Below are 56,516 nucleotides of genomic sequence, written 5' to 3' on the forward strand. Positions count from 1 at the left end.
CTGTTCTAAAATTCTGCAAGTCTGCCCTTTTCTTCATCCATATAATACCATTTTCGAAAATTACCCCTTAACGACAGTGAATATGCTATCGCTTCTTCTCTGAAACGGAATTATGCAAAACACTCATCTTTTAATTCAACGATGAAAGTATAGGGCATCATATCTTTCTTTTTTGTACTGATCGTTAACCAATCTTCATTTTTATAGTTCTTTCCGCCATAAACAACAATGCTGTCTCCGATAGCATCTAAGTCTGCAATTGTACCAGACCAAGTAACGATCTTTTTCGCCATGAAGCTATCCCATGTGGCTGTTTTTTGATCTTTCGGCAAAGCAAAATAAGCTTCAACTACCGGCAGGAAATCAGAATCCTTTTCCATCAATTCGGCAACTTTTTTTTGCTCATTCGAAGCGTATGACGTTTGTAAATTTGTTATGGGTTTACCTGATTCTAAGACCTTTACGAAGTTTTTGGCATTGTCTTGGCCCTTTTTAATCAAAATATAGATGTTCTTAACTGCATAAGAATCCATTTCTGGTTTATGATATTTAGCAGCATATTCATCTTTTTCGAATTCAAAGATATCAGCTTCAGCTGTTCTCACAGCCTTCACTAAACCTTCGGAACCTGCAAATTTTTCTGTTACATTTTTTGCTTCTCCAGAAACCAATCCTGATTCTTTTAGCCAAGTATAAGCACCATCGGCTGTATATCCATAGGCTTTTTTTGTCCCTTCTTTCTTTGTTTCTTCCTTCTTTACCTCTTTTTTCTCAACTATTTCTTTTTTTGCTTCGGCAGGCTTTTCAGTTTCATTACTACAAGCAGAGCCAGCCATTAGCATGGTTACTGAAAGAATTAAAAGCGACCATTTTCTCATTCTAATCCTCCTATACAAAATACTAGATTTATTTTACCATTTATATCAAATATTTAAGAGTTTTTTCAAACACTGTAGTATACATTTTGAGGACAAGGTAAAAAGGCACGGATAAACCGTTCTTTATGGAGGAGTTAAGATGAAAAGCACGGGTATCACTCGCCAGCTAGATCAACTTGGCCGGATTGTATTCCCTATTGAATTACGGCGCACGCTTCACGTGGATATAGGGGATCCCCTTGAAATTTTTATTGATGAAGAGTCCAAGCAGATCATGCTCCGTAAATACCGGTCGCAAGAGTGCTTGTTCTGCGGCTCGATCGAGAGGCTTATTTACTTACGTGAGAAGTTTATATGTGCTTCTTGTTTAGCTGAATTTAAAGCATTTTATGGATTTGAAGTGAGTGAGCCCGAGGTGGCGGTAACTATAGAAGTTGTAGACGAAGGATCTGATTTCGTTTTACATGAAACAACACGTAAAAGAGGAAGAAAAGAAAAGGTTTCGTGGGAAGACTTGGTGAAAGTAATGGAAGCCAATCCGGATGCATCGCAAAGGGAATGGGCACAGCAATTTGGCATTACCCAAGGTCGAGTCAGCCAAATGATTCGCAAGCACAGATATTCGAATATGGATGTTTAGTGAGGTTGGATTGAAGAAAAGAAGCCAAGGGCGAAGTTCGCTCTTGGCTGTTTTTGGGCAGTTGTCTAATACTATCAGTGTATCCATATCACCTCGGAATTGTGCACGGGAATGATGTTCGAAAATTGGAGCCGAATACAGCAATTCGGTCGATAGAAATTACTTAGCACATTTTCCCTTTTGGTGGTTATTGTGTTGATTTTAATGATATAATAATGTCAGAATAATGTCATTTGGAGAAGGGAAGTGCAAAATGAACATTAAGCCCTCAACCACAATCCGGCAGGATTATAATGGTTTCTCAAAATATTGTCATGAACTCGACGAACCGGTTATTTTAACACGAAATGGCGAAGCTGATCTTGTTGTTATGAGCCATGAGGCTTATCGCCGGATGGAAGCTCGGATTAAATTACAGTCAAAGCTTTTGATTGCTGAGAAACAGGTAACCGAAGGGGAAGCATTACTCGATCACGACCAGGTTATTTCAAGAATCCGGAGGAAGATCGATGCAGCCAAGGAATAGGGTCCAATATGCTCCGGCTGCGGTTGATGATATGGATGAAATTTTTTCATTCATATCTCAGGACAATGTTTCAGCTGCAGAAAATTTGTTGCAAAAACTAGACGATCAAATTTCAAATCTTGCGGAGTTCCCTTATATGGGGTCCGTTTTGTCGGAAGATGATTTTCCCTTACTGCAACGAGGTTACCGATTCATTGTCGTGCACCCTTATTTAGTGTTTTATCGGGTAATTGAAGATACGGTGATTATTCATCGGATTTTACATGGGCGACGGGATTATCTTCGTGAGTTATTTGGTCCTTCATTAAAATAAAGCAACCCAAAGAAGCCATGGGCAGGATATGCGCCCATTTGGCTTCTTTTTATGTATGGTAAAAAAGGCGGAGGTAAATATGGCGGGAGAACAGAGAAAGGAACGAAGTGATAAGAAAAAAGCGATTGCTCCATTACATAAGTGTAGCTGCTTATGAGCAAATAGCTCGGATCGGTTATGTTTGTGATCTGCCGTTAAAAACGATCGGTGAGATGTTGGCCAAAGAAAGTCCCTTGTTCGATAGTCGGAAGTTGAAAATAATGGGCGACTTCGGAAAGGTGATGGGGGATCAGTTTTTAGCTTCCTAGCATATTAACAGTTGAAGGCAAGGCATTAAAAATATTCGGTGGGTCGCCTTTTAAGCTAACGGGCAGGATAATTCAAAAGTTTTAGCGAACACCCTAAATATGGAACTATTTACGAAGTTCGTGAATAAGACGTTATGTGAAAAGCATGCAACGGTTATAAAATCTAATTATGAGGAAGATAACTCAATGAAGGCTAATAAACCCCTAAAGAGAAAATCCTTCGGTTTTATCGTACAAACTGATCCGGTGGGAAGAAAAAAATTATTAGTTTACTCAAATGTGCCCGGTGTACAGTTTAGGTTACCTGGTGGAAATATTGATCCTGGAGATACGGCTGAAGTGGCTTTATTTAGAGAGGTCCTGGAAGAGTCTGGGTTGACTAATTTACTGATGACAAAGAAACTCGGAGTTCAATATTATTACAAGGCATTTATAGATTCAAATGTGGAACGACATGATTTTCTTATTGTACCAGATAGAAAACTACCAGAAGAGTGGGAATATATTGGGACAGGTGATGGAGGGGATCGAGGGAGCAAATTTAAGTACCAGTGGATTACTAAAGATGAAATTCATTTAGTAGATGAAGAATTTAGAAGAGATATTATAAAGAGCTACCTAGAAGAGCTATTCAGCTAACTCGAAGAAGGCATGCCCATCATATAACAACATATCTACGCTGCGTGGCTACACTCCTTTGTCTGCCGAAAGGATTCAGAGAAGCGTATTCAGCAGACAACTTCTGCGAGGCTAACTGCGCAAACGTAGTCGGTCACTTTGTGCCCTTAAGCCTTTCGAGTTTGTAGATACAGGAACGTTATCCGAAAAGTAAGTACATAGAAACTTTCACTAGGAGGACAATCTGTGACCGCTGCAAAACTGATTTTATTCGAGGGGATTCCCGGATCGGGGAAAACCACCACTTCACAGCTGCTGCACACCTATTTTGAAGAAAAGGGGACGGAATCGGTCGTTTTTGTGGAAGGCAGCGAGCATCCGATTGATCTTCCATTTTACGCTTATCTGACTACGAACGAGTTAGAGCATCATTCCGTTATAGAAGATGAATATGTGCTCACGCCATACCAATCGCCTGAACCGGATCCCCGGGATGATACGCTTCTGAAGGATTTGCGCGCCAAAGAATTTTGTTATTCTGACCGTCCCGTTGTTCCGTTTGATACCTTTAAGCAGGTATTTTGCAGACGATTTGAAAAATTTGCAGCGGCAGCGATGAAACAAGAGCGCGTCACGATTTTCGAGAGCGTCTTATTTCAGCACCAAATTCATGACATCCACAGGTTGTATCCCGAAGCCGGCGGACGTGAAATCATTGATTACCTGGCCATATTAGCCGAGATCCTCAGACCGTTAAACCCGGTGTTATTTTATATGTCTCAACGCAGCGTGCGAGAGTCTCTGGAACATACGGCCCGTATTCGATCCAAACCGAAGTGGGCGAGCGAAGAAACCATTGCCTATTATATTCGCCGAAAAACGTTGGAACTGGACGCCCTCAAGGTGCTCCCGATTGGTTCGTTGGTGATTGACAACACGGATCGGGACTGGGACAAGATGATGGCAACGATTTTACATAGGCTTTCTTGAAAAATAAGACCCGAATCCGCAAACCGTCGGGAGAAACAACCATTCACCATTAGAGAGGGGCCATCCACTTGAACGGACAAAGTGAGCAAAACAAAAAAGCGTGGGAATATCGAGCCTATGAGTTTTGGCATAAAAAAGACGGTTCGCCAACGGAGAAAGCCATTCAAATCTTAGAAAATCCTCTGGCCAGATTGAAAAAGCACAAACATCACTTCGAAAACATTGCAGGCAACAAGATCGCCAATCTCTGCGGTTCGAATGGGAGGAAGGCGGTGCCGTTGGCCTTATTGGGAGCAGAGGTTACCGTCTTCGATATTTCCGAGGAAAACCAAAAATATGCCTTGGAATTGGCCGAAGCTGCAAATACATCCATTGATTATATCGTTACGGATGTCTACGACATCGATTTGGACAAGTACAGGGGATATTTTGACCTTCTCTATTTGGAGGGAGGGATTCTGCATTACTTTGGCGATCTCGGCAAGTTCATGTCCATCCTATATGAGTTGTTAAAAGACGGGGGAAAAATGATTCTTAGCGATTTCCATCCGTTAAGAAGATGTTTGTTGAGCCAAGGAGAGGTTGAATATTTTGATACGGAATTAAAAAGCGGTGACGTAGCGTACAAGGGATTTTTTGATGAGCAAGAGCAGCCGGGATTTCCCGATGTATCCGTCCGGTTATATACGTTAAGTGATATTATCAATGCCGTTCTTGAAGCAGGTTTTACCTTGAAGAGGTTTGATGAACATCGCGGATGGAACAATGAAAATATCCCTTGGGAGTTTACGGTTCTGGCAGATAAATAAGGTCATGGATAAGGTCATGGGGCACCATAGATGTATCCTAAAAAAGGAGGTCATACCTTGGATTTTACCCAATTTATTTTGCTGCTGGTTTTGTCTTTGTTCTTCGGCGTATTCGTCGTGAAGCTGGGGATCGACAACTCTCAAACCCATAAGCTTACGAAGGAAATGTTGGAGGAATTGAGGGAAATTAAGGAGCTTTTACGCGAACATCCTCCACATCCTCCGCATCACTAAGCCGGCGAATCACTAAAATAGAAATTAAGGAGATGAATTAATGGGCTGGGGTGAAGTAAGAGAATTTGATATGAATATAATGAAGAGGTCAAAGCAATCGATGAGCAGATTATTAAATTGATTTCGACTCGCCGGTCGATGACGACAGGCAAAAGATTTTCTCCGCCAAACGAGCAACTAACGGAATGGGCAAAAGCGTTCGAAATGGATGAATTAGAAATCCGGTTAATTCTCCATCATTTGCAGCCGAAGATGGCTCCTCATTTTCCGAATGAGTTCGGCCCCCTGTTGAATGTGGTATCAATCATGAAGAAAACCGTCGTCGATTCATGCGAGTACATCCTTACCCATGCCATGCAGCATGAACAAGTAAGCATTGTGCATGTGGAAATCAATCTTTTGGATGAGGAAAAAAGCGGCGGGGTTCATTTAAAGCCAAATCTCATGCTCGAAGTTTTCAGCGATCGGCCGTTTGCTGTAGGAAGACACGGAAGCTATGGAGGAGGATCACATTCGAAACTGCAATTCGTTGTTTCTCCGCCGCTCCCTGAAACCCTTGAACAGATTGAATTTTCTTTGGTCCCAAGCGCCGTGTTTATGGATCATCCAATCGAAGAACTGATTTTGGATAAACAGGTCGATTTTGAATAAAACCGTTAGACAGTGGAAGCCGGCAGCCGCCGGCTTTTATGTTTTACACGGATATCACCGCATCAATACACCTTATACATATCATTGTTTTCTTTGAAATAGGAAATGATAAAATCCCGGAACTCTGTCACGGCCGGAGACAACAAACGATCTTTGACCCACGACAACCTGACGGTATAGGCAGGGTCGATGTCCGTGATTTTGACGTAATGCAAGCCGAGTGTTCTGCATGCCGAAATGGGGAGCAGCGCCACGCCTTGGTCCAGTTTTATGATTTCCGCCAATAGATGAGAATCCACTTCGAAATTGTTGCTGGGCGCGAAACCGGCTCTTTCGCAAAGGCTTGTCGTAAAACCGCGATATTCTTCGTTGTTGGCCAAGGATATAAACGGTTCGGCGGCAACTTCGCTTAATGAAATTTCGGATTTGCCCGCCAGCTTGTGGCTTGAAGGCAAGACCAACACGATGTCCTCATCCACCAGCACGCAGCTTTCGATTTCTTCATCCGCGGTCGGCGGACCGCCTGCGATGCCTAAATCGATCTCCCTCTTTTTTAAGCGGGTCATGATTTCGGTTCTTTCCCCGACTTCCTGGTGTATTTTCGTATCCGGATGCCGGGTAATGTATTCGCTGATCAATCCCGAGAGAAATCTCGGATTGGAGATCGATATCCTGATGGTCCGGTCATGTTCATACCCCTGCGCCAGTATTTCCGTTTTTGCATTTTCAAGCTCGGTAAAAATTTTGTTCACATGTTTTAAAAGGATTTTTCCGGAGGGGCTTAACTCGATGTTCCTTCCTTTTCGGAGAAAAAGGCTTGTGCCTAATTCGTCTTCCAGCCGCTTGATGGTCAGGCTTAAAGAAGGCTGGGCAATATTCAGTTGTTCCGCGGCCTTGGAAATATGCTCGGTATAGGCCACCGTCTGAAAATATTTTAATTGGAGCAGCTCCATGGATCTTTTAGCACCTCATTCATTTATTTTGATAAATGCATTTATATTCTATTATGTATTAGATTAAATGTAAAACCGCGATGTAGAATAGGGATAGGGATTGAACAGCAGGACAGCATAAATGCAAAAGGAAGGTGCATTCAGGTGAAAAAGGATGAAGTGGTGAAGCAGTTTACGACTCCGCTTGATGCGGGGGCGTTTCCTTTAGGCCCGTATCGATTTTATCATCGCGAATATTTGAACATTTTATATAAAACGGATCTGGATAGATTGAAAAAAATCGTTCCGGAGCCTTTGGAGGTGACGGAGCCGCTCGTCAAGTTCGAAATCATGAAGATGCCGGACGTAACGGGGCTCGGCTCGTACACGGAGTGCGGACAGGTCATACCGGTAAGCTTTGAAGGGGAGGAAGGCGACTATCTTCATGCCATGTATGTGGACAGCTTTCCGGCCATTGCATCCGGCAGGGAAATCGCGGCCTATCCTAAAAAGCTGGGCAAGCCGAGTCTGTACGTCGATTCCGACACCTTGGTAGGGCTTCTGGATTACGGCACTTTGAGGGTCGCTACGGCTACCATGGGGTATAAGCATTTTCCGCTGGACCATGCGGAGGCGCTTCACGAAATCGTAAAACCGAACTATATGCTGAAAAAAATGCCGGGCTACGACGGTTACCCCAGAATCTGCGAATTGGTCCGGAGCCAAATCACGGATATTCAAATCCTTGGCGCTTGGTCAGGCCCCGCTAGGCTGGAGCTATTCACCCATGCGCTTGCGCCGATGGCCGATTTGCCTGTGCTGGAAGTCGTATCGGCTTCCCATATCGTCACCGAGCTGTCGTTGGCTTCTCCAACGGTTGTGTACGACTATTTGGCCGAAAAGTAAAAAGGGGGATTTTCAAATGCGAATTGCAGTTTTAGGAGCGGGTTCATTGGGAACCATTGCCGGAGCCTACATGGCTGCGGGTGGACAAGACGTGGAGCTGATCGATGTCTACCAAGCCCATGTGGACGCGTTAAACCAATCCGGCGCAAAAATTACCGGCACGACGGATTTTCAAGCCAAGGTGAAAGCCATCACTCCTGATGACATGTCCGGAACTTACGATTTGGTGTTGCTGTTAACCAAGCAGCTTTATAACGATTCCGTTCTGCAGAATTTGCTGCCGTTTTTAGGCGATGATAGCGTCGTGCTTTCCCTGCAAAACGGCATCCCTGAAGAAAAGGTGGCGTCCATTGTGGGCCGGGAACGCGTCATCGCCGGGTCGGTCGAATTTGGCGCAACGTTCATGGAACCGGGAATTTCAAGCCTTACGACAGAGTACAGCCATTTTAAAAGCTATGCTTTTCAAATCGGGGAATTAAACGGCGAACGGACGGAAAGAATCCAGCGGATCAAAACGATTTTGGATCTTGTGGGGGGCACGCACATTTCCGACAACCTGGTGGGGACCAAATGGTCCAAACTGCTGATCAACAATGCGTTTAGCGGGTTATCGGCTGCGCTGAATACGGAGTTCGGCGGGGTGTTGGATCATGAGGTCAGCGTTGTCAGCGCCGCGCATATCGCGGATGAGACGATCAAAGTCGGTCATGCGAACGGCGTAACCTTTGCCCCAATGAACGGATTTGATCTGGCGTCTTTGGAAATCCAAAGCGAAGAGGACCTTCCGGCACGCGTGCAGACGCTTCGGGGGTTCATGAAATCGTCGAGACGGCTCAAAGCAAGCATGCTGCAGGACCTGGAGAAAAAACGCAAGACGGAAATCGATGATATCAATGGGGTCGTACCGCGGCTTGCAAAGGGGAAAGGCATTTTGACGCCTTATAATGATCTGGTCGTTCAACTGGTGAAACAAGCCGAAGCAACCCAAAGCGTACCGGATTTCGACACGAACCTGCGGTTTTTCGAACAACTAAACCATCAAAAATAATGTTGTAGTGCAAGAGGCGCGGCCCACAAGGCTAGCGCCTTTTTTTGTTATATGCGCACAATTTGTGTTGACCATATACTGTTTATATAATATACTGTTTTCAAAAGTTACTGTTTATATCACAAACAATAAGGAGAGGATTTATGATGAGCACTGCAACCCCCGCAACGGCCGGAGCGGCCGGCCGCAAGGAATGGATCGCGCTATGCATCCTGTGTCTCCCGCTGATGGTCGTATCGATGGACGTTTCCATCCTGTTTTTTGCCGCACCCGCCATTGCCGATGATTTACTGCCGACCGCCACCGAGCAATTGTGGATTTTCGACGTTTACGGCTTCATTCTCGCCGGCCTGCTCCTCACGATGGACGCCGGCGGCTGCTGATGATCGGTTCGGTCGGCTTCGCGCTTAGTTCGTTGTTTGCAGCGTATGCCCAGACGGCCGAAACCTTGATTCTCGCCCGGGCCATTCTGGGCATCGCCGGTTCGACCCTCATGCCGTCGACGCTGGCTCTTGTTCGCACGATGTTTCAAGATCCGGCGCAGCGGATGAAGGCGATGGCAATTTGGAGCGCCGTCATGGCCGGCGGCGTCACCATCGGGCCGATTATCGGCGGCCTGCTCCTGGACTCTTTCTCCTGGGGTTCCGTGTTCCTCATCAATATCCCCGCGATGGCGCTGCTGCTCATCATTGCGCCGTTCCTGCTGCCGGAGTCCCGCAGCACGGCACAAAGCCGGGTCGATGTCTTCAGCTCGATTCTCGCTTTGGCGGCGATCCTGCCCGTAACCTACGGCGTGAAGACGCTTGCGGAAGAGGGCTGGGCGATCCTTCCCGCAGCTTTGCTCGCAGCAGGCTTGCTTGTCGGAGTCCTGTTCGTGCGGCGTCAATGGACCATCCCCAACCCGCTGCTGGATATCCGCGCGCTGATGGAGCGGCGGACCGGGGGTTCGATTCTCGTGAACTTTATCGCTGCATTCACCCTTATGGCCAGCTCATTGATCTGTACCCAGTTTCTTCAGTCGGTTCTTGGCTATTCCCCGTTCGTCGCTTCCCTCTGGAGCGTGGCGCCTTCGATCGTGGTCGCCGCGGCGGCGCCGATTGCCGGGAAATTGTCGCAAACCTGCGGGAGACCGCGGGTGATGGCCGGGGGCTTCGTCCTGTCGGCGGTCGGCTTCGGCGTTTTGTCCCAGATCCGCCTGGAGGGCTTCTCGCCGCTGGTCGTTTTGCTCATTGGAGCCGGTTTGGTTGCGGCCGGAATCGTCTCCGTCATGACCCTCGTTACCGATTATGTCGTGGGCGTGGCCCCGGATGATCGCGCCGGAGCCGTCGGCGGACTCATCGAAACGTCCAATGAGCTCGGAGGGGCGTTCGGCATCGCGATTCTCGGCTGCGTCCTCGCCGCTGTCTACCGCCATGCGGTCACTCCGTTCCTGCCCACGGAGCTTGCGCCGGAGGCTGCCCGGGCAGCCGGGCAGACCATCGCCGGAGCATCGGCCGCCGCCCGGCTTTTGCCGACGGAAGCCTTCATCACCGCCATGCATGCGACCTGCATCGTTTCCGCGGTTATCCTGCTGCTCGCCACTGCAGTCACGGTCATCCTGCTCCGTGACAAGAAAAAGGCCGTCAGCACCGCCGCGTAAACTCGGCATTTTAATGAAAAAGGCTGCTTCCAAGGATGGATTCCTGGAAGCAGCCTTTTTAGCTGCAGCTTTATGGGGCTGTGCCGCCGCCCATTTTCCGGTTCAAATACTGTTCGATCCCGTCCAGCATCCGTTCCAGTCCAAATTCCAAATCGTCGCCCACGGTGTTTTCGGCCTCTTTCTCACCCGAATAAACCCCCGACATGACGATCGGATACAGGTTCGGATATTGTTCCCGCTTGACCAGCGTCCGCAGCGCCGCCGAATAATTGATGCCGCTGAACGCTTCCTCGCTCGAACCGGCCTGAACCGCCCGATCGATGTCACGCCGGAGCATCCCGCAATTACGGGCATAGCCGCTCAGCAGAAGAACGATCGACATTTTCTCGAAATCGTCCAGGGGCATATCCCGCAGCGGCCGGAGCGCCCAATCGACGATCCGTAGATTGTTAGGCGTGATCGGAATGCCGAGAATCGGAATATCCCCATACCATGGATGTTTCTGAAAAATAGCGACCGTTCCCAGCACATACTCGCGCATGCTCTCCCGCCATTCATGCGGGGGGCGCTCCGGAGGCAGCGGAATATCGCATGCCGCATCCTGCATGAGGATGAGCAGGTCGTCTTTGCTCGGGATGTAGCGGTAGAGAGACATCGCCGTAAAGCCGAGCGCGGACGCGATCCGGTTCATCGAGACGGCGGCGAGGCCGTCCTGGTCCGCGATCTCTATCGCCTTCGACACGATCAGGTCGATGCTCATTTCCCGCTTGGGCCCCCGCTGCGGCGGCTTGACCAATCCCCAGCCGAGCGCAGCGCCGGCGGGAAGCATCATTGCCGCTGCTTCTTCCGGTGTCATATCGTCATTGCTCATCAGAATGTACCCCCTCATTCGACCGTAGCCGTCTTCCCCTAAAAGTGTTTATAATATAAACAGTATATCACAGTTACACAGCTTTTTTTCGTTTTTCAGGAGGAAATCACGGTGATGAAAGCCAATGGTTATCGTAGCCAGGCTTTGTTTAATAAGAAGCCGCTGATGAAGACGGGATAACGTTTTTAAAAGCAGCGATTACGCTCATGCCCCGGTAAGCTTCTAATACATTCGGCATGCCGGGAATATCATTCAGAGAGTAAGGGAGGGAATCACCCGCAATGGCTTACAAAGGATCGCAATTTTACGACGACGAGCAACTTCTGAACAAATACCTTGAACGCAGGCGATGGAACGAAAACGCAAACGATACGATCGAAAAACCTGTTTTCATGGACTTAATAGGCGATGTCACAGAAAAAAACGTCTTGGATTTGGGGTGCTGTACCGCTGCATTCGGCAAGGAGCTCTTAGGGTTGGGGGCCCGTTCTTATACGGGAATCGAAGGTTCGGAGAAAATGGTCGAGCTCGCGCAGGAGACGCTGCCGAAGGCCAACGGGAAAGTCATTCATACCGCGATTGAGGCATGGGAATTTCCTGCATCTGCTTATGATTTGGTCGTAGGAAAGGTGATCAAATACCACCGCACCATCGAGGATTATTTTGGCGGACTGCAAAAAGCGGGGTTTGTCATCGAAAGTTTGAAGGAATCCAAACCGCGGGAAGAGAACTTTCACAATCCGGAGACGTATCATCGAAGAATGAAAATTCCGTTGTTTCTATTGATCAAAGCAAGAAAGGTTTGGGGATGATCGGTTTGCATAAAGCTTGGGAGGCGAGTTCATGGGTGAAGCATACCAATTAAACTGCGGGCGCTGCTCCTATAAGCAAGAGGTATTTTTAGGCATCGGATTTAGATACTGCAGTTTGAGCATGATTCAGGAATGGTACGAGGAAGAAGAGGGCAAAAAACGAATCGCAGAGTTTATTCAACATGAAGAGGAATCGACCTATGATTGCTTTGACGGTTTGTATGTATGCCAGTCATGCGGTTACCTTTTAAACGCAATCTATTTGCATATGGAGTCGGCCGCCGATACTTACACCAATCGGTATGCCTGCCCGCGCTGCTCGGCGCCCATGCCGCCGAAACCTATGGAATATATCCCTGAGGATGCCGCGCTGAATTGCCCGGATTGCAGAAAGGAAAAGTTAACCGTCCAGGCCTTTATGGATTGGGACTAAGAGAGCTAGGAGTGTGGAGCCAGATTCGAAGTAATGGCGCAAGGACCTTGGAAAATGGAGGCGAGGTATCGTGAAACGCATTATGCTTTCCCTTTTTATATTCGCTTTGGTTACTGCCTGCAGTCCAAATTCATCGCAGCAGCAAGCTCTTTCGATCATTGATCGACATTTGGATGCAATCATTTCCAATGGCAAGATTCAAGCCTCAAGCAACCCTGCGGACTATATCAACGCAAACCTGGAAGGATACAGCGAGGTGCTAAACACCGGTAATGAAGGATTGGATTATTTGATCAATGAATTAAAAGAAAGCCCGGACAACGGCCTGAGAGAATGGATCATCGCCAAAGCATGCGAGGACATGTTAAAGGATCAAGCTCCGGATGCCCCGTGGGCTTCCGGGAAGGAATGGCTTCGCGTCTATGAGGAAAGCAGGGAGAAATAAACCAGCAGAGAGGGGATTTATGATCCAAATCAAAGCCAAAACCGTTAGTCTTAACGGCAGATTTCGGCGAAATTACATTGGCACGAGAAGCTCTTATAACATGGTAAATTCAGGTGTTTCCATTAGCCATTCGAAGAAATCATTTTTGGCCTGACGATAAAGCTCCATGTCTTTGCCTTCGTATTTTTTCTTTAACTCATCGTATTTCTGTCTGTAACGATCATGGCTTAACAGCACATCTCTGAATTTCCAAAAAAAATCGAACTCGGAATGAACGACGGTTAATTGAATTCCTAAAGGCGGAATCGTCGTATCATCTTTAAATGCTCTAAACGATTCGGTTTGTATACTTCCCTCGTTAGGCGCATACAACTTTGACAATGCTTCAACTGCATTTTCAAATTCGGCGGGCTCAATGCGAACCTGAATGTCTAAGTCCCCTTTCGTTAAACTGTTGGGAATTGCCGTACTTCCTACGTGTTGTACATCTGCATTGGGTAACACAGCCTTTATGATTGATTTTTGCTCCATAAACAAATGGTCGGCTTCTGTTTTAAAAGTATTGTGATCCAAAAAAGTTACAATCTCCATGTTCATACCTCGTCTTAAAAAATGATGTGGTTCACTTGTTTTTTAATCATTATAATATCATTAACATAGAGTGACTATCTTTACGAAAGTGATACACCGATTTTGATTCCAAGCAGGACATGGACGTATCTGAAAAAAATTTTAAGTGGCCGTTCATACACACGCATGAATCGATGTGCGGGCCGTATTTTCACCGTAAAAAGGAGGAACTAGAGTGAGACATGCATTAGTCGTAGGCGGTTCGGGAATGCTTGCCGGAGCTTCTTTATGGCTGGCCGATCAAGGGTATACGGTATCTGTCATTGGCCGAAGCCGTTCCAAGATGGAGAAGCTGACCGAGGCCAGTCCAAACATCATTCCCCTTCTGATGGATTATAATGACGAGGAATCGTTAACCGGCGGGATCCGCAGCTCTATCGCTGCCCATGGCGCCTATAACATTGTCGTTGCCTGGATTCGTGGAAATTACCCGAAAATCATCCACGCCATCAGTAACGAAATCAAATCGGCTTCGGACCGGGAGTGGAGCTTGTATCACGTTACAGGCAGCCGTTCGAATCTCGATGAAATCGCGAAAGAAATCGGCGACATTCCGAAACGTACCGTTCATCAGGTCAAACTTGGTTTCGTCATTGAAGATGAGGCATCCCGCTGGCTTACGCACGAAGAAATATCAAACGGGGTCATCAACGGCATCAAAAGCGGCGCCAAAAGAACGGTTATAGGCACTTTGACGCCTTGGGAAAAGAGACCCGAAAGCTAATGATTAAAATAAAGGGCTTGCCCCTTGATGGGAACAGGTGACACACATTAAAGGGGTCTCCGGGTATATGGAAGTTCCCGAGTAGCCTTGCATTTTTTTAAAACCAAACGAAAGCGAAACAAACATGGATGCATCATGTATTTCTTGGCCCGCGGAATCCGCGGCTTTTTTATTAGGATACAAACTGCTATGAAATAAAGGTAAAATCAGGATATCCATGGAATTCATCTGACAAGGGAGGAAATGCCTCCATGGAAAGGAGAATCGCGCGCCATGTTTACTTCACGCAGAGCCCAGAGAGAAGATTTTAAAATCATTGCCTCTTTTCCTCAAAGCCAAGACGAACAGTTTTATATGTTTCCGCGGGGAACGTTTCCGCTTGATCCGGTGCATTTGGAAGAGGTCGCGAAGGAAAGGTTGCATCCGACCGTAATTTTGAGCGGGGAAGAAATTGCAGGCTATTGCAATTTGTATGATGTGGAGGCGGACAGCCGCTGCTGGCTTGGTAACGTGATCATCAACCCAGATTACCGGGGACGGGGAGCCGGGAAGTTTTTGCTGGATACGATGCTTACGACCGTCAGGGACGAGCTGCATTTGCCTGAACTGCACCTGATTTGCCACAACCCGAATACGGCGGCGCTCAAATTCTACCATAAAAACGGCTTTATCCCTTATGGCCTCAAAGAAATGGTCGACTACAAGGAACAGCCGATTGTCGGTATTTTGATGAAAAAATACTGCGAGCCATGTTGAAAGATAGGCATCGAAGCAAACCAAACGAAACTCATCGAGGAAATAGGAACCATGGCGGAGCTGCAAGTTTAGGATTCCAAAGAAGGGCGGCACGCAAAAAGGGAACCGCTCCTTACTATTCGAAAGAGGTGATTGCTTTGTTCGAACGCATCGAGGAAATCATCGAACATTACGGGCGGGAACATCTGTTATCCGGCAACGTGTTCATTTCCAAAGAAGGCAAGGAAATATTCAGCCAATCCTATGGTCAAGCCAGCATGCAGCTAAACGTCCCGAACGGGATCGACACCAAATTCCACATTGCTTCCGTCACGAAAATGTTTATTGCTGCCGCAACGCTTAAACTGTACGAGCAAGGGCGGATCGATTTGGATCAGCATCCGGGAACCTACGTTGAGAAGTTTAAGGGCCTTCATCCGGACATCACGATCCATCACTTGCTGAGTCATTCCTCCGGGCTGAAGGACATTTACGCGGTGCCCGACTTGCGTTTGGAAATGAGCCGATGGAAGGCGGAGAACCGGGATTTTATCGATTATTTGCTCCAACTGGAGCAACAGTTCAGGCCGGGTGAGCGATGGGCGTACAGCAGCACGGGATTTATTATGCTCGGATATATTTTAGAGGCGTTGACGGGAATGAGATATGAGGAAGTTTTGGACGCATGGTTCTTTTCGCCGCTGCAGATGCGATCGACCGGTCTGGACCATCCGCGACACATCAATCCCGGGCGTGCATACGGACATACTTTGGAAAACGGGACCCTCAGGAATGCGGACAATGATAAGCTAAGCGATGTCGATGCGCCGGGAGAGCTTTTTTCGACCGTTCGCGATTTGGACCGATGGTGCGAGGCGTTGTTCAGCGGGGAGCTGCTCAAACAGGAGACGATGGAGCGGATGTTTACGCCGTATTATGCGACCTCGTTCGATCCGGATTTGGGTTATGGGTACGGATGGTTTCTGAGACCAGATGTACGTTTGATCGGGGGCGGCACGCCGGGATTCCGCTCGGAAATTTGGCATGATCCCGCCCATGGCTTGCGGGTCATTATGCTGTGGAATTACGAAAAAGTCGATTCGCATCAATTATTCCATCGGATCAGGCCCGTGTTATTGGAATGTTAGTCGGATCGCAAAAATCATGAAATCAAGAACCGTTGTTTTACAAGGAGACATCCATGGAACACAAATTTACATCCATCCGCAAAAAAACGAGAGGCATGCGCAGAAGGGCAAGAAAACTCCCCGATTGGGGAGCTTATCATGAAAATCTGGATGTCGACGGTTTGTTCAAACACCAAAAAGAATACGTGAAATTATGGATCAGCCCCTTTTATAACCTGCATCAAATCAGCGAAAACGAGGTCGGCAAAAAAAATCCCCCTTATAAATTCAGAAAGCAGGTTCTGGAGCAGCGCTTATTATGAGCAGCTTTTTAGGCCGAATCCGGAGCCGAAGCCGTTTCCTTACCAGATCAAGCATCCTTCTTTTGACCTTTTTACATGGGAAAGATGCGTTAATGGATATCATGTCTGGGAAAGCGATTTGGAAACGGAGGAGGAGATCGAGGAGGCGCGAAAAAAAGCGGTTGAAACCAACGAATACATGATCGGCGGCAAGATGGAACGATCGTATTTTATCAGCACGGGGGATCTGTGGGTCGGGTCGACAAAGGAGCGGTAGGAAGGATCAGGCATGCGTCTATGGGAAAATACCGATACGTATACGGTTTTTGTGGCCGCAAAGGTAAGGGCTACACCGCCGTACCGGACGGCTTTGAAACGACGGGCAGAGTGATCATGAATTTTGAGACGGCACGGCAAATGGTGAGGCGATCAGAAGGGGACGGCCACAAAGTGCTGCGGGATGTCCGACAATATAAGTGAAATCGCTAGGCAGGCTGCAGAAGTGGACGATTCTTGGGCGATTAAAGCGGGGGTGTTTATGAACATTTTGCCGGTATACGATCCGGGTCGCTTTTTCGAAGAGTTATCCCAAATGCCTATGCGAGTTTCCCAGGAAGCCATTCGATCCGTCATAAGGGAATTTATGGGATTGAATGCTTGGTACGAGGAGCTGGGGATTGAATATCGGAGCAAGGAGCTTCCTTTTTAAATACAATCATATCCCCTAAGGAGGAAACGCATGAAAGTTGAACTTCGCCCGGTACCTTATGCGCAGAAAGATCTTTTATCGAATTTGTATCAATTTTATCATTATGAGTTCAGCCCATTTACCGAAGAAGACATGAATGAAGATGGCAGATTTGATGCCAATATCGATTATTTTTGGGAAGGCGATCATAGGTGGAATCCGTTTTTTATTATGCTGTCGGGAAAAATCGCCGGGTTTGCGGTCGTTTTATTCGAAAATCTGGATACGGATCCGGATCCGACGCACGTCATTTATGATTTTATGGTGTTGCCGAAATACAGAAGGACCGGGGTTGGGTCTGCCGCCGCCAAAAAAGCATTGGCATTGTTTAAGGCCGACTGGGCCGTGGCTCAAATGGAAAAGAATACGCCTGCCATTTCCTTTTGGCGAAAGGTCATCGGCGAATTTACGGGTGATGCTTTCAAAGAAACGTATAGGGAAGATATAAAGAAATTCATACAGCGCTTTAGCACAAAATCACAGACGTCGGCTTAAGAGGCTCGAGTCTGCAAATACCAATCGAAAGGATGAACGGCATGAAAATCCAGGAGTTAACGTTTCCTACTTCATGGCATGCCCAGGCGAGGTTTAAAAAATTCGAAAATGAGTCATCCACCACGCTCGTCGTCGAATTTCCGGGTGCCCAATACGGCACCGAACTGCCGCTTTTCCATTACCCGAGAAAACTGGCTTTTCAATACGGATTCGATGTTTTATCGCTTGAATACGGCTACCAAAGCGCGCGCCTGAAGCCTGAATTCAGCGATGAGCTGATCGGGAGCATCGTTTCGGATTTGGCAGAAGCTTTTCAAACGATCGATCTCTCGCCATACCGACAGATTATCTTTTTGAGCAAAAGCTTGGGGACGGTTGTCGCCGGCCTGCTGGCCCAGAAACTGGGGATGGATGTAAAACATGTGTTCCTGACCCCGATCAGCCGCACCATTCCTTATATTCGCGAAAACAATAGTTTGGTCGTGACGGGAAGCGAGGATCCGGTATTTACCGAAAAAGAACGAAATCAAATCCCAAGCGCCAGAATGCTTGTCGTTGACGGGGCCGATCACGGGTTAGAGACGTTGGATCCTATGAAAACATTAAAGATGCTTGAACAAGTTTTGAGGGAAATCGATACATTTTTTGTGGAGCTTCGTCTAAAATAATGCGGCCGATTCAGCCTTAACGGAGGATAAACTTTTGACCCAACTCATGCATATTCGCGGAACTAGGATTTATATGGAGCAACTTGGGCAGGAGCATGAGGAAGCATTGCTCTATTTGCACGGAGGCCCAGGCGATAAGGTCATCTACGAAGCTCCCTACGATTTGGAGTAGTCGACTCATTTCACACGGAACAGGATGGACAATCGACCGGAAGGGGAGCGACGGAGAAAACATGAAGCTTTTGCCTGAGTATGCGAAAATATTGATCGTCGGCGTCGTTTTTCAAAATCAATGGAGCTGGTACGTTACCGAAAGGGAGTATTGGTTCCTGAATGTCGAAATGGAGGAACGGTTTGGCATTGAAGTGTTGGATGAAACGACGGCAGAGTGTTTTTTTGAAAGAATACACGACTATAAAGTAGCTACAAGCGACCTGACCCGCACGCTAATCGAGCTGGAAGATGCGTTTGGGAGTTATGACGACGTGCTCGAGTTTATGCCTGCGATTTACGTGAATTTCGATGACAAAGTGCTGTATTCCCTTTTTCCGGAGCCCATGTCCTTTGAACATTACGTACCCGACGGATGGACGGGGGAATATCGGGATTTTTATGCGCTTGTGCCTGAGGGCGAGCGGTATTGGGTGATTCAAGGGGAAAGTTTTTTTGAGCGGATGTGGAATAAATTCAGGGCTTAGAAGAATCGGAGGTGGACCATCATAGATGAACATGACAGATTATTTGAACATAAACTTTCCAGGGTTATCGCTTGAACCGCCATTGTTTTATAGTTGGGAATCGGCCCTACGATTCGAATTGGGAGACCCGGGGTTATTTGACATCGATGGAGAGCATTATTTGGAACGGGTGTATTTTCGGGCGATCGAGCTGTTCAAGGAACTCCATCACCCCAATGACGATGTGATTCTCGTAACCGATGCATATTTTGCGAACGTTGCAAAAGGCAGGGTCCATAAATTGAATCTCTATCAACGGTTTATTAAAAACAAAAAGATATTGCGGCACATTCGAATCGAAGTGATCCCGGACGAATCGGATGAATCGAATGAATCGGATACAAGTATCGGTCCTCCATTTTATATCCATCGATATTGGCTTCCATGCAAAGCAAGAGAGATCAAATACGCGCCGCTCATCCAAGCGATCTGTAACCAGGACATGACCCTGAAGCCAAAGATGAAGCATAGAGTGTTTTTCGTTAATATAACTCAAGGAAGCATCTTTCATATCTATGATGATCGAGGATGTGACGTTATTTCCATGACCCCGGATGTATTGAGGGAGGTTTACGATAAGTATTATGGCTGGATCTTGAAATACGATAAAGCAAAAATGGATCGGGTTTTTCGTGCGGATTAGGCAGGCTCGGGTTCATATTTTTTCTTGTGCCATTATATGACAACCTAAAGAAGGGTTTGCATGAAAATCGATTTGATTTCCGATGCGGCATATGCCGTATCCGGAATTCGCGTGGAACATATAGCCGGCCGGAACTTTTGCGTCTTCGACGTTGAAGCGACGGGACCCGACGAGAAAGAGGACTGCATCACTCAAATCGGTGCGGTGCTGATTGATCCCTTATCGAAGACTGGCCCCTGCTCTACCATGAATGCCGAAGAAATGGGCTGAACATGCTTTCCAATCCGATTTTGGACACGAAAGCGTTATTTTCATATCTGTTTCCCGAAATAGATGAAATCATATCAACCGATTTTCTGCTTTCATTTTTCAGCATCGATGCCTCCGACCTGAAGCGCCACACAGCACTTGACGACAGCTTCCTCATCAAAAGAATTTTCGACGAACTTTTAAAAGAGCTGGAACAAAGGAATATTGACGACATCATCATCGACCAGCCGATCACGATCAAACGGGTAAAACTTCCAAAGCTTGCTTCGCCGTAAGCATAAATGGATAGATTCCTGTGATGGACCCTTTGGACGCCCCTTACATATGCTATATTGGAAGGCAGTCACAGCTAGATTGATAGAATATCCGAAGGAAACGGCAGGAGGTGATGGATATGAAATATCCTTTTGATTGTCTGACGGATCTGGTTTTTGTCGAAGAAGAAAAACAAATCCTTCCGGCGGATGTCATCCTTGTTCCCGGGGGAAGCCACACGGAACCGATGAGCATGGCTGCGAGATTGTTCCGTGCCGGGATGGCGCCTTATATTTTGCCTTCGGGCGGATACAACCGAAAGCTTGGGACAACCGAGTGGGAACATTTTAAGGAAATCGGCATGTCGCTGGGCGTTCCCGAGTCCCGAATTTTGAAAGAAGATCAGGCCAGACATACATTCGATAACGCCAGAAATTCCTGGAAAGTTCTGCAGGAGCAGCATATAGAAGTGAAACGTGCCATTCTTGTGTGCAAGTCTTATTTTTCGAGAAGAGCGCTTATGACCTATCAGACGGTTTTTCCGCCGAGCGTTGCCTTTCAAGTTCTTCAGGATGATCGCCGGATCAGCCGGCAAAACTGGTTTTTGGACGAGGAAGGCATTCGATGGGTTCTGACGGAAGCCCAGAAAATATCGACTTATTTTGCCGAGCATATCCCGAACTGGGTGAAACAAAGCCAAAATGACGCCAAGGATTAAAGAGTTCATAAAGGAGAACGTATGATTCAAATATTGGAGGAGCCGATCGGCGTAACCTATGCTTCGTTAATCTCGCTCGCGTTTGACGTTTGCGATGAATTTATTTTAGTCAAAAGGGATCAGATTGGGCTGCACCCGAACGCGGAAGCGCTGCTCGACCGGCTTCAGCCTTACGTCAAAGAAATGAAACGGCAGGATGAATGGCCGGGAACGAGGTTGTTGGGTCATTATGCCGAAGTTTATTATTTTGGTTGTACCGAAGAGTTAAAAGCATTGCTGCTGCATATTTCAAATCGATTGTATCAATGGATGCAGCCTGAAATGCCGGAAGACTTGTGTTTCTTGAAAAACGGAAAAGCGTGGTTGATCAATACGGCTCATGAACGCATGAGTATGATCGATACGACAGATCGAAGCGAAATTTTAAAAATTCGAGAGATCGAGGGAATCATGATTTATTAGGGGGCGGGCGCCCAAACCTCTCTGTATCGGGAATCGGCTCCATAAACCTCCTTTTTGATCCGAATCGTCATGCAAGCCCGTGAGCTTAACAAGGGTTCTGCCCCCTTATTCTTTCCAACGGATTCGTTCTGCTCCCAAAGATGGCTTTGTTCCGCACGCATCGATCCAGTTACGACGTGCGCGGGTTTCTCACGTCACAGCTTGTAAAACTTCAACTTAGCGACTGGCAGGTGTATCTGATTGTCGGTTGCGTGTGGGGAGCATGGCGTATTCCGTATTACCTGGTGTTTTTGCCGGATGCGGACATGGAGCCTGTCCTGCCTGTGGGCCGGGTGATGTTTGCGATCGTTACGTTTGTAACGATGGTTTGCTGGTCCGTTATGTTTATCGAGCTTTACCGGGTAACCCAATCGATTTGGCCTTGCGTCATTTTACATATGACCAGCGGATTCGCTCGTGAATCGGCTGATCATTTCAGGATTTATCCATATTGCCGCCGGGAAGAAAATCGTTATTTCCCCGATCAGCGGGATCGTCGCGACATTGCTGTATTTGGTAGTCGGATGCGGAATCCGGGCCTACCGGAAGTTCAAGGAGACGATAATCCATCGGCCAACGTTCAAATACTAAGGTGAAGGGTTTGGTCAAGAAACCGAGGTGATCAGGTGAAAAAAGTAGGGATGGTTGCGACGATTGCAATAGCTGCATTCATTGGATTTGGCGCTGGGAGGTTGTACACGGACTATATCAAAGTGAATGCGGCGGTAAAAGAATCGTTGGAACGGCGAACGGTCGAATACTTGAAGCAAAAAGGATATACTCCGGACCAGTACACGATGACAACGATAAAAGGCGTAAAATTCGACGGAATGAACGACTACTCCGTTGATGTTCAATTTAAGGATGAAGCGTCGCGACATTACTACTACAGTGAGGATCCTGAAGGGAATATTCAGCAATACGGTTTTAACGGAACAAAACATATTGAGAACGAAAGCCGTGCCAAAGGGGAAAAGGACAATGCCGATGATTGAGGTTTTGGATAAGAGTGGAGCATGACGCTCAAAAAGAAACTCAGGATTATGCCAAAGCGATTTTGGAGCTTAGCAAACCGCTGTATTCCGTTTCGGTCGAAGAAATGTTAGGAAGAGCGGAAAAAGCAGAGATATAAAGCCAGAGGTGAAAAGAACAGCGAGATGTTGCAGGAATTTATGGATGAAAATTTAAAGTAAGATTCCCAGAGAAAATATTTAGCCTGCCTTGCTCGACGCCAAACGTTAGCAGGGCAGGCCGATTTGTATCCATAGGGGCTCAGGGTCCAACCGTTACGCGCAGATGATGACGTTGCCGCAATATTCGCATTCCTTCTGCTCGTGTGGAGCGACAACGACCCTGGCGCCGCAGCCCGGGCATTCCAACGCTCGCGGGCCTTGCATATCAGGATTTTCATGGTTACCTATGCCGGGTTGCGGATGAGCTTCTTCGCTAGCCTCGGCTTGCTGCTCAAACGGATAACTTCCAGGCATAAATTTAAGCATGCCATTTTCGATGACGCCCAGCGGCAGCATCCGATGATTGATCATAAAATTGAGGTCCCTTTCCGCAGGGATCGGGGATTGTCTGGTTTCCAACGCTATTTGCCGAACGCTGGTGATCCCCCTTTCCATGACCAACCAGTGGTATTGCGAAAGCAGCCGATTGAAATTTCGATCCGAGGGACCGATCAATGAGAAAAATATGAAAGCAGGCAGCAGGAGGAACGCCCCATAGACGACTGCATTGGCAATCGATTCCGCGGCTTCCGCAGGCCCGAATTCATCATATGTGATGAGAAAGATAAACATCGTAACAAGATAGGTGAGAGTAAACGCCCAACCTAACAACCTGTGATTTCTTCCTTTGCAACTGCGGTGAAAGTGAGTAGAAAACACACGAATAAGAGCGATGACCAAGCCGAGGGGAAATATCACGTAGCCGGCAGGAAAGATCAGCACCGTAGTGCAAAGAATGACCCGGTCAAAAGCCGTTAGTTGGGATTTATATTTAAAGTCCATTGCTGCAGCATACCTCCCGAATATCTTCTATACCGAATTGGACTTGAATGGAGAAGCAAGATTGTTCCGCTCAAGAATAAGTTCGCGTATTTTCCGGACGAGGAAGACCGTTTCGGCCGTTAACGCTTCTTTTTTGGAGCCGTCGACTGCCTGAATCAGTTGAATCTGGTCCTCCAGAAGCGAAAGATGCTGTTCGACCACGCCGGTCAGACCGGCCCGGGCGGCAATGACCCCCGGATCGCCATAAGCGATGGTTTCTTCGAATCGGGCAAGTTCCTCCATTAAATCGCTTTGGCCCGGCGTGTCCGGCATGCCCCGTACGCGGGCGCGCATGGATGTCAATCGTTTGAGCAAATCGTTTCTGATATTCCGTTGATCGCGCTGCTTTTGATCCTGGGCCCCGGCAAATTTGCCACTAAATCTCAGAAGGGCAGCAACGACTGCATACCCGGCCAAAAGAATAAGATGGACCGTAAAATACGCGGCGGCTGAGATATCGAACACATAACCGAGCAGCAGGACGCATGCCAACACGGCGATCAAATAGGCTCCGTCAAGAAATCCTAAAGCGATGCGAAAAGGAGCAGGCGTCGCTTCATGCTCTTGGCCTCTGCCGCCGGACCGCAGCCAACCGATAAGCAGGGCGGCCTCGGCACAGGCGACGGCGACGCCCGAAATCCAGGCATGCGCCCGAATCCATCCGCCGCTTAGTCCAAACAACAATAGGGTAATCAAAGGCAGCAGGAAGATCAGGGATCTGATCCAGCCTCTGCGAACGATTCCGGTCCTCAATGTGATCCCCCGCTTTATGTTAATTTAGCGCCGCACTCCATGCAGAATTTCTGGCCGAGCAATATTTCGTGATTGCAGCTGCCGCATTTCAGGGCGCAACTCGCGCCGCAGCTCGGGCAGAACTTCGCTTTGGCATCCACCCATTCGCCGCACTCCCTGCAGACCTTCGGAAGCGATGTTCCGCATTTCGGGCAGGAGGACATGCCTATGGCGAAATCATACCCGCAAGAAGGGCAAGGATTGTAGGGATCTCCGCAATTCTCGCAAAACTTGGCGTTGGGGAGAAGCGGATTCCCGCAATCGCTGCAAGTTCGCTTCTGCTGCCGGTTCGCCGCAGGGGCCGTCAAAGCCTGGCCGCAATCGGAACAAAACCGGGCCGTTTCCGTATTGAGGCTTCCGCAGTTTAAGCAGCTTCTCTGTTTGGTGCTTGCGACGGCAGCAGCTTGCATGGTCAGATTTCCGGCCATTTGATGGGCGGCTTCGTACATCGGTGCGGCCATGCCGAATCCTAACCCAAGTCCCGAACCGATGACGGCGGCGCTGCTGCCGGGGTTTTTGGCGACATCTTCCATCGTGTCGAAAGAACGTTCTTCCTGGTATGTATACCCGATGATGTCCATTTCGGCTTTTTTGGCCAAGGCCGCTTTGATCCGCTGGGCGGCGGGATCGTCCGTCGGCGTGTTGATCGAATCGACATAGAAGTTCAGCAAAGAAATCCCCATTTCCTCGAATGCCGGCCCGATGGCCTCCTCGATATGTTTGGAAATTTCAGCGGCATACGCGTTGATTTCGACCACGCTGATCTTTTTATGGACGATATAGGAGGATATGATTTCGTTAATGTTTGACATGAGCACGCCGCGATAATATCTAATGAGCGTATCCTGATCAAAGGTTGGAAGCGTTCCTACAAGTTTTAGCAGAAACTTGCGGGCATCGACGATTTGAATGCCGAATTGGCCGTAAGCCCTTACAGATACGATAATATTGAACTTTGGATCCTGCAGCTCGAGAGGAGAGCTGGTGCCCCATTTGACGTCCAACGAACTGAGCTTGTTAACGAACCAGACCTCGGCCGTAAAAGGGGACTCCCCTCCAAACGGCAGGTTTACGAAGTTGGACAAAATTGGTATATTAGCGGTACTTAGCGTATAACGTCCCGCAGAAAAGGAATCCAGCGCTTGACCTTCTTTGAACAAAATCGCTTCCTGCGTTTCATGAACGATCAGTTGGGACCATGTGCTTAATTCCTGGTTGGGATGGCGCCATGCATAAACATCTGGCGGACCTTCAAATTTGACGACATCAATGATTGCCATTCGTTGCACTCCTTTAACACCATTCGTTTCATTCATATGGAAAAAGGTACTTATCTACTATTGTATACGATTTAAGGCCTATGCGGATGCGAATATTTGGAAAAATTCGAAAGATTCCGCGGGAAGGGAAGTTTCTAAGGACAACACCAAAAACCAAGGAGAATATGATGACGGACCATACCTTTTACCTTGCTCCATACGACCCGGACTGGAAAAGAGAGTTCGCGGAGCTTGGAGCACGCATCAAACATGCGTTGGGAGATACGGCCCTGCGGGTCGACCATATCGGTTCGACCTCCGTGGCGGGGCTTGCAGCGAAGCCGATCATCGACATTCAGGTTTCGGTGGCCTCCCTAGAACCGGTTGAGCTGTACAAACCGCAAATGGAAGCCATCGGCTTCATCCATCGGGCGGACAACGAGGAGTTGACCAAACGGTATTTCAGGGAGTCGCCCGGCGAAAAAAGGGCGCATATCCATATCCGGGAGAAGGGGAGCTTCGGCGAACAGTTTGCGTTATTGTTCAGGGACTATTTGAGAGAACACCCGGATGAAGGCCAAATATACGCCGCCGAAAAACAAAGACTCATGCTTTTGTATCCGAACGAGCGGCAAAAGTACGTCGAGGAAAAAGAACCGGTCATCTGGGAGATCATGCGCAGGGCAAGCCGATGGAGCCAGCGGGTCGGATGGAAGCCGGGGCCTGCGGATTATTGAGCTGGAGGATAAGATGAGAGGTTATTATGGTGGATTGGGACCCGGCATGATTGCCGGGTTTCTGGCAGGCAAGACGGGGAAATATTTCAAGCGAATATCTCCCCGGGCCTTACTGGGATATGTATAAAGCAACTTTTTCGGACGGCAGCTATGAAAACATGCGGGACGCCGTTTTTGCGGCGTGCCGGTTGTTCCGAAAGTTAGCCTGCGAAGTGGCACAAGAGCTCTCCTATACATACCCGCTGCAGGACGATGCCAACATGACCCAATACCTTAAGCATGTCCGGCTGCTGCCTGCCGATGCGAAAGCGATTTTGCAGCGGCAAGCGCCGGGTTTATTTTTCGCAGGCGATCCGGTCTTTGTCGCGATCCAGCTTTTTGTTGGCATCGTACAGGGCTTTGGATACAAACGGCGCGTATTTCGTTTTTCCGCCTTTGTTTTTGACTCCCGGAGCTTGGGCGACGCCGCCCTTGTAAACGCGGTTGAGTTCGGAGCAGTTTCTGAATTTTTTCGCCTGGGACGCGGCGCTGGCATCCGATGCGGAAAACATCACGCCTCCGAGCAGAACGATGCTCATACTCCATAGGAAAGTTTTTCGGAACATATGCATTCTCCTTTACAATGATGATGCCATTATCGTAAACGATGATTATTTTTTAGACAATACCAAAGGAATCCCGAAGGAGGTTTACGCCATGCCGTGGCCGATGGTCCATTTTGCGGTTGCCCAAAAACTGTCTTTGCCCCATCCCATGCCCGCTTTTTTGCTCGGCAGCATCTCGCCGGACGCCATCCATGCCAGAGAACATGTTACCCGAAGCGAAAAGGGCGCCACTCACCTCGTTCAGGAGGGACGTTTTCCGAGCATCGCTACACTGCAGGCAGCCTGCAATTCCTATCTGGAACAAGACCGGAATTCGGAATGGCTGGCCTTCGTGTTAGGCTATTTTGCGCACATTTATACGGATATCCGGTGGACGGAGACGGTTTATGCGGATTTTGAGAGAGCATACGACGGAGACCCGGGCGGGATCAGGGAGACGTATAACAGGGAAGTCAGCCAATTGGAATTCCATTTGTTAAGACAGGAGCCGTGGGCGCAGGATGCGCTCGAACAATTGCGGCGGGCGCGGGCGTTTGCGGTCGAACCGTTCCTCACGCAAGACGAAGTCGGGCGGTACAGGGACATGAAGCTGGCCTGGCTGGAAGATGAACGTCAAGAGCCGGGAGTTCAAAATCAGTATTTCCATGCGCAAAACGTGAGCGATTTTACCGAAAATACGGCACGCGAATTAACCGAATTATTCCAAGCGTGGAAGATCCCCCAGAGAGGAGTTTAACGAATCATGCACATTCAAAACCTACGACGGGAACAAGCGGAGCAATTCTGGAAGCTGCGGCTTGAGGCGCTGAAAACGCAGCCCGAGGCTTTTGGTTCCTCCTACGAGGAACAGGTCCATACCCCAATGAACGAAGTCGAATCAAGGATTAACGATGAACCGGACAATTATATACTGGGCGCGTTTACGGAGGAAGGCGAACTCATCGGGATGGCCGGGTTCCGGAGGGAGCAGGGACGAAAGATGAGGCATAAAGGCATGGTATGGGGAGTGTACGTCACTTCGGCGCATCGCGGGAAAGGGATCGCCAAGGCCCTTATGCAGGAAATTCTGCGCAGGGGACGGGAAATCGAAGGTTTGCGGCAGATCCAGCTGGCGGTCGTGACGGCCAATACGGCTGCAGCGGCATTGTATAAAGGACTGGGGTTCGAAAGTTACGGCGTGGAAAAAGAAGCTTTGATGGTGGACGGACGCCTTTATGACGAAGAATTTATGGCCTATTTTTTAGGATAAAGCCATGCCGTTTACTTTTGCGCATCCTTTGTACATTGCTCCGGCCAAATGGATCATTCCCCGGTATATGAGTCTGGCAGGACTTGTGCTTGGCAGCATGGCCCCGGATTTTGAATATTTTTTGGCGATGGAGCCTTACCAGTGGATCGGGCATACGCATTGGGGGCTGCTGCAGGCCATCCTGCTTTGCACGATTCTTATGCTTTTGCTGCAGGTCATCCTGAAGCCCCTGGCCATGCATTTGCCTTCCCTTTTCGATCTTGATTCCAGGGCATCCTCGTTGATTCAGTCCTTCGATGTCCGCCGCATGCGGAACTGGATCGTGTTTATCGTCTCGGTCGCGATCGGATTTTACAGCCACGTATTGATCGATGGGTTTACGCATGCCTCCGGCTATTTTGTCATGAGGTATCCCGCTTTGCGCAGCGTTGTGGTTGCCGATTTGCCTGCTTATAAGCTGCTGCAGCATTCCTTGTCCATTTTCGGTTTGACGCTGGAATTGGCGATCCTGCTCTACGTATTGGCCAACGTCCCATATTCGGCCGTAAGCGCGGCCAGGGTCGCGGGAAAACGAAAGCGGAGGTATTGGATCACGGTGGCGATCATGATGATCGTTGTCGTTTGTGCCAAGCTTCTATTTACTTCCAGTTCGAACCTATTGGGAATTCTCGTCGTGTCGCCGATATCCGGATGTTTTGCAGGGCTGGTTGCGGCGGGAGCGTTGTTTGGAAAAGCGCGTTAGACTTGATGGGAAGATGACATTTTAAGCATCAAGACCATTCGGTTGTGCCGTTTATAGTTTGCCATATATCCATGTGTAGGCCCGGGGGAGAGAGTCCCTTGGGTCTGTTTTCGTATGTCCATTTTTTCGCAAACGCTATCATGCGAACTGAAAATTCTGCGGGAGAAATGCCAAAGGCATATGAAAAGGTTGTCATTTGGTGTCGATTGGTCATATTTGATGTCGTTCTGAAAGCCTTTTCCGGCAAGCAAAAACGACATATTGTCAGCATGTCAGCCGCGATTGTCAGCGTCCAAAAACCTTGATGCGGCGCGGGTTTCCGGCGCACCTAAAATGACATATTTACGACGTTTGCCAGGTTGTCTATCGTTAAACATGTAAGCGCTAGCAACCCTGCATAACTTCGAGAGAAAACAAACAGAAAGAAATCATATGAAAGGGGTGATCCTATGCAGGATACAAAAGCTGCTGTTCCGGGCAATGCAATGTTGAAACCGGGAAAGGCCGGCACCGGCAAGGGCGTCTGGAAGAGAATCGTTACGAACTGGGAATTGTACATCTTTATTGCGCCAGCGTTTCTGTACTTTCTCATTTTCTCTTACGGACCGATGTATGGCATTCAGATCGCGTTCAAAAACTTTATTCCGACAAAAGGGATTAGCGGAAGCCCGTGGGTCGGCTTCGACCACTTCGAGCGCTTCTTCCATTCCTATTACTTTTGGGATTTGTTATGGAACACGCTGAGCATCAGCTTGTACGAACTCGCCATCGGATTTCCGATTCCGATCATTCTGGCACTGGCGTTTAATGAGGTTAGAAACGGATTCTTCAAGAAGCTGGCCCAGACCGTGACGTATGCGCCTCACTTTATTTCCGTCGTCGTGATGGCCGGGATGATCATTTCCTTCCTGTCCCCGTCGACCGGGATCGTGACGCACATCATTGAAGGTCTTGGATTCCAGGCGCCGGACTTTTTGACGGATCCGAGATGGTTTAAAACGATGTATGTATTGTCTGGCGTGTGGCAAAGCGCAGGCTGGGGCACCATCATTTACTTGGCAGCGCTTTCCGGGGTGGATCCGGGGCTTCACGAAGCGGCGATCATCGACGGGGCCTCGCGGTTCCAGCGCATTCGCCACATTAACATCCCGACGCTGATCCCTACGATGACCATCCTGCTCATTCTGAACATGGGTAGCTTGCTGGGAGTAGGCTTTGAAAAGATTCTCCTGCTGCAAAACCCGCTGAACATGGGATCTTCGGACGTCATTTCGACGTTCGTGTACCGCTCCGGGCTCGTGGATGCCCAGTACAGTTTCTCGACAGCGATCGGCTTGTTTAACTCCGTGATCAACTGCGTGATGCTGATCGTCGTGAACCAGATTGTGCGCCGGACGAGCGAGAATAGTTTGTGGTAGAAAAGGAGGGGCACGGATGTTAACAGGCGTAAAAGAAACCAAACGCGACAAGATCTTTGTAATTTGCAACTACATTTACGTGCTTCTGGCTTTCCTGATCGTATTTTATCCGCTCATCTACATGATCAGCGCATCGATCAGCAATCCGAAGTTCGTAGGCTCCGGGGAAATGTGGCTGTGGCCGAAAGGCATCACCTTTGACGGCTACAAGCGCGTGTTCGAAAATTCAAGCATTTGGATCGGCTACGGCAATACGATTTTGTACACGGTCGTGGGTACCGCGATCAACCTAATCGTAACGCTGCCTGCAGCGTATGCGCTGAGCCGCAAGGACTTCGTCGGACGCAACTTCTTTATGGGCATGTTTATGGTGACCATGTTCTTTGGCGGCGGTCTGGTGCCGACTTACCTGCTCGTCAAGGAGCTTGGCATGATCAACTCGATGTGGGCGATCGTGATTCCGTCCGCCGCATCGATCTGGAACATTATCGTCTCCCGCACGTTTTTCCAAAGCTCGATTCCGAAGGAGCTGCAGGAAGCGGCCCAAATCGACGGTTGTACCAATATGCGGCTGTTCGTCAAAATCATTCTGCCGCTGTCGATGCCGATTATCGCGGTCATGGCCTTGTTTTACGGCGTCGGCAACTGGAACAGCTACTTCTCGGCGCTCATTTATTTGAATGATTCCGCCAAGTATCCGCTGCAGCTCGTCTTGCGCCAAATTCTCGTCTTGCAGGAGATGGCGGCCCAGGGCGGAGGGGCGATCGATGCCTCGACGGCCGCGGCGATGAACAGCAAAGCCGAAATTGCGGCACTGGTCAAATATGCGGTCATCATCGTCGCAACGCTTCCAGTTATTGTGATTTATCCTTTCTTACAGCGTTATTTCGTGCAAGGTGTTATGATTGGTTCCGTAAAGGGCTGATCTTGCCAAATAGGGATTTTGCATCCCGAATACAACAAAGGGGAGTTATACAGATGAAAAACATTCGCAAGGCTTCATCCATTTTACTTTGCCTTACCCTTTCCGCGTCCTTGCTTGCAGCATGCGGCTCGTCGAAAGGCAGCGAAGGCGCATCCTCTTCGGCGCAGACTCAGGCTGAAGGCGTGAAAAAAGACGGCTTTCCGATCGTGGACAAGCAGCTGACGCTGACCATGATGTCGCAGGACGCCGGCGTGGCGGACTGGAACCAAATGCCCGTGCTTAAAGAAATGGAAAAACTGACGAACATTAAATTCAACTACCAGCTTTCGCCGATCGACAGCTTCGCCACGAAGAAAAACCTCGTGTTCGCGAGCGGCGACTTGCCGGACGTATTCTACGGCGCGGACCTTAAGCCTGCCGAGCAGGTCACTTACGGAACGCAAGGCGTGCTGATTCCTCTGGAACAATACATCGACGGAGGTTACGCGCCGAACATCAAAAAAATCTTCGACGAGCATCCGGATATCCGCAAATCGTTTACGACGCCGGACGGACATATCTATGCGCTGCCGAACGTCGACTTGTCCGCCGTATGGTACCGGAGCCCGATGTGGTATAACGGCAAATTCCTGAAAGCGCTCAACGTAAAGGAACTGCCTAAAACGACGGAAGAATTGTACGCGTATTTGAAACGCGTGAAGGAAGAAGATCCGAACGGCAACGGCAAGAAGGACGAAATTCCGCTGACTTCCGTGAAGCTGGACGATTTGCGCATGTATTTCCTCGGCTTCTTCGGCATCTATGACGAAGTGATTTACGCGGATAAAGACGGCAAGGTGCATTACACGCCGCAAGAGGAAGGCTACAAAGGTTACCTGACGTTCATGAACCGTTTGTGGAAGGAAGACCTTCTCGACCACGAAACGTTCTCGCAAACGCCTGAACAGAAAAAGGCGAAGGGGCAAAACAACCAGCTTGGCGTATTTAACGACTACTTCCCTTACTTTACGCTCGGCGGCGAACCAAGCAGCGACAACCCGCTTATGACGCCGGTGAAGAGCGAAATCCCGGATTCTCCGGTATACGGCAAACACCCGGGCATCTCGGCCAACGGCACGTTCGCGATCACGAGCAAAAACCCTGCTCCGGAAGCGACGATGCGCTGGATCGACTACCAATACGGCTATGACGGCGCAACGTTGTTCGCCCAAGGCCCTGAAAACCTGCTGTGGAAATACAAAAACAAAGAAACGCATGAAAAAGAATGGCTTCCGGTTCCGGGAGGAAAAGACCGCGAGGAATTCCGCGGCACGATGACGCCGAACTACGGCATCCTGACTCCGGGCATGAACTCCGCCGAACTGACCAAAGGCCTGAAGAGCGACTTCGACAAGTGGATCGACAAGGAAAATGCAGAGAAGCTTGTACCGATCAGCAAAACGCCGTTCCCTAACGTGTACTTGACGAATGAAGAGCAAAGCGAAGCAACGGCACTGCTCTCCGACCTCAATACGTACGTTCAGCAAATGGAAGCGAAGTTCGTGACCGGACAAGAGCCGCTTTCCAATTGGGACAAATACGTGGCTCAGCTGAAAAAGATGGGCGCAGACCGTATCGTAGAGCTTTACCAAGGCGCGTACGACCGCTGGAATTCCGGGAAATAATCGATTAGCAGCACAAAAAAATGAAGCCAACATGTCCCGGTCTTGACGACCGGATGTTGGCTTTCATCATTATTCGCCGTCCAAATCGGACTCGGATGCGGCTTGGCCGTCCGGCGAAAACATTTTGCGGTATTGGCCCGGCGTATAACCGGTTTCCTTTTTGAACTTGCGGATAAAATTCGGCGTGTCCAGATAACCGACCCGAAGGATGATGTCCTTCAGCGGATCGCTTGTCGTTTTCAGCTGATGCATGACCTCTTCCATTCTTTTTTGCCAGATATACTGGATGAAGTTCAGCCCCATCTTTTCCTTGAACGAGCGGCTGACATGGGATGGCGAGATGCTGAACTCGAAAGCGACGGTCTCCAGGCTGAGCGTATTGTCCGCGTAATGCTCGTCGATGTAAGCAACGATCTGATCGATGATCGACTGTTCTTCCTGCTGCGTATTCTGCTCGACCTGCGCGCATATTTGCGCGCACAGCTTCAGCAGGCTGCGTTCCAGCTCGTCCAGGGAGTTGCCGTAAATCATGTTCGGCGCGACTTCCTGAAGCATGCCGTGATGGCCGAGCTCCGACGCGGTTTTCAAAATGCTGTTCAGCAGGTCGAAGCAAACGCAGCGGATCAGCAGCGCGGAATGTTCGGACGTATGCAGGTTCTGGATGGCCGAATGAACGATCTGGGCTGCCACATCGTAGCTTCCCTGCTTCAAACTTTGCGAAAGCTTGAGCAGCGTGTTGTTCGGGATCCAAAATTCCTGGTCATGCGTTTGGGACAGCTTTTCGAAATAGGTGACCGAGCCGTAATCGTTGGATACGCGGAGCTCAAACGCCGAGCATGCCTCGATAAACGATTGGTTCAGCTGATCCGGGCTCGGGTAGCACGTACCGACGCCGATCATCGGAATCGTATCGAAGGTTTCGAGCATGTTGCTGCGCACCGCTTCGACGATTTGCCGGATATGGGAAAATTCGTCCTGTCCGCCGAGATTGAAGCTGATGATCAGGCCAAACTGGTTCAGCTGGGACAGCTCCACGCCGTATCCATGGGCATTCAGCTCCGGAATTTCGATCTGGGCGAGCAGCTCGATCATGTCCTGGCGCTCCTGCTTTTCGGTTTCGCTCATGTTCTCTTCGTCCCAGCCGATGACCATCACGAAATGATGGGTGCGGTCGAACCGGAGATCGAATGCTTCCTGAAGTTCGGGCGTCAGGCTCTGGGCGCTGCCGTACTTGAGCAGCATGGACAGAAAATGGTTGCGGGCGAAAGGCTCCTGCAAATCGACGCGCGAGCTGTATTCCTGCAGCGCCGTCCGGATTCGGTCCAGCTCGTTGCCCGAGGCGGAAGCATCATCCGGGCGCTTGGCGCCGGCTTTGGAAGCGGCAAACTCGACAAGCATGGATATCGGCTGGTATTGCATGCGGGCCAGCACGACGGCGATGGCCGCGCCGACCAGCACCACGATGATAAACAGCATGATGATAAAGCTGCGAACATGCAAAACGCTGCTGAAAAATTGGGCGCTCGGCATGATCGTCACGTAGCTCCAGCCGTTGTTTTCCGACTTGACGGAGACGATCGAATGAGCTTGTCCGTTGATGTTCCGGTCCTGGATGCCGGGCGACAAATCATCGAAAAGCGCCTGCGCGTCTTTTTCGGTCAAGGCTTCCCCCTGGCGGTTGTCGACCATGATATGCCCCTCGTTATCGAGGATGTACGTTTGGCCTTGGTAGCTTCCGAGAATCGAGTCGATGAGGCTGCTGAGTTCGGACTCCTTGATCAAATACATGACCGTCCCGTGGGGGGAGGAGCTTCCCGGCGTGATCGGAATCAAATAGGCAAGCATCGTTTCCTGGACGCCGGAAGGGTTCGTGACAATGTCCGCCGGCCGCATGATCGGATACGTGGCTTCGTTCAAGTCCCGGTAAAGCGTATCTTTGCTCCAGTTTTTGAAGCGAATGTTTTTCGCGAAGACGTCAAAATTGTTGAGGCCTTTGCTGGAGTAAATTTTATCGTCTTGATGGAAATACAGGTACATTTCGCCGATGATCGAGCTGGTGGCCTTATACTGGTCCAGCGCTTGAATCGACTCCCAGCTGGAGACCGGATCATGGACCTGGTAACGTGCCAGCCGTTTGTCGTAGGAGATGCGGGTCGCGATTTCGCTGAGCTCCTTCATCCTTCCGTCGATGATGACCTTCGCTTGCGTCAATTGGGCAAGGCGGGACTGTTCGATTTCGGAACGGAGATTCGTGACGGCGTTTTCATAAATGAAAATCGTCATGCAGACGAGAGGAATCAGCAGGATAAACAAATAGGACCAAATATATTTCAAAAACAGCCTGGATTTAAAGTAGTTTCGTTTCAACAATTCTGCCTCCTGTGTCAGCTGATAATCTTCAGGTACCTATCCATGATACCAACAAATCGGCGGTTTGGACATAGAGGGGCGGAAAGTTTCGAAATGCGTCCTCGGAAGAAAAAGCGGGCAAATCAAGATTTTCGGGTTGGCGAATGAAGGAATCGGCGCCGCTTCGAAGAAGTTATCTCTCGAAGATAGCGTTTTCATAAATCCGGCGGCAAGGCCGGAAACCGCGTGACACCCGTTTTTGCAAGGAAACCAAACCAATCGTGATATGGAGGATAACCATGAGTGAAAAGGAGCATTTGATCGAGGAAGAAGAATCCGTCGTCGTGCAAGGGGTGCACAACTACAGCAGCGAGGAGCAGTGGGTCAAACCCGAAGATCCGCTTCTTCTGGAGCGGCTCGAATGGTTCAAGGACCAGAAGCTCGGGCTGATGATGCACTGGGGGCCGTATTCCCAGCTGGGCCTGGTCGAGTCCTGGGCGCTCAGCGACGTGGACGAAGAATGGTCGCGCAACGAAATCGACTGGGATATCGACGCGGAGGAACTGAAGCGGCAGTATTTCGATCTGAACAAAACGTTTAACCCGCTTCGTTTTCAGCCGGACCTTTGGGCGGACCTTGCGGCGGACAACGGTTTTAAATATTTGAACTTTACGACCAAGCACCATGACGGATTTTGCATGTGGGATACCCGTACCACCGATTACCGCATTACCGGTCCGGATTGCCCTTTCCATACGCATAAATACGCCGACATCACGAAGCAGCTTTTTAATGCGTTCCGGGCGAGAGGCCTCGGCATTTCCGCCTATTTCTCCAAAGCCGATTGGCATTCGCCGTATTATTGGGCGCCGGGCATGCGGCCGGGAACGACGACGTCGCGCGGTCCGACCTATGATCCGAAGGAATATCCATGGCTGTGGGAGCAATTCGTGCAATTCACTCACGAGCAGATCATGGAGCTGATGACGAACTACGGCCGCATCGACGTGCTGTGGCTGGACGCCGGATGGGTCAACGACTACCGCGACCAGAACATCCGCCTCGGGGAAGTGGTGGACAAGGCCCGTCAAATCCAGCCATGGCTTCTTTCGGCGGACCGCACGGTCGGCGGGCCTTACGAAAACCTGATCACGCCGGAGCAGACGCTGCCTGAACGCGCGCTTCACGTGCCTTGGGAGAGCTGCATCACGATGGGATCGGCTTTCTCGTTCCGCTACGAGGATAACTATAAGTCGGTGCGCCAGCTGATTCATCTGCTCGTCGAAATCGTGGCGAAAGGCGGCAACCTGGCGCTGAACGTCGGTCCGCAGCCGGACGGAAGAATTTCGAAGACGGCGATTTCCCGGATCCAGGGCATGGGAGCTTGGCTGAAGGTCCATGGCGAAGGCATCTACGGAACGAGAGTGTGCGAGCCGTATTCGGTAGGCAACGTGCAGTTTACGCAAAAAGACGGGAAAATCTATGCGTTCTACCTGTACAAGGACGAAAACGAAACCGTTCCGGAAGAGATTCATTTGCCGCTGCAGAAAGAGTTCAGCCGCATCGACCTGATCGGCGGGCCGGAAGGGCTCGAGTACCGCAAGACGGACACCGGCATCGCCGTGCGCCTTCCGGCGAAAGAGCGCGAAGCCAAAGCGCCGATCGCGCATGCGTTCCGGATCCAATAAGACAGAAATATCGCAAGTTTGACATAACCGTATGATGTATTGGGCTCAGCATGAATAGAGCCGACCATTTGATCTGAAAGGTGCTGAACATATATGCAACAATGGTTTGAAGACGCGAAGCTGGGCATTTTTATTCACTACGGGATTTATGCGGTGGACGGCGTCGCCGAATCCTGGTCTTTTTACAACGGGAGAATATCTTACGAGCAATACATGAAGCAGTTGGACGGCTTCACCGCCTCCAAATTCGACGCGGACAAATGGGCGGACCTAATCGAAAAATCCGGCGCCAAGTACGCGGTGCTGACGACCAAACACCATGACGGCGTAGCGTTGTTCGACACGCAGTACAGCGATCTGAGCGTCATGAAGAAAACCCCTGCCAAGCGGGATATCATCAAGGAGTATGCCGAAGCGGTTACGAAAAGGGGAATCCGGCTCGGCATGTACTACTCGCTTATCGATTGGTCGCATCCGGATTATCCGAGCGTCTACGAAGGCGGCAAAGTGCCGGACGATTTGAGCACGGTCAACCGGTTTTCGAGCCCGCCGGACGGGGTGCAGGACGAAGAAAGATGGCAGAAGTTTTTGCAGTTCAACAACGACCAGCTGAAAGAAGTTTTGACGAATTACGGCAAGGTCGACCTGCTGTGGTTCGACGGGGACTGGGAACGGAGCGCCGAACAGTGGAATTTGCCGGAGTTCAAACATTACCTGAAATCCTTCAACCCGGACCTGATCATCAATTCGAGGCTTCAAGGGCACGGAGACTACAAAACGCCGGAGCAGGGCTTGCCGATCACGAGACCTGAAGGGCCGTGGGAATTCTGCACGACGATCAACTCGTCGTGGGGGTACGTGCCGACGGACAACCATTATAAATCGCTGAACCAGATCATCCGCATGTTCTGCGACTGCATTTCGATGGGCGGCAACATGCTGCTTGACATCGGGCCGCGCGAAGACGGAACGATCGACGAACGCCAGGAAGAGATCCTGCTCGGACTGGGCGACTGGATTCGCACGCATGCCGAGGCAGTGTACGGCACGCAGGAAGGCATCATGACGCGTTATTACCTTGGCGGCAGCACGCTGTCCAAAGACAAAAAGACGTTGTATCTCTTCGTCTACGACGATCCGAAAGAAAGCATATGCCTGAAGGGGTTGTGCAACCCGATCAAAAAGATCACCGTGCTGCACTCCGGAAAAGAGCTGACGCACGAAATCCACGGCGGCGTGCCTTGGTTCAACATTCCGGGAACGACCTGGATTCCTTTGACGGCCGAAGACACGCATGAGCACGTAACCGTGCTGAAGCTGGAATTCGACGAGGAAGTGGAAATGTACGGCGGTTCCGGAGCGGTCGTTACGCATAACTAGGGAGCCTGGCTTGGGGCCGGCAGCCGGATGAAAGGCTTTCGAAAAGGTCCGGGTGCCGCTCCCCTGCATTTTTGATCACATCATCCATTATTTAAAGGAGATTCCAATGGAGCAATTCAGATTACCGAAAATCCAAATGACCAGCTTCGAGCTTCCGAAGGCCGTCCAGGACGTCCTGAGCGAAGCGGAGGAAAAGCTGGCGCATCGCCCGAAGCTGCTGAAGCTGTTCAAAAACTGCTTTCCGAACACGCTGGAGACGACGACCAAGCTGATGGACGACGGCACGACCTTCGTCATTACGGGAGATATTCCGGCCATGTGGCTGCGCGATTCGGTGGAGCAGGTCATGCATTACGTGCCGCTGGCGAAAGACGACGAGGATCTGCAGCGCATGTTGTCCGGCTTGATCAAGCGCCATATCCGGTATATTCTGATTGACCCTTACGCGAACGCGTTTAACGAGTCGGCGAACGATTGGCACTGGAACACGGCCGATCAGACCGAAATGTCCCCATGGGTGTGGGAACGCAAGTTTGAGATCGATTCGCTTTGCTTCTCCATGCGCCTTGCTTATGCTTACTGGAAGGAAACCGGGCTCACCGATATTTTCGACGCCGGCTTCAAATTGGCGATGCGCGTGATTTATGACTTGTTTAAGACGGAGCAGCGCCATTTCGAGCGATCTCCGTACCGCTTCATGAGAAATGACGGCATCCGCCAGGATACGCTGGCCAACGGCGGGCTCGGCATGCCGGTCAATTATACGGGCATGGTTTGGTCCGGCTTCCGTTCCAGCGACGACGCCTGCGATTTCCATTACAACATTCCGGGCAACATGTTTGCCGTCGTCGCCCTTCGCCATATGCAGGAGTTTGCGGAATGGGTGTTCCGCGACACCGATTTCCTGAATGAGCTGAAGCTGCTCGAGCAGGACATCGATCACGGCATTCGATTGTACGGCATTTACAGGCACCCGGAATTCGGGCCGATCTATGCGTACGAAACGGACGGATACGGCAATTACTGCCTGATGGACGACGCGGGCACGCCTGGCCTTCTGTCCATTCCGTATCTCGGATACGTGTCGGCGGACGACCCGGTGTATCAGAATACGAGACGTTTCGCCCTGTCGAAGGCGAACCCGTTCTACTTCGAAGGCAAAGCGGCTAAGGGCATCGGCAGCCCGCACACGCCGGACGGCTTCGTATGGCATATGGCCCTGTCGATGCAGGGCATCACGGCTACGACGAAAGAAGAGAAGCTGGCGATGATCGAGATGCTGGAGGCGACCGATGCGGACACGGGCTACATGCACGAAGGTTTCCATGCGGACGATCCGGCGAATTTCACGAGAAAGTGGTTTGCATGGTCCAACAGCCTGTTCTCCAAACTCGTGCATCAAGCGATGAAAGAAGGGATTCTATGAGCCGGAACGTCATCGTATTTTACGACTCGGCATTTCCGGGCAGCCCCGGGCTTGACGATCGGGCCGTCAAGGCCTTGCGGCAGATCGGCACGGTCGTCGGCGCGGCGGATTTGGCCGGAGCTCTCGGCTCCAGCCGGGACGGCTGTTTCGTCAATCTGCACGCGCCGTATTTTCCAAAAGCGGCCTGGCCGGAGATTCACGCCTTCCTGCGGCGCGGCGGGGGGCTTATCAGCATTGGCGGAGCGCCTTTCAAAGTCCCAGTTCGCTGCGAAGAAGGAGGCTGGACGCCTGAAGCCGAACAAACCGCCTACCATCGCGAGCTGTTCATCCACGAAACGCTGCGCGTGAACGCAGGGCCCGTGCAGTCTTTTGCTGCGTCCAGTCAGATTCCGCTGTTGGCCGGCCGGGAGGCGCTTTTCGAGATTCGGGATACGTGGAATCTGGTGCCGCATACGACCCGAAACAGCGATTTTCCGCATGAAATGGGTTCGGCCGGAACGATGAGCACGCAGGTCTACCCGCTCCTGAAAGGGATCAGCGGCGAAGGACGGGAAGCGGCCGCTCCCGTCGTCTTATGGGAACATTCCCGCGGCGACTTTGCGGGTTCCAGATGGCTGTTCGTCAATCTGCCGTTATCGAAGGCGTTTTGGGAACAGGGCGGCGTCGATGCGTTAGCGGAATGGAGCGCCTTCTGCGCGAAACCGGTGACGGAGCTTGCGATCAAAACCAATTATGCCGCTTACGAGCCGGGCGAACAGGCGGTGCTGATGCTGCAGATGCAGCGGATCGCGAAATCGAATGAGGCGGAGGTTTCGGATCAGCGCTGGACGTTCGAAATCACCGTGGAGCAGGATGAAGGCGACCAGTTTTGGGTGCAGCGTTTCGGCGCCGAAGTGACGAAATCGCTGGATTTCGTCCGCATTCCGGTGCCGCTGGACATCCAAAGCGGGCTTTACCGCGTCGTATGCCGGGCGACCTCCGAAGACGGGGAGACGCGCGTGCTCCGTCACGGCTTCTGGGGGAACGATCCGGAGCTCCTTGCGAAGGGAAGCCCGGTCAGCTGCGGCCGCGACTATTTCGTGAAGGACGGACGGCCGCTGCCGATCGTCGGCATGACTTACATGGCCTCCGACGTGGCCCGCAAATTTCTGTTTCTGCCGAACGCGGATGTTTGGGACCGGGATATGGCGCAGATGGCCCAGGCCGGGATCAACTGGATCCGGACGGGGCTTTGGACCGCTTACCGCAACGTGATGCAGGTGGACGGGCATGCGTCGGAAGAGGTGCTTCGGGCGATCGACGCGTTTATTCTCACCGCCAAAAAACATGATCTGCAGTTGACGTTCACTTTCTTCTCTTTTACGCCGGAAACTTGGGAAGGCACGAACCCTTATCTCGACCCGCAAAGCGTGGAAGCGCAAAAGCGGTTCATTCGTTCCATCGTGCATCGCCACCGGGCGACGAGCAACGTCGATTGGGATTTGATCAACGAACCTTCGATGTTCGATCCGAAACGGATTTTCGCATCGGGACCGAGATCCTGCGGCGACCGGTTCGAGCGGGCGGCTTTCTCGGCCTGGCTCGAGGAACGCCACGGACGGATCGAGCTTCTGCAGGAGCGCTGGAACATGACGCCGGAGCAGCTGCCGAGCTTTCAGGCGGCGGCGATTCCCGGGCCGCAGGAAATCAACTTCGACGTGCAGGACATGATCTTGGAGAAAAAAGGCACGCGGTGGCTCGACTACTGCTTGTTCTCCATGGACATGCACAATCGGTGGGCCAAGCAGTTATACGAAGAAATCAAACATTTGAGTCCGGATCAGCTCGTCACGGTCGGGCAGGATGAAGCGTTAGGCGCGCAGCGTCCTTCGCCGTTTTTCTACCAGGAGGCGGTCGACTATACGACGGTCCATTCGTGGTGGCTCAACGACGACCTGGTCTGGGACGGCGTATTCGCGAAAACGGCGGACAAGCCGAACGTCATTCAGGAAACCGGCATCATGTACGTCGAAACGCCGGAAGGACGGGCCAAACGAACCGAGGAGGAGCTGCGGAGCATCCTGGAGCGCAAATACGCTTATGCCTTCGCGACCGGAGGAGCCGGGGCGATCCATTGGATCTGGAATACGAATTTTTACATGGACAATGCCAACGAGTCGCATATCGGCGCGCTCCGGGCGGACGGGACGGAAAAGCCGGAAACCGACGTCTCGTACGGGTTCGGCAAGTTTATGGGCGAAATCCGGGACCTGTTCCAGGAACGCGAACTGGAGGAAGTGGCCGTTATTTTTCCTTACTCGAACGATTTCTCCAACCGCAAGCTGGCGTACGAGGCGACGACGCGCCTGACGCGCGTGTTCTCCTACCAACTGAACATGCCGATTCGCGGCGTATCGGAATATCATCTCGAGCCGCTGGAACAGGATCCGGCGAAGCTGATCCTGCTGCCTAGCGCCCATAATTTCGACGATGCCGCTTGGGATCGCCTGCTCGGCATCGTGGAGCGGACGGGAGCGACCCTGCTTGTGACGGGGCCGATCAGCATCGACGCCTACTGGCGTAAAACGGAGCGGCTGGCCGATTTGCTTGGGGAAGGACGGCTTTGCAATGTCCGCCGCGAAGAGCTGCTGAACGTGGACGGACATGAAATTCCGTTATCTTACGGCAAACGCCGGATTGCGGAAGTGAGCAAGGAGGCCCGGAGCGGCGGAACGGCTGAAGCGGCCGATGCCCCGGCCGCGGGCGACGCGGTCCGGAATATCCGGTTAGGCAACGGGCGGTTGATCTGGTGTCCGCTTCCGATCGAATTAAACGACAGAACGGATTCGATGGCGGCGCTGTACCGGTACGCCCTTGACGAAGCAGGCTGCCAAAGCGGCCTTGAATGGATCCGGGGCGATGTACCCGGCGTATACGGCCGGAAGCTGAAATTCAGGGACGGGTATCTGTACGTTTTCGTATCGGAATATGCCTGGGATACGAACATTGAAGTGAAGGATGCCGACACGGGCGTGGCCTACGCATTCGGACTGGAACGGGAACGATCCGTCCTGTTCGCGGCGGACGGCGAAGGGCGGATCATTTCGGTTTATCGCCCGCACGAGGTTGAAATCCACATCAAATCATGAATTGCCGGAGGGAAGCGACATGAACTTAAGCGGAGTGCCTGAACCGAAGATCGAATACGCTCCGAAGCATTATATTTGCCGCCGGGCGGCCGGGCCGCTCGAACTGGACGGAAGGCTCGACAAGCCGTTTTGGGAAACCGCGGCCTGGACGGAGGAATTCGTCGACATCGAAGGCGACCTGCGTCCGAAGCCGGCGAAAGCGACCCGAGTCAAAATGCTCTGGGACGACGAATATTTTTATTTCGGGGCGGAGCTGATCGAGGATCAGATTTGGGCGACGCTCACGGAACGCGAATCGGTCATTTTTTATGACAACGATTTTGAAATTTTCATCGATCCGGACGGGGATACGCATCAATATTACGAGTTCGAGATCAACGCGCTGAATACGGTGTGGGATCTGATGCTCGTGCAGCCATACCGCGACGGTGGACCTCCGGTGAACGGCTGGGATATCAGAGGTTTGAAAACGGCCGTCCATATCGACGGGGAACTGAACAATCCCGAAGCGGACAACCGGAAGTGGAGCGTCGAAGTAGCGATTCCTTGGAACATCTTGAAGGAATGCGCGCCCGCAGGCCGTATGCCGGTCAAAGGCGAATTTTGGCGCGTCAATTTCTCCCGCGTCGAGTGGCAGGCCGAGGTTCGGAACGGAAAATACGAAAAGGTGATCAATCCCGAGACGGGCAAGCCTTATCTGGAAGACAACTGGGTATGGTCGCCGATGGGCATCATCAACATGCATTACCCGGAGCTTTGGGGATATGTGGTGTTTGCCGATGCCGACGGGCCCGATTCGTTCGAGCTGCCGCGGGATGAACGCATCAAGTGGGAGCTGCGCAAGCTGTATTACCGCCAGCGCAATCATTTCGAGGCACGCGGCGAATTCGCGAAGGAGATGGAGCATCTGAAGGGCGATGATGCCTGGAGCATCGAACCGGTCATCGAGACGACGCGGAGCCTGTTCCAGATCACGGCCCCTTCGGCGGACGGAACGGCGGTATATTGCATCCGGCAGGACGGAAAGTTGTGGAAGGAGGAACGGAAATGACGATGCAGACCTCTGCTTTTTCGCTGGATCAGGCGGCGATCGGGCTGATTGAACGCAAGTTCGGCGAGAAACGCCGGATGGCCGCGGCAAGGGAACAGGAATTGTTTGGCATTTTTCAGGAAGAACTGACGGAAGAAGAGACTTGGGCGCTTAAGTACTTGTACGCGTATATGCCGGTCAACGACATGGCCGACTACGACGGTGCGCTGTTTTTGAGCCATGTGCGCACGACGCTTGCGATCCGCAAGGAAATGCCCTGGGGGGAGCGCGTGCCGGATCATCTGTTCCTGCATTTCGTCCTGCCGTACCGGGTCAATACCGAAAATATCGAGGATTCCCGCGGCATTCTGCACGAAGCTTTGGCGGAACGCACGAAATCCTTGTCCATGGCGGATGCCATCCTGGAAACGAACTACTGGTGCCATGAAAAGGCGACTTATATCGGCAGCGATCTCCGTACGATTTCGCCGCTGACGATGATCCGCAACGCCCGCGGCCGCTGCGGCGAGGAATCGACGCTGGCGGTTGCCGCGCTGCGCAGCATCGGCATCCCGGCGCGCCAGGTATACACGCCGCGCTGGGCGCATTGCGACGACAACCATGCTTGGGTCGAGGCTTGGGCCGACGGGAAATGGTATTATTTCGGCGCCTGCGAACCGGAAGCCCGGCTGAACCAAGGCTGGTTCAGTCCGCCGGCCCGGCGCGCAATGCTGATCAACACGCGGATTTACGCGGATTATCCGGGTCCGGAAGACATCACGCTTGCCGACGAATGGTTTACGGAAATCAACCTGCTGGAAAACTATGCGCCGACGCGGACGATCACGGTCGCCGTCAAGGATCGCCAAGGGAAGGCGGTCAGCGGGGCACAGGTGCACTTCGAGCTGTACAATATGGCCGAGTTTTATCCGATCGCCACGATTCCGACGAATGAACTTGGAGAGGCTTCGTTCAAGACGGGATACGGCGATCTGCTCATTCGCGCCGTCCGGGACGGCGCGTGGGGCGAACGCAAAGTGACCGTGGCCGAAAGCGACCGGATCGAACTGGTTTTGGATCAGGCGGAGCAGCCTTCCGGAACGTTGGATCTCGACATGGTTCCGCCGCCGGAGCGCGAAGGAGACGAAGCGGAAGCTTTATCCGAAGAGAGCATCCAAAGGCATAACCGCCGCCTGGAAGAAGGCACGAAGATCCGGACCAATTACGAAGCCACGTTCCTGACCGAAGCGGATGCGACGGAACTTGCCGCGGAATTCGGGCTGCCGGCAGACCGGGTGTGGGACGTGCTGCGCAAGGCTCGCGGCAACGACCGCGAAATCGCCGCTTTTCTCCGCGAGCGTTCGGGGGAATACGGCGAGTGGCCGCTGCGGCTGCTGGAAAGCTTGAACGAAAAGGATCTGGTGGATACGTTCCGTCCTTCGCTTGACGATCATCTGATCGGCGGGCTGGCGCAGCGCGGGGAACTCGACGAAACGACGTTCGTTTCATACGTGCTTTGTCCGCGCGTGCTGTACGAAATGATCGTGCCGTATAAGCGCTTTTTCCAAGAGACGTTTGCGGTCGATGCCGCGGCGATCCAAGCCGATCCTTCGGTGCTTGTCCGCAAGCTGGAAGACGGATACGCTGTGTGGGAAGACCTTCAAAACCTGAAGGGCAAAGGCAATCCGGTCGGCACGTACAAGCTGATGCACGGGGATGACGTATCGCTCGACATTTTGTTCGTCGCCGTATGCCGGAGCCTGGGCATCCCGGCCCGCCTGCATCCAAGCGAGCTGAAGCCGCAATATCTCGAAGGCGGCACATGGAAAGACGCCATGTTTGCCGCGCATGCGCCGCAGGAAGAGGAAACGAAGGCATGGGGGTCGCTGCGCCTGCTGCGCGATCCGGAGGCTGCGCCGGAAACGGCCGAAGCTTCATATTACGAAAATTTCACGTTCGCCCGTCTGGAGAACGGCAGGTACAAGACGCTGGTCTATCCGTACGGCAAAAAAGACGTATATGACGAGCCGTTCGAGGTGGAGCCGGGCTTTTACCGGCTGACTTCGGGCGTACGGCTGAAGGACGGCACGGTGCAAGCGCGTTTCGCCTATTTCAAGGTCACGGCAGGGGAAACGACCGACGTTGTTCTGACGTACCGCCAAGCGCAGCATGACATTCCGGTGCTCGGAAAGATCGACCGGACCAGCGCGTTGACAACGCTGGAGGGAACCGATGCAACGCTTGGCGAGCTGATCGGCGGCTCCGGGGCCATCGTCGCCTGGATCGAGCCGGAGCGCGAGCCGACGAAACATCTGTTCCGCGAAATCGGCGAACTGGCGGAGCCGTATGCGAAGCTTGGCGCACCGATCGTGCTTATTATCGGCAATGCCGAGTGGACCGCTTCGTTTGATCCGGCGGCTTACCCGAACCTGCCGTCCGGCACGGTGTTCGTCCGGGATGCCTCCTACGCGGCGCTGCCGGATTTCATTGCCCAGTCCCCTGCCCGGGATGCAGGCTACCCGCATTTGTTCGTGCTGGATGCAGTGGATCAAATTCGCTATACGGCATCGGGTTATAAAATCGGAACCGGCAAGGAAGCGCTGCAGGTTTTGTCCGGCGTATGGCAGTAAACTACGAATCGGAGTGAAATCGAATGACCGAGAAAAAATATATCGTCGCGGGTTACGCCGTCGACGCCAAGCTTCCTGACATGACGCGGGAAGACCTCATGAAATTGACCCATCTCAACGTGGCTTTCGGCCATGTCGTGGACGGCCGGATTTCGACGGCCCATCTGAAAAACGCGGCCGTGTTGCGGAAGATCAAGGACGAGCATCCGGAGCTGAACATCGTTTTGTCCGTCGGCGGCTGGAGCGCCGGAGGTTTCTCCGAAGCGGCTTCGACCGAAGCGGGAAGACAAAGCATGGCGGAGTCGGCGGTTCAAGCCATCGTGGACCATCCGTTCGACGGGATCGACCTGGATTGGGAATATCCGTGTTACGGGGAAGCCGAAATCGCGTCCAGCCCGGACGACAAAAGGAATTTTACGCTGCTGCTCCAGACGATCCGCGAGGCGCTGGACCGCAAAGGCGCGGAAGACGGACGCCATTACCTGCTGACCATTGCGGCGGGCGCGGACCAATATTACGTGGACGGCACCGAAATGGACGAGGTGCAGAAATATCTCGATTTCGTTCAGTTGATGACCTATGATATGCGCGGCGGATTTCAGGTGCTGACCGGTCACCACACGAACCTGTACACGCCGACGGGAGATTTGTTCCGCATCAGCACGGACGCCTCCGTGAAGATGTTTATGCGCGCAGGCGTGCCGAAGGAGAAAATCGTCATCGGGGCCGCTTTTTACTCCCGCGTCTGGCATCAAGTGCCGGACCGCAACAACGGGCTGCACCAAATGGCCGGCACGACCGGCGGGTACGGACCGGATTTCGGGACGCTCACGAGAGAATATATCAACAAAAACGGCTACACCCGTTATTGGGACGAAGAGGCGCGCGCGCCGTACTTGTTCAACGGTTCGAGTCTCATTTCCTATGACGACGAGGAGTCGATCGGGCATAAATGCGGCTATGTCAAAGACAACGGCCTGGCAGGCATCATGTTCTGGGAATACGGCTGCGACGACACCCATCAATTGCTTGACGCGATGCATCGCGGACTGAAGTAACTGATGTTTTGAAACCTGCTGTCATTTGATCCATATCATCAAGTTAAAAAAGGCTGAAGGCTTGCGGCATCGTCGGGTGTGCAGCCCTCGGCCTTTTTTATCATGGCGGGCTCTCTGAAAGAGGTTGGCCGATCCTCCATCTCCAGTCCACCGGGCCATATCTTTCATGATGCAATTTTAAAGGGATTTTTGTCGGCATATGGAAGTGATTAAGGCGGTTCACAGCATATACATGATGGCGAAGGAGGGAAACGGCATGCAGAAAGCATTTATCCTCTACTTTTGGACGGAAAAACGGAATAACCTCGACGAGCTGAACCGGCTGCTGTCCGAAGGGTGGAAGGTACACAGCCAAAAACCGATGGGCACGGGCCAGACTACCGGAGCGTATTCGCTTGTCATTTTGGAAAAATAAGCGGCTAACCATGGGACTGCCCACATGCAAAGCCGATATGAGGTGATCGAATGAGTGACGTTATTACGATAAAGCCGTTAACCGATCCGTCGGAGGCGGAGATGCTGAATCAGGAGTTTACCCGCTACGGCTGGTACCGGCAGGGGGATTATTTCGAGCGCTGCCTGCAGGAGAACCGGGAAGGGAAGCGGGTTACGCTGATGGCTTTTTGCGGAGAGGAATTGGCCGGATGCTGCCATCTCATTTATCAGTCCAAATATCCGTATTTTCAGGAACGGCGCATTCCGGAGATTAACGACTTGAACGTATTCCCGGAATTCCGGCGCAAAGGCATCGCCAGCCGTATGTTTGACGAGTTCGAGCGCATCGCGGCAAGGGAGTATTCCCGAATCGGCCTTGGCGTCGGCTTGTACGAGGATTACGGAAACGCACAGCGGATGTATACGAAACGCGGGTACGTATTGGACGGGCAGGGTTTGACCTATAAAAACGTAAAGGTGAAGCCGGGCGAAAGCGTCATGGTCGATGACGACCTGGTTTTATATTTGATCAAAGAGCTTGATGGAGTGCCAAAGAAATCGTGAGGATCATGCGGCAGGAAATATTCGGCGAAGCCATCGAATAAATGGCCAACGACGAAAAAGCGACGGCACGCGGCCCGGCAAAACGTTCGAACCCTAACGTACAGGGAACGGGCGTTTTTTTTTGCTCGCCAGCCTTTGTATTTTATATGTGCAAGGGCCGTTTAGGCAGCCATGTGGCCATCAAAGAATCGCGGGACGGCCATCGGGCTCAGGTTTTCACTTTATGGGGAAGAAGAGTAGGCGTTTTTCTGCTTCGTTTAAGGCTATTTTTATCCCAAGGCATTTGTTATGATCGTGTAAGGCCTCGAAAAAGGAAAAACAAGCCAAAAAAGGAGGGGCGGCGATGAATTACACGATCAGACCCATTGCGGAGCGGGATGTCCCTTTCATGTGGGATATGCTGTATGAATCGCTTTATGTCCCGGAAGGCGGAAAACCGTTCGGAAGGGAGATTCTGCAGGACCCGGCGATCGCCAAATACGCGGAGCATTGGGGGCGTCCGGGCGACATCGGATGGATCGCCGTCACGGATGACGGACAGCCGATGGGGACGATCACGGCGCGTTTGTTTGACGAAAGCAACCGGGGATATGGTTATGTCGGCCCGGACGTGCCGGAGCTCGGCATGGCGATTTCGCGATCTTATCGGGGGCAGGGCATCGGGACGGCGCTCATGAAGGCGCTTTTCGATGAACTCCGGAAAAGAGGGATTTCCCGGGTATCGCTCAGCGTTGACCCCAATAACGAGGCGGCGGTCAAGCTTTATCGGCGTTTCGGTTTTACGGACGTAGGCGTCGTGGATACGTCGATCACCATGGTGGCCGACGTGAAGCGCGGGAATTAATTTGCGCAGCAAAGGGAGCGGATAGCGTGAACATATATCACTTCGGCAGCGAAAAAGGAAAAACCATCAACGCATACGGCAGCCGGCATCTTGTTATGACCCGCATTTTAAGCAGTTCGGGCGAATTGCAGACGGGATGCATGCATCTTGGTCCCGGCGGCGTCGTGGGGTACCATCAAGCGACGATGCCGCAGTTATTTCTGGTTGTGAGCGGCGAAGGCGTCGTCAGAGGGAGCGAAAACGAGGAGATGCCCATTCAGGCCGGCAGTGCCGCTTATTGGGAAGCGGGCGAATGGCATGAGACGCAAACGGAGCAGGGACTGACCGCCATCGTCATTGAAGGGGAATCGTTGAAGTTATATTTGGAATAGCGATGGATGAGGTGAACAAGATTGATCATTTGGGTAAACGGCGCGTTCGGCGCGGGAAAGACGCAAACGGCGCATGAGCTTCACCGGCGGATTCCGAATTCGTACATCTATGATCCGGAGAACGCGGGCTATTTTATACGCAAAAACGTCCCCAAACCCATGGCCAAAAGCGATTTTCAGGACCACAAGGCGTGGCGCGACACGAACTATGGCATGATCAAATACATCCACGAGGAATACGACGGAACGCTGATCATTCCGATGACGATCGTGAATCCGGAATATTTTGACGACATTGTCGGCAGATTGAGGCGGGACGGGATCGCCGTTCATCATTTTGCGCTTTGCGCCGGCAGGGAGACGCTGCTGAAAAGGCTGCGGAGCCGCGGAGAAAACGGCCGTTCCTGGGCCGCCCGGCAGATCGACCGCTGCATCGAAGGGCTTTCCCTTCCCGCATTCGAACGGCAGCTGCAGACGGACGACATGACGATTTCCGAAGTGGCGGAGACCATTGCGGCAGCGGTCAACATTCCGTTGCTGCCCGATCCGCGCGGCAACTTGCGCAAGAAATACGACAGGATCATGACGCAAATCAAGCATATCCGCTTTTTGAATTAAACCATGGAAGAGGGATGGATTTGAAAACATTCGAACAAAAACTTGAGGACTACGCCAGGCTGCTGATTCAGGTAGGCGTGAACCTGCGGGCCGGGCAGGTCCTGTACATCGAATCGCCGATCGAAACGATCGAATTCACGCGCCTCGTCGTTAAGCAAGCCTATCGTGCCGGAGCCAGGTATGTCCAGGTTGCATGGCAGGACGAGGTATCAACGCGGCTGCGTTTTGATGAAGCGGAGGAGGCTACCTTCGACTATTATCCGACATGGGTCGCTTCCTCGATGGAACAGCTAGCCGAATCCGGCGGTGCCGTTCTTCTGCTGGATGGAGAGGATCCGAATCTGTACGACGGGGTGGATCCGGCAAAGCTTTCCGCTTCCCGCAGAGCTGCCGCCGCAGCCCGGCAAACCTATCTGGGGTATGTGCGGAGCAACTATTTGAACTGGTGCATCGTCAATGTGCCGACCCGGGCCTGGGCGGATGCGGCGTATCCGGAATTGCTGAGCGAAAGCCGGGTGTCGGCATTATGGGAAGCGATCTTTTCCATGAGCCGCATTGGAGAGGTTGATCCGGTCAAGGCCTGGCGGGAGCATATGGAGGCCCTTAAACGGAGGGCGGATCTCCTGAACGCCAAGCGTTACCGCAGACTTCATTACCAAGCCCCCGGGACGGACCTGACGGTGGAACTTCATCCGGATCATATTTGGGCAGGCGGCGGACAGCTCACGCAGGCGGGTTTTCCGTTTGTGGCGAACATGCCGACGGAAGAGGTGTACACCATGCCGCTGCGGACCGGAACCAACGGCGTAGTGGCCGGCACCAAACCGTTTTTGCTGAACGGACAGATCGTGGATCGCTTCAGCTTGACCTTCAAGGAAGGCCGGGTCACGGATTTCGCCGCCGAAGCCGGCTATGAAACGCTGAAACGTTTCCTGGAATCGGATGAAGGGGCCCGGTATCTCGGCGAAGTGGCGCTGGTTCCTTACGATTCCCCGATCTCGAATACCGGCAGGCTGTTTTACAACATCGGCATCGACGAAAATGCCTCTTGCCATTTTGCCTTAGGAAACGCGTATCCGACCAATATGACCAACGGTACGGGTTACTCGAAAGAAGAACTGCTCCTCAGCGGCGCAAACGTCAGCCCGTTTCACGAGGATTTTATGATCGGGTCGCCTGAACTCCGAATCGACGCCGAACTGGAGGACGGGACGATGGAGGCGCTGTTCCGGAACGGAAACTGGGCTGCGGACGTTGACCCAAAATAATGCTTGAGCAGGTTTGCCATCCTGTTGTATGATGCTACCAATTACTTTGAAAGGGGTGGCCCCGTTGCAACTGCAGATCGAAGAATACTCGCTTAATGCCTGGCCCGCGCTGCAAACGCTGGTCTATGACGGATGGCTGCTCCGCTTTGCCGACGGGTATACGAAACGGTCCAATTCCGTGAACGCGCTGTACAACCGGGACGAAGAACGCCTTGAACGGAAAATCGCCAAATGCGAGGAGTTGTACGCTAAGGCGGGGCTGCCGGCCGTGTTTAAAGTCACGTCGTTTGGTCCTCCTTCATTGGACCGGGCGCTTGAATCCGGAGGATATACGCTTGTCGACCCTTCCTGCAACATGTTCTTGGAGGATCTGGACGGATCGGCAAAACCGCTTCTCACGGACGCCGAAGTGTTCGCAGCGCCGACTTCCGCATGGCTGGAGACCTTGGCAAGACTGAATCCCAAGCTGTCGGAGCATGATCTTGCCGTCACCGCGAAAATGCTGTCCGGTACGGTGCTGCAAACCGGATGTTTTACGCTGTATGAAGGGGCCGTTCCCGTTGCCTGCGGCATCGGCGTCATCGAGGACCATATGGTCGGTTTGTTTGATATCGTCACGTCCGAGCAGCACCGGAACCGGGGATACGGCGAGCAGCTGATCCGGAACATGTTGAGATGGGCAAAAGAAAACGGGGCAACGCAAAGCTACCTTCAGGTTCTTCGGCATAATCCGCCCGCCCACAGGTTGTACGAAAAGCTCGGTTACCGCCTAAATCTATTCCTATTGGTACCGGGTAAAAAGATTAAAGTAAAGGAGGTGCGCACGCATGAAGTTGGTCATTATATTCGGGCCGCAGGCCGTCGGAAAAATGACGGTGGGGCAGGAGCTCGCCAAAATCACGGATTTAAAGCTGTTCCACAACCATATGACGATTGACCTCGTTTCCAACTTTTTCAGCTACGGATCGGCTCCCGGGAAACGGCTGGTCGGGCTGTTCCGCCAGGAAATTTTCGAGGAGGTGGCCAAAAGCGATTTGGCCGGGCTGATTTTTACGTTTGTATGGGCATTTGATTTGCCGAGCGATTGGGATTACATCAAGCACATCAGCGGTATTTTCGAAGAGCAGGGCGGTACGGTCTATTACGTCGAGCTGGAAGCGGATGTAAACGAGCGTCTTGCCCGGAACAAAAGCCCTCACCGATTGGCCCACAAACCGACCAAACGCGATCTGGAATTCTCCGAGCGGGACCTGCTGGATTCGATGGAGAATTATCGGCTGAACTCACTGGAAGGAGAAATCACGCACTCCCATTATCTGCGGATCAACAATACCCGTCTCGGTCCGGAAACCGTCGCTCGGATGATCAAGGAGAAATTCGGTTGGTAACGGGAGCGGAAGGAGCTTACGTCCAATGAAATACATCGAGTTGTCCCGTCTCATCCAAGACGGTTTGCCGGGGTACCCCGGAGACACGGTAACGGAACTCAAGCCGCACAAAACGCTGCAGCGGGACCATTATAACAACCATCAACTGAACATCAACATGCATGCCGGAACCCATATCGACGGCCCGATGCATTTGACCGACCGGCGGGTCTATCTCAGCGAATATTCTCCCGATAAGTTCATTGGAGAGGGTTGTTTGCTGAACGTGCGCGGCGAGCGCGAAATCGGGTATCAACCGGCGTACGAAGAACGCATCAAGGAACACGGGATCGTGCTGCTGCATACGGGACACGGCAAGCGGTACGGACACAGCGATTATTTTACCGATTATCCGGTGCTCACCCTGGGGCTGGCCGAGTTGTTCGTGCGCAAAAACGTGAAGCTGGTCGGCCTGGATACCCCGTCGCCGGACAAATTTCCGTTTGAAGTACATAAGTATTTGTTTGAGCACGACATTTTGCTGATCGAAAATTTGACGAATTTGGATGGGATGGAAGGGGCCGGTTCGTTCGAAGTCATCGCGATGCCGCTCTACATTCAGGCCGACTCTTCCATCGCCAGGGTTGTGGCAAGGGTTAAATAACTTTTTTCCAGGGGAGTGGCTGGAGATGAGAAAAGGTTTTTTCTATGATGAGCGCAAGGCCGAAACGAATATGTGGGTATATTTGAAATTATGGGCGTACCGGCTGCTCGTGAAGATCAACCCGGATCGGCCGCAATACCGGCGCATGCTGGAGGACATCCAAAAACGGATTCAAGAATCGCGGCATTTGCGGGTGAACGGGACGTAAAAAAGGAGGCAGCCGCATGAATAAAGTGATCGCATATTACGATCGTTTCGACGAATGGGGACGGCTCGACCGCGAGCCGATCGAATTTATCATCAACCTTCATCATATCGAAAGCATGTTGCCGCCGCAGGGGCATATTTTGGATAACGGGGCCGGGCCGGGAAAATATGCGGTCGAGCTGGCGAGGCTCGGGTACCGGATGACGCTGACGGATTTGACGCCGAGTTCGGTGGACGCCGCCAAAAGGAAAGCCGCGGAATTCGGGGTCCTGGATCAGTTTGAAGGTTTTTATGCCGCCGACGCCAGGGATTTAAGCATGCTGCCGGATGAACATGTCGACGCCGCGCTGATGCTTGGGCCGCTGTATCATCTGCAGACGGAAGAGGGCAGAGTTAGCGCCGTGAAGGAGCTGCATCGGGTAACGAAGCCGGGCGGACTCGTGTTTGTCGCTGTGATGTCCAAAACAAGGTTTTTAATGAATTCGCTCATGCAGCCCGAGCATTGGAAACCGAACCATACGGTTGAAGGCATCCGCCGGTTTTTGCAGACCGGTACGTTCGATCACGCGGACGAAGGACGGTTTACCGGGGCCTATTATTTTGACATCGCCGAGGTAAATCCGTTTATGGAGTCCCAAGGGTTTGAATCCGTAAAATTGATCGGCTCGAGCAGCGTTGCGGGTGCCATGACACCGGAACAGTGGGACTACTGGCGCCGGCAGGGAGATGAGGCATATCGCCAAGTTTTGGACATCGTCATCCAAGAATCCGAAAATCCCTATTCGCTCGGTACTGCTTCGCATCTGCTTTATATCGGGAGGAAGGTTTGAATGGAGCGCATGATTTGAAAGGGAGCCTGAAAGGCTCTTTTTTTGCAAGGCACGGCATGGCGTAACGATGATAACCATTAGATCTGAAGGCACGGGAATATATGTAGAGAGGGTGGGTTCGATGAAGATGGCCTTGGTTTTGTTCAACGGAGTGACATTCCTTGATTTTGTCGGATTTTATGACGTGATTTATCGTTTGAACCTTTTTGACAAGACGAAAGGAACGACTTGGGACATTTGCGGTGTCACCGGGGAAGTAACGGATGAACTTGGCATGCAGGTAAAGGTCAATGTCATTCAGCCCGACTTGTCCGAATATGACCTTGTTTTTATTCCGGGAGGAATGGGAACACGAAAACTTAAGGATGATGCCGGATTCATCGAATGGATCAAGACCGCGGAACCGGTGAAGTACAAAGTATCGGTATGCACAGGTTCGTTGTTGTGGGGAGCCGCAGGATGTTTGAAGGACAGGAAAGCAACGACCCATCCGAATGTATATGACTTGTTGGAGCCCTATTGTTCAGAGGTGATCCCGTCCCGGATTGTGAAGGATGGCAACGTCATTACGGCCGGGGGAGTCGCAACATCAATCGATCTAGGACTATTTATCACGGAATTGTTTGCGGGAAAAGAAGCGGCCGATGTTGTGAAGAAACAGATTGATTATCCATATACGGCGGTCGGGATCGTGGAAGTGTAGCAGCTCGAGGGACTTGGCGTATAACCACACCTTTATTGAGGATTGGGAGCAATTAAATAAAGAAGAAACACTAGCGACTTGAGATGTTTCCGTTTCTGAATATTTTCTGAATCTCGGGGGTTTTTTCTGGAAGGAAAGGAAATGAACGGCGTCGAATACTTCCCAGCATAAAATAACATTGGGGGAGCTTTCAAGCTATGATCACGCAAAAAAACCGTTTTATGCTCCAGTTGTCGGCAGCCGTCATTCTGTTATCCGTCTTCCCGCATTTGCTGAACGGCCATTGGGACGTATTTACAGGTATGAATGCCCCAACCATGGAAGGAATGGGCATGGGAGTGATGAATTACACGGCCCGCTTCCGGGTCATTTTGAACTTGCTGCTCGTCATCCCGTTTGCGCTATGGGCAACGGGTTTGATCTTATTCAGGAACAAGGCCGACCAACGCTGGATTCCCGTCCTGAACACCTTAGCCCTTACTTTCGCGAGTATTTCCATCATCGCCGGCGGCGGCGGGCATGTCGAATTGCATTTCTCCATCTTTATGGTGATCGCCATCCTGGCCTATTATGAAAACATTTCCCTGGTCGTTCTTATGACGGTGATTTTTGCGCTCCAGCACGCGGCAGGCTACCTGGTCATTCCGGAAATCGTGTTCGGCACTTCTTCATACAGCTTTGGCATGGTATGCGTTCATGCCCTATTTCTGGTCCTTACGGCAGGCGCAACCATGCTGCAAATCAACTCATCAGCCCGAATCCGGCGGGCATTGGAATCGGAAAAACAACATGAAAGAAAACGGGCCGTCCAAGATGTGATCAAGCGTCTTTCGTCCGCCTCGAGCCACATTGTCGGATCTGCGGGGCAATTGTCCGCCGCTGCTGCCGAAACTGCCCAATCCAAT

At 51.5% G+C, this 56,516-nt stretch carries 67 protein-coding genes and 2 pseudogenes (1 of these 69 running past the window's edge); 60 read left to right on the forward strand and 9 right to left on the reverse strand.

Annotated features, from left to right (window positions below):
* Positions 1–110 precede the first annotated feature (110 nt).
* Positions 111–878: a hypothetical protein gene (locus tag AC27KL_RS08580; RefSeq protein WP_487169433.1), complete on the reverse strand. Its 768-nt coding sequence runs from the start codon at positions 876–878 to the stop codon at positions 111–113.
* 139 nt (positions 879–1,017) lie between these two features.
* Here AC27KL_RS08580 and AC27KL_RS08585 point away from each other — a divergent pair, with 139 nt between their 5' ends.
* From AC27KL_RS08585 to AC27KL_RS08620, 8 genes are all read left to right on the forward strand, one after another.
* Positions 1,018–1,518, forward strand: a complete 501-nt coding sequence (locus AC27KL_RS08585; protein ID WP_487169434.1) for an AbrB/MazE/SpoVT family DNA-binding domain-containing protein — start codon at positions 1,018–1,020, stop codon at positions 1,516–1,518.
* 253 nt (positions 1,519–1,771) lie between these two features.
* Positions 1,772–2,044, forward strand: a complete 273-nt coding sequence (locus AC27KL_RS08590) for a type II toxin-antitoxin system Phd/YefM family antitoxin (RefSeq protein ID WP_036713353.1) — start codon at positions 1,772–1,774, stop codon at positions 2,042–2,044.
* A complete protein-coding gene (locus AC27KL_RS08595) occupies positions 2,028–2,357 on the forward strand; it encodes a type II toxin-antitoxin system RelE/ParE family toxin (protein ID WP_487169435.1) in 330 nt (109 codons plus the stop codon). The genes AC27KL_RS08590 and AC27KL_RS08595 overlap by 17 nt, the downstream gene beginning before the upstream one ends.
* 494 nt (positions 2,358–2,851) lie before the next feature.
* Positions 2,852–3,304 carry an NUDIX domain-containing protein gene (locus AC27KL_RS08600; protein WP_487169436.1) on the forward strand — a complete coding sequence of 151 codons (453 nt, stop codon included), beginning with the start codon at positions 2,852–2,854 and terminating at the stop codon, positions 3,302–3,304.
* 225 nt (positions 3,305–3,529) lie between these two features.
* Positions 3,530–4,273: a P-loop NTPase family protein gene (locus AC27KL_RS08605; RefSeq protein WP_487169437.1), complete on the forward strand. Its 744-nt coding sequence runs from the start codon at positions 3,530–3,532 to the stop codon at positions 4,271–4,273.
* Between the two features lie 68 nt (positions 4,274–4,341).
* Complete coding sequence (locus AC27KL_RS08610; protein WP_487169438.1) at positions 4,342–5,082, forward strand: class I SAM-dependent methyltransferase; 741 nt, start codon at positions 4,342–4,344, stop codon at positions 5,080–5,082.
* Between the two features lie 57 nt (positions 5,083–5,139).
* Entirely contained in the window at positions 5,140–5,316 is a 177-nt protein-coding gene (locus AC27KL_RS08615) for a hypothetical protein (RefSeq protein ID WP_339322078.1), read from the forward strand.
* Positions 5,317–5,433: 117 nt separating this feature from the next.
* Positions 5,434–5,967, forward strand: coding sequence for a hypothetical protein (locus tag AC27KL_RS08620; RefSeq protein ID WP_487169439.1), 534 nt, complete (start codon positions 5,434–5,436; stop codon positions 5,965–5,967).
* A 62-nt stretch (positions 5,968–6,029) separates the two neighbouring features.
* Here the strand turns inward: AC27KL_RS08620 and AC27KL_RS08625 are convergent, their stop codons facing one another.
* Entirely contained in the window at positions 6,030–6,920 is an 891-nt protein-coding gene (locus tag AC27KL_RS08625) for a LysR family transcriptional regulator (RefSeq protein WP_487169440.1), read from the reverse strand.
* A gap of 138 nt (positions 6,921–7,058) precedes the next feature.
* On the opposite strand from AC27KL_RS08625, the gene AC27KL_RS08630 reads away from it, so the two are divergent.
* The 4 genes from AC27KL_RS08630 (at position 7,059) to AC27KL_RS08645 (ending at position 10,492) form a co-directional block, all read left to right on the forward strand.
* Entirely contained in the window at positions 7,059–7,805 is a 747-nt protein-coding gene (locus AC27KL_RS08630) for an acetoacetate decarboxylase (protein ID WP_487169680.1), read from the forward strand.
* A 16-nt stretch (positions 7,806–7,821) separates the two neighbouring features.
* Positions 7,822–8,853, forward strand: a complete 1,032-nt coding sequence (locus tag AC27KL_RS08635; protein ID WP_212949276.1) for a ketopantoate reductase family protein — start codon at positions 7,822–7,824, stop codon at positions 8,851–8,853.
* Between the two features lie 146 nt (positions 8,854–8,999).
* Positions 9,000–9,236 carry a hypothetical protein gene (locus AC27KL_RS08640; RefSeq protein ID WP_487169441.1) on the forward strand — a complete coding sequence of 79 codons (237 nt, stop codon included), beginning with the start codon at positions 9,000–9,002 and terminating at the stop codon, positions 9,234–9,236.
* Positions 9,236–10,492 carry an MFS transporter gene (locus AC27KL_RS08645; RefSeq protein WP_487169442.1) on the forward strand — a complete coding sequence of 419 codons (1,257 nt, stop codon included), beginning with the start codon at positions 9,236–9,238 and terminating at the stop codon, positions 10,490–10,492. Before AC27KL_RS08640 ends, AC27KL_RS08645 begins: the two co-directional genes overlap by 1 nt.
* Before the next feature lie 70 nt (positions 10,493–10,562).
* On the opposite strand, the gene AC27KL_RS08650 is transcribed toward AC27KL_RS08645, so the two are convergent.
* Positions 10,563–11,363 (reverse strand): TetR/AcrR family transcriptional regulator, encoded by an 801-nt coding sequence (locus AC27KL_RS08650; RefSeq protein WP_487169443.1) that lies wholly within the window; start codon positions 11,361–11,363, stop codon positions 10,563–10,565.
* A gap of 281 nt (positions 11,364–11,644) precedes the next feature.
* Here AC27KL_RS08650 and AC27KL_RS08655 point away from each other — a divergent pair, with 281 nt between their 5' ends.
* From AC27KL_RS08655 to AC27KL_RS08665, 3 genes are all read left to right on the forward strand, one after another.
* Positions 11,645–12,175, forward strand: a complete 531-nt coding sequence (locus tag AC27KL_RS08655) for a methyltransferase domain-containing protein (protein ID WP_487169444.1) — start codon at positions 11,645–11,647, stop codon at positions 12,173–12,175.
* Between the two features lie 31 nt (positions 12,176–12,206).
* A complete protein-coding gene (locus tag AC27KL_RS08660) occupies positions 12,207–12,608 on the forward strand; it encodes a hypothetical protein (RefSeq protein ID WP_212949269.1) in 402 nt (133 codons plus the stop codon).
* Between the two features lie 70 nt (positions 12,609–12,678).
* A complete protein-coding gene (locus AC27KL_RS08665) occupies positions 12,679–13,053 on the forward strand; it encodes a hypothetical protein (protein WP_212949267.1) in 375 nt (124 codons plus the stop codon).
* 93 nt (positions 13,054–13,146) lie between these two features.
* Here AC27KL_RS08665 and AC27KL_RS08670 read toward each other — a convergent pair whose 3' ends face one another.
* Positions 13,147–13,644 carry a GrpB family protein gene (locus tag AC27KL_RS08670; protein ID WP_212949265.1) on the reverse strand — a complete coding sequence of 166 codons (498 nt, stop codon included), beginning with the start codon at positions 13,642–13,644 and terminating at the stop codon, positions 13,147–13,149.
* Positions 13,645–13,858: 214 nt separating this feature from the next.
* Between AC27KL_RS08670 and AC27KL_RS08675 the strand changes: the two genes are divergently transcribed.
* The 17 genes and pseudogenes from AC27KL_RS08675 (at position 13,859) to AC27KL_RS08755 (ending at position 22,601) form a co-directional block, all read left to right on the forward strand.
* Positions 13,859–14,407, forward strand: a complete 549-nt coding sequence (locus tag AC27KL_RS08675; protein WP_212949261.1) for a Rossmann-fold NAD(P)-binding domain-containing protein — start codon at positions 13,859–13,861, stop codon at positions 14,405–14,407.
* 273 nt (positions 14,408–14,680) lie between these two features.
* A complete protein-coding gene (locus tag AC27KL_RS08680) occupies positions 14,681–15,163 on the forward strand; it encodes a GNAT family N-acetyltransferase (protein WP_487169445.1) in 483 nt (160 codons plus the stop codon).
* 137 nt (positions 15,164–15,300) lie between these two features.
* On the forward strand, positions 15,301–16,290 hold the full coding sequence (locus AC27KL_RS08685; RefSeq protein ID WP_487169446.1) for a serine hydrolase domain-containing protein: 990 nt from the start codon (positions 15,301–15,303) through the stop codon (positions 16,288–16,290).
* A gap of 53 nt (positions 16,291–16,343) precedes the next feature.
* A complete protein-coding gene (locus tag AC27KL_RS08690; protein WP_212949255.1) occupies positions 16,344–16,592 on the forward strand; it encodes a hypothetical protein in 249 nt (82 codons plus the stop codon).
* 118 nt (positions 16,593–16,710) lie between these two features.
* The gene (locus tag AC27KL_RS08695) at positions 16,711–16,848 is read left to right on the forward strand and encodes a hypothetical protein (protein ID WP_212949253.1); all 138 of its coding nucleotides are present in this window, start codon (positions 16,711–16,713) and stop codon (positions 16,846–16,848) included.
* A gap of 462 nt (positions 16,849–17,310) precedes the next feature.
* Positions 17,311–17,814: a GNAT family N-acetyltransferase gene (locus tag AC27KL_RS08700; protein WP_212949251.1), complete on the forward strand. Its 504-nt coding sequence runs from the start codon at positions 17,311–17,313 to the stop codon at positions 17,812–17,814.
* A gap of 41 nt (positions 17,815–17,855) precedes the next feature.
* Positions 17,856–18,482: an alpha/beta hydrolase gene (locus AC27KL_RS08705; protein ID WP_487169447.1), complete on the forward strand. Its 627-nt coding sequence runs from the start codon at positions 17,856–17,858 to the stop codon at positions 18,480–18,482.
* Positions 18,483–18,516: 34 nt separating this feature from the next.
* Positions 18,517–18,654: a hypothetical protein gene (locus tag AC27KL_RS08710; protein ID WP_340997345.1), complete on the forward strand. Its 138-nt coding sequence runs from the start codon at positions 18,517–18,519 to the stop codon at positions 18,652–18,654.
* A 61-nt stretch (positions 18,655–18,715) separates the two neighbouring features.
* The gene (locus tag AC27KL_RS08715) at positions 18,716–19,180 is read left to right on the forward strand and encodes a hypothetical protein (RefSeq protein WP_487169448.1); all 465 of its coding nucleotides are present in this window, start codon (positions 18,716–18,718) and stop codon (positions 19,178–19,180) included.
* Positions 19,181–19,205: 25 nt separating this feature from the next.
* The gene (locus AC27KL_RS08720) at positions 19,206–19,862 is read left to right on the forward strand and encodes a DUF3885 domain-containing protein (RefSeq protein WP_487169449.1); all 657 of its coding nucleotides are present in this window, start codon (positions 19,206–19,208) and stop codon (positions 19,860–19,862) included.
* 60 nt (positions 19,863–19,922) lie between these two features.
* Positions 19,923–20,132, forward strand: coding sequence for a hypothetical protein (locus tag AC27KL_RS08725; RefSeq protein ID WP_487169450.1), 210 nt, complete (start codon positions 19,923–19,925; stop codon positions 20,130–20,132).
* A 2-nt stretch (positions 20,133–20,134) separates the two neighbouring features.
* A complete protein-coding gene (locus AC27KL_RS08730) occupies positions 20,135–20,407 on the forward strand; it encodes a PolC-type DNA polymerase III domain-containing protein (RefSeq protein ID WP_036714129.1) in 273 nt (90 codons plus the stop codon).
* Between the two features lie 119 nt (positions 20,408–20,526).
* Positions 20,527–21,105 (forward strand): YdcF family protein, encoded by a 579-nt coding sequence (locus tag AC27KL_RS08735; protein WP_487169451.1) that lies wholly within the window; start codon positions 20,527–20,529, stop codon positions 21,103–21,105.
* 21 nt (positions 21,106–21,126) lie between these two features.
* The gene (locus tag AC27KL_RS08740; protein WP_487169452.1) at positions 21,127–21,567 is read left to right on the forward strand and encodes a hypothetical protein; all 441 of its coding nucleotides are present in this window, start codon (positions 21,127–21,129) and stop codon (positions 21,565–21,567) included.
* A gap of 140 nt (positions 21,568–21,707) precedes the next feature.
* Positions 21,708–21,998: pseudogene (locus AC27KL_RS08745) on the forward strand (CPBP family glutamic-type intramembrane protease); the annotation flags it as partial.
* Between the two features lie 25 nt (positions 21,999–22,023).
* A complete protein-coding gene (locus AC27KL_RS08750) occupies positions 22,024–22,197 on the forward strand; it encodes a hypothetical protein (protein WP_340997352.1) in 174 nt (57 codons plus the stop codon).
* A gap of 35 nt (positions 22,198–22,232) precedes the next feature.
* Positions 22,233–22,601, forward strand: a complete 369-nt coding sequence (locus AC27KL_RS08755; RefSeq protein WP_487169453.1) for a hypothetical protein — start codon at positions 22,233–22,235, stop codon at positions 22,599–22,601.
* Positions 22,602–22,892: 291 nt separating this feature from the next.
* Here AC27KL_RS08755 and AC27KL_RS08760 read toward each other — a convergent pair whose 3' ends face one another.
* From AC27KL_RS08760 to AC27KL_RS08770, 3 genes are read right to left on the reverse strand one after another with little or no spacing between them, the layout of a single operon-like run.
* Positions 22,893–23,621, reverse strand: coding sequence for a hypothetical protein (locus tag AC27KL_RS08760; RefSeq protein ID WP_036714136.1), 729 nt, complete (start codon positions 23,619–23,621; stop codon positions 22,893–22,895).
* Positions 23,622–23,648: 27 nt separating this feature from the next.
* A complete protein-coding gene (locus tag AC27KL_RS08765; RefSeq protein WP_487169454.1) occupies positions 23,649–24,413 on the reverse strand; it encodes a hypothetical protein in 765 nt (254 codons plus the stop codon).
* A 14-nt stretch (positions 24,414–24,427) separates the two neighbouring features.
* Entirely contained in the window at positions 24,428–25,732 is a 1,305-nt protein-coding gene (locus tag AC27KL_RS08770) for an SPFH domain-containing protein (RefSeq protein ID WP_487169455.1), read from the reverse strand.
* Positions 25,733–25,899: 167 nt separating this feature from the next.
* Between AC27KL_RS08770 and AC27KL_RS08775 the strand changes: the two genes are divergently transcribed.
* Both AC27KL_RS08775 and AC27KL_RS08780 read left to right on the forward strand, forming a co-directional pair.
* Entirely contained in the window at positions 25,900–26,448 is a 549-nt protein-coding gene (locus tag AC27KL_RS08775; RefSeq protein ID WP_487169456.1) for a GrpB family protein, read from the forward strand.
* Positions 26,449–26,498: 50 nt separating this feature from the next.
* Positions 26,499–26,720, forward strand: a pseudogene (locus tag AC27KL_RS08780) (aminoglycoside 6-adenylyltransferase); the annotation flags it as partial.
* Positions 26,721–26,783: 63 nt separating this feature from the next.
* Here AC27KL_RS08780 and AC27KL_RS08785 read toward each other — a convergent pair.
* Positions 26,784–26,999 carry an excalibur calcium-binding domain-containing protein gene (locus AC27KL_RS08785; protein ID WP_246536814.1) on the reverse strand — a complete coding sequence of 72 codons (216 nt, stop codon included), beginning with the start codon at positions 26,997–26,999 and terminating at the stop codon, positions 26,784–26,786.
* 145 nt (positions 27,000–27,144) lie between these two features.
* Between AC27KL_RS08785 and AC27KL_RS08790 the strand changes: the two genes are divergently transcribed.
* The 6 genes from AC27KL_RS08790 (at position 27,145) to AC27KL_RS08815 (ending at position 33,051) form a co-directional block, all read left to right on the forward strand.
* Positions 27,145–27,789 (forward strand): zinc dependent phospholipase C family protein, encoded by a 645-nt coding sequence (locus AC27KL_RS08790; RefSeq protein ID WP_487169457.1) that lies wholly within the window; start codon positions 27,145–27,147, stop codon positions 27,787–27,789.
* A gap of 6 nt (positions 27,790–27,795) precedes the next feature.
* A complete protein-coding gene (locus AC27KL_RS08795) occupies positions 27,796–28,302 on the forward strand; it encodes a GNAT family N-acetyltransferase (protein WP_487169458.1) in 507 nt (168 codons plus the stop codon).
* A 4-nt stretch (positions 28,303–28,306) separates the two neighbouring features.
* The gene (locus AC27KL_RS08800; protein ID WP_487169459.1) at positions 28,307–29,044 is read left to right on the forward strand and encodes a DUF4184 family protein; all 738 of its coding nucleotides are present in this window, start codon (positions 28,307–28,309) and stop codon (positions 29,042–29,044) included.
* Positions 29,045–29,529: 485 nt separating this feature from the next.
* Positions 29,530–30,462 carry an ABC transporter permease gene (locus AC27KL_RS08805; protein ID WP_052147303.1) on the forward strand — a complete coding sequence of 311 codons (933 nt, stop codon included), beginning with the start codon at positions 29,530–29,532 and terminating at the stop codon, positions 30,460–30,462.
* Between the two features lie 16 nt (positions 30,463–30,478).
* Positions 30,479–31,387 carry a carbohydrate ABC transporter permease gene (locus AC27KL_RS08810; RefSeq protein ID WP_487169460.1) on the forward strand — a complete coding sequence of 303 codons (909 nt, stop codon included), beginning with the start codon at positions 30,479–30,481 and terminating at the stop codon, positions 31,385–31,387.
* A gap of 53 nt (positions 31,388–31,440) precedes the next feature.
* Entirely contained in the window at positions 31,441–33,051 is a 1,611-nt protein-coding gene (locus AC27KL_RS08815; RefSeq protein WP_339322042.1) for a type 2 periplasmic-binding domain-containing protein, read from the forward strand.
* Between the two features lie 69 nt (positions 33,052–33,120).
* Here the strand turns inward: AC27KL_RS08815 and AC27KL_RS08820 are convergent, their stop codons facing one another.
* Positions 33,121–35,418, reverse strand: a complete 2,298-nt coding sequence (locus AC27KL_RS08820; protein ID WP_212949221.1) for a helix-turn-helix domain-containing protein — start codon at positions 35,416–35,418, stop codon at positions 33,121–33,123.
* A gap of 281 nt (positions 35,419–35,699) precedes the next feature.
* Between AC27KL_RS08820 and AC27KL_RS08825 the strand changes: the two genes are divergently transcribed.
* From AC27KL_RS08825 to AC27KL_RS08920, 20 genes are all read left to right on the forward strand, one after another.
* The gene (locus AC27KL_RS08825) at positions 35,700–37,088 is read left to right on the forward strand and encodes an alpha-L-fucosidase (RefSeq protein WP_036714162.1); all 1,389 of its coding nucleotides are present in this window, start codon (positions 35,700–35,702) and stop codon (positions 37,086–37,088) included.
* A 93-nt stretch (positions 37,089–37,181) separates the two neighbouring features.
* On the forward strand, positions 37,182–38,468 hold the full coding sequence (locus AC27KL_RS08830) for an alpha-L-fucosidase (protein WP_340997373.1): 1,287 nt from the start codon (positions 37,182–37,184) through the stop codon (positions 38,466–38,468).
* A gap of 106 nt (positions 38,469–38,574) precedes the next feature.
* The gene (locus tag AC27KL_RS08835; RefSeq protein ID WP_487169461.1) at positions 38,575–39,894 is read left to right on the forward strand and encodes a glycoside hydrolase family 125 protein; all 1,320 of its coding nucleotides are present in this window, start codon (positions 38,575–38,577) and stop codon (positions 39,892–39,894) included.
* Positions 39,891–43,022 (forward strand): beta-galactosidase, encoded by a 3,132-nt coding sequence (locus tag AC27KL_RS08840; RefSeq protein ID WP_339322037.1) that lies wholly within the window; start codon positions 39,891–39,893, stop codon positions 43,020–43,022. The genes AC27KL_RS08835 and AC27KL_RS08840 overlap by 4 nt, the downstream gene beginning before the upstream one ends.
* Positions 43,023–43,041: 19 nt before the next feature.
* A complete protein-coding gene (locus AC27KL_RS08845; RefSeq protein WP_339322036.1) occupies positions 43,042–44,073 on the forward strand; it encodes a carbohydrate-binding family 9-like protein in 1,032 nt (343 codons plus the stop codon).
* Complete coding sequence (locus AC27KL_RS08850; protein WP_339322035.1) at positions 44,070–46,682, forward strand: transglutaminase domain-containing protein; 2,613 nt, start codon at positions 44,070–44,072, stop codon at positions 46,680–46,682. Before AC27KL_RS08845 ends, AC27KL_RS08850 begins: the two co-directional genes overlap by 4 nt.
* Positions 46,683–46,705: 23 nt before the next feature.
* The gene (locus tag AC27KL_RS08855; protein ID WP_212949207.1) at positions 46,706–47,740 is read left to right on the forward strand and encodes a glycoside hydrolase family 18 protein; all 1,035 of its coding nucleotides are present in this window, start codon (positions 46,706–46,708) and stop codon (positions 47,738–47,740) included.
* Between the two features lie 256 nt (positions 47,741–47,996).
* The gene (locus tag AC27KL_RS08860) at positions 47,997–48,155 is read left to right on the forward strand and encodes a hypothetical protein (RefSeq protein WP_156124707.1); all 159 of its coding nucleotides are present in this window, start codon (positions 47,997–47,999) and stop codon (positions 48,153–48,155) included.
* 50 nt (positions 48,156–48,205) lie between these two features.
* A complete protein-coding gene (locus tag AC27KL_RS08865; RefSeq protein ID WP_339322034.1) occupies positions 48,206–48,739 on the forward strand; it encodes a GNAT family N-acetyltransferase in 534 nt (177 codons plus the stop codon).
* Between the two features lie 343 nt (positions 48,740–49,082).
* Positions 49,083–49,583: a GNAT family N-acetyltransferase gene (locus AC27KL_RS08870; protein WP_339322033.1), complete on the forward strand. Its 501-nt coding sequence runs from the start codon at positions 49,083–49,085 to the stop codon at positions 49,581–49,583.
* 26 nt (positions 49,584–49,609) lie between these two features.
* Positions 49,610–49,954, forward strand: a complete 345-nt coding sequence (locus tag AC27KL_RS08875; protein ID WP_339322032.1) for a cupin domain-containing protein — start codon at positions 49,610–49,612, stop codon at positions 49,952–49,954.
* A 21-nt stretch (positions 49,955–49,975) separates the two neighbouring features.
* Entirely contained in the window at positions 49,976–50,572 is a 597-nt protein-coding gene (locus tag AC27KL_RS08880) for an AAA family ATPase (protein WP_339322031.1), read from the forward strand.
* A 20-nt stretch (positions 50,573–50,592) separates the two neighbouring features.
* The gene (locus AC27KL_RS08885) at positions 50,593–51,840 is read left to right on the forward strand and encodes an aminopeptidase (protein ID WP_339322030.1); all 1,248 of its coding nucleotides are present in this window, start codon (positions 50,593–50,595) and stop codon (positions 51,838–51,840) included.
* Between the two features lie 64 nt (positions 51,841–51,904).
* Positions 51,905–52,777: a GNAT family N-acetyltransferase gene (locus AC27KL_RS08890; RefSeq protein ID WP_339322029.1), complete on the forward strand. Its 873-nt coding sequence runs from the start codon at positions 51,905–51,907 to the stop codon at positions 52,775–52,777.
* Positions 52,668–53,228, forward strand: a complete 561-nt coding sequence (locus AC27KL_RS08895) for a DEAD/DEAH box helicase family protein (protein WP_339322028.1) — start codon at positions 52,668–52,670, stop codon at positions 53,226–53,228. Before AC27KL_RS08890 ends, AC27KL_RS08895 begins: the two co-directional genes overlap by 110 nt.
* Positions 53,229–53,253: 25 nt before the next feature.
* Entirely contained in the window at positions 53,254–53,871 is a 618-nt protein-coding gene (locus AC27KL_RS08900; RefSeq protein WP_339322027.1) for a cyclase family protein, read from the forward strand.
* A 25-nt stretch (positions 53,872–53,896) separates the two neighbouring features.
* Positions 53,897–54,079 carry a hypothetical protein gene (locus AC27KL_RS08905; protein WP_339322026.1) on the forward strand — a complete coding sequence of 61 codons (183 nt, stop codon included), beginning with the start codon at positions 53,897–53,899 and terminating at the stop codon, positions 54,077–54,079.
* Positions 54,080–54,095: 16 nt separating this feature from the next.
* Positions 54,096–54,908 (forward strand): class I SAM-dependent methyltransferase, encoded by an 813-nt coding sequence (locus tag AC27KL_RS08910; protein ID WP_339322025.1) that lies wholly within the window; start codon positions 54,096–54,098, stop codon positions 54,906–54,908.
* A 121-nt stretch (positions 54,909–55,029) separates the two neighbouring features.
* Positions 55,030–55,611, forward strand: a complete 582-nt coding sequence (locus AC27KL_RS08915; protein WP_487169462.1) for a DJ-1/PfpI family protein — start codon at positions 55,030–55,032, stop codon at positions 55,609–55,611.
* A gap of 197 nt (positions 55,612–55,808) precedes the next feature.
* A protein-coding gene (locus AC27KL_RS08920; RefSeq protein WP_487169463.1) for a methyl-accepting chemotaxis protein crosses the window boundary here: on the forward strand, positions 55,809–56,516 show its 5' end (the start). 840 nt of this gene lie beyond the right edge of the window; 708 of the gene's 1,548 nt are visible here — the first part of the coding sequence; the start codon lies at positions 55,809–55,811; the stop codon falls past the right edge of the window.

The organism is Paenibacillus sp. YAE3 (assembly GCF_057546105.1).

Coding starts and splice junctions, on each gene's coding strand:
- AC27KL_RS08725 (WP_487169450.1), top strand. CDS start 19,923: ATGAAAATCGATTTGATTTCCGATGCGGCATATGCCGTATCCGGAATT.
- AC27KL_RS08635 (WP_212949276.1), top strand. CDS start 7,822: ATGCGAATTGCAGTTTTAGGAGCGGGTTCATTGGGAACCATTGCCGGA.
- AC27KL_RS08705 (WP_487169447.1), top strand. CDS start 17,856: ATGAAAATCCAGGAGTTAACGTTTCCTACTTCATGGCATGCCCAGGCG.
- AC27KL_RS08650 (WP_487169443.1), bottom strand. CDS start 11,363: ATGAGCAATGACGATATGACACCGGAAGAAGCAGCGGCAATGATGCTT.
- AC27KL_RS08915 (WP_487169462.1), top strand. CDS start 55,030: ATGAAGATGGCCTTGGTTTTGTTCAACGGAGTGACATTCCTTGATTTT.
- AC27KL_RS08835 (WP_487169461.1), top strand. CDS start 38,575: ATGGAGCAATTCAGATTACCGAAAATCCAAATGACCAGCTTCGAGCTT.
- AC27KL_RS08845 (WP_339322036.1), top strand. CDS start 43,042: ATGAACTTAAGCGGAGTGCCTGAACCGAAGATCGAATACGCTCCGAAG.
- AC27KL_RS08810 (WP_487169460.1), top strand. CDS start 30,479: ATGTTAACAGGCGTAAAAGAAACCAAACGCGACAAGATCTTTGTAATT.
- AC27KL_RS08870 (WP_339322033.1), top strand. CDS start 49,083: ATGAATTACACGATCAGACCCATTGCGGAGCGGGATGTCCCTTTCATG.
- AC27KL_RS08825 (WP_036714162.1), top strand. CDS start 35,700: ATGAGTGAAAAGGAGCATTTGATCGAGGAAGAAGAATCCGTCGTCGTG.
- AC27KL_RS08830 (WP_340997373.1), top strand. CDS start 37,182: ATGCAACAATGGTTTGAAGACGCGAAGCTGGGCATTTTTATTCACTAC.
- AC27KL_RS08910 (WP_339322025.1), top strand. CDS start 54,096: ATGAATAAAGTGATCGCATATTACGATCGTTTCGACGAATGGGGACGG.
- AC27KL_RS08795 (WP_487169458.1), top strand. CDS start 27,796: ATGCACATTCAAAACCTACGACGGGAACAAGCGGAGCAATTCTGGAAG.
- AC27KL_RS08760 (WP_036714136.1), bottom strand. CDS start 23,621: ATGGACTTTAAATATAAATCCCAACTAACGGCTTTTGACCGGGTCATT.
- AC27KL_RS08690 (WP_212949255.1), top strand. CDS start 16,344: ATGGAACACAAATTTACATCCATCCGCAAAAAAACGAGAGGCATGCGC.
- AC27KL_RS08775 (WP_487169456.1), top strand. CDS start 25,900: ATGACGGACCATACCTTTTACCTTGCTCCATACGACCCGGACTGGAAA.
- AC27KL_RS08640 (WP_487169441.1), top strand. CDS start 9,000: ATGAGCACTGCAACCCCCGCAACGGCCGGAGCGGCCGGCCGCAAGGAA.
- AC27KL_RS08850 (WP_339322035.1), top strand. CDS start 44,070: ATGACGATGCAGACCTCTGCTTTTTCGCTGGATCAGGCGGCGATCGGG.
- AC27KL_RS08720 (WP_487169449.1), top strand. CDS start 19,206: ATGAACATGACAGATTATTTGAACATAAACTTTCCAGGGTTATCGCTT.
- AC27KL_RS08900 (WP_339322027.1), top strand. CDS start 53,254: ATGAAATACATCGAGTTGTCCCGTCTCATCCAAGACGGTTTGCCGGGG.
- AC27KL_RS08800 (WP_487169459.1), top strand. CDS start 28,307: ATGCCGTTTACTTTTGCGCATCCTTTGTACATTGCTCCGGCCAAATGG.
- AC27KL_RS08595 (WP_487169435.1), top strand. CDS start 2,028: ATGCAGCCAAGGAATAGGGTCCAATATGCTCCGGCTGCGGTTGATGAT.
- AC27KL_RS08655 (WP_487169444.1), top strand. CDS start 11,645: ATGGCTTACAAAGGATCGCAATTTTACGACGACGAGCAACTTCTGAAC.
- AC27KL_RS08585 (WP_487169434.1), top strand. CDS start 1,018: ATGAAAAGCACGGGTATCACTCGCCAGCTAGATCAACTTGGCCGGATT.
- AC27KL_RS08785 (WP_246536814.1), bottom strand. CDS start 26,999: ATGTTTTCCGCATCGGATGCCAGCGCCGCGTCCCAGGCGAAAAAATTC.
- AC27KL_RS08660 (WP_212949269.1), top strand. CDS start 12,207: ATGGGTGAAGCATACCAATTAAACTGCGGGCGCTGCTCCTATAAGCAA.
- AC27KL_RS08815 (WP_339322042.1), top strand. CDS start 31,441: ATGAAAAACATTCGCAAGGCTTCATCCATTTTACTTTGCCTTACCCTT.
- AC27KL_RS08700 (WP_212949251.1), top strand. CDS start 17,311: ATGAAAGTTGAACTTCGCCCGGTACCTTATGCGCAGAAAGATCTTTTA.
- AC27KL_RS08580 (WP_487169433.1), bottom strand. CDS start 878: ATGAGAAAATGGTCGCTTTTAATTCTTTCAGTAACCATGCTAATGGCT.
- AC27KL_RS08645 (WP_487169442.1), top strand. CDS start 9,236: ATGATCGGTTCGGTCGGCTTCGCGCTTAGTTCGTTGTTTGCAGCGTAT.
- AC27KL_RS08865 (WP_339322034.1), top strand. CDS start 48,206: ATGAGTGACGTTATTACGATAAAGCCGTTAACCGATCCGTCGGAGGCG.
- AC27KL_RS08715 (WP_487169448.1), top strand. CDS start 18,716: ATGAAGCTTTTGCCTGAGTATGCGAAAATATTGATCGTCGGCGTCGTT.
- AC27KL_RS08805 (WP_052147303.1), top strand. CDS start 29,530: ATGTTGAAACCGGGAAAGGCCGGCACCGGCAAGGGCGTCTGGAAGAGA.
- AC27KL_RS08790 (WP_487169457.1), top strand. CDS start 27,145: ATGCCGTGGCCGATGGTCCATTTTGCGGTTGCCCAAAAACTGTCTTTG.
- AC27KL_RS08590 (WP_036713353.1), top strand. CDS start 1,772: ATGAACATTAAGCCCTCAACCACAATCCGGCAGGATTATAATGGTTTC.
- AC27KL_RS08600 (WP_487169436.1), top strand. CDS start 2,852: ATGAAGGCTAATAAACCCCTAAAGAGAAAATCCTTCGGTTTTATCGTA.
- AC27KL_RS08670 (WP_212949265.1), bottom strand. CDS start 13,644: ATGGAGATTGTAACTTTTTTGGATCACAATACTTTTAAAACAGAAGCC.
- AC27KL_RS08625 (WP_487169440.1), bottom strand. CDS start 6,920: ATGGAGCTGCTCCAATTAAAATATTTTCAGACGGTGGCCTATACCGAG.
- AC27KL_RS08860 (WP_156124707.1), top strand. CDS start 47,997: ATGCAGAAAGCATTTATCCTCTACTTTTGGACGGAAAAACGGAATAAC.
- AC27KL_RS08730 (WP_036714129.1), top strand. CDS start 20,135: ATGCTTTCCAATCCGATTTTGGACACGAAAGCGTTATTTTCATATCTG.
- AC27KL_RS08680 (WP_487169445.1), top strand. CDS start 14,681: ATGTTTACTTCACGCAGAGCCCAGAGAGAAGATTTTAAAATCATTGCC.
- AC27KL_RS08895 (WP_339322028.1), top strand. CDS start 52,668: ATGAAGTTGGTCATTATATTCGGGCCGCAGGCCGTCGGAAAAATGACG.
- AC27KL_RS08740 (WP_487169452.1), top strand. CDS start 21,127: ATGATTCAAATATTGGAGGAGCCGATCGGCGTAACCTATGCTTCGTTA.
- AC27KL_RS08840 (WP_339322037.1), top strand. CDS start 39,891: ATGAGCCGGAACGTCATCGTATTTTACGACTCGGCATTTCCGGGCAGC.
- AC27KL_RS08905 (WP_339322026.1), top strand. CDS start 53,897: ATGAGAAAAGGTTTTTTCTATGATGAGCGCAAGGCCGAAACGAATATG.
- AC27KL_RS08770 (WP_487169455.1), bottom strand. CDS start 25,732: ATGGCAATCATTGATGTCGTCAAATTTGAAGGTCCGCCAGATGTTTAT.
- AC27KL_RS08855 (WP_212949207.1), top strand. CDS start 46,706: ATGACCGAGAAAAAATATATCGTCGCGGGTTACGCCGTCGACGCCAAG.
- AC27KL_RS08735 (WP_487169451.1), top strand. CDS start 20,527: ATGAAATATCCTTTTGATTGTCTGACGGATCTGGTTTTTGTCGAAGAA.